Origin of the sequence: Streptomyces sp. SLBN-31 (assembly GCF_006715395.1) — a bacterium.
In the GTDB taxonomy this organism is placed as follows: domain Bacteria; phylum Actinomycetota; class Actinomycetes; order Streptomycetales; family Streptomycetaceae; genus Streptomyces.
On sequence record NZ_VFNC01000001.1, the window covers coordinates 1535447 to 1592582 of the forward strand.

Below are 57136 nucleotides of genomic sequence, written 5' to 3' on the forward strand. Positions count from 1 at the left end.
GGCGAGCCGTTCATCATCCCCGCGAAGGCGAAGAACCTCCCCGGCGCCAAGGAGTTCATGCGGCACATGCTCTCCAAGGAGTGGTCGACGCTCTTCGCCAAGGAGGCCAACTCGCTCACCATCCTCAAGGACGGCGTCGACGCGAGCGTGAAGCTGCGCCCCGGCACCCAGTCCACGGTCGAGGCGTCCAAGGCGGCCGGTGACAACACCTTCCGCTACCTGTACCCGGACTGGTACAGCGAGATGGACACCGCCATCCAGAACGCCTCCAATGAGCTCATGGCCAAGCGCATCCAGCCGAAGGAATGGCTGAAGCGGTGTCAGGCCGCCGTCGACAAGCAGGCGAAGGACCCTGCGTCCAAGAAGAACCGGCACGAGTAGTTCACGGGGGCGCCGTGGGGGCTGTGTGACTTCAGGGCGGCCGCGGGTCGTCCGTGGCTTGTCGCACAGTTCCCCGCGCCCCTTTCGGGGCGCTGCACAGACCGGAATGTCAGGGGCAGGTATGCGCAAAGGGCAGTACAGGTTCGTCACGGGGTTTCTCTTCATTCCCGTGTTGCTCTACGTGGTCTTCGTGATCTGGCCGTACATCCAGACGTTCGGCTATTCGCTGACCGACTGGAAGGGGCAGTCCCAGACCTTCGACTTCGTCGGCCTTGACAACTACAGGGCGCTGTTCCAGGACGACGTGTTCATGCAGGCCATCTGGCACAACCTGCAGTTCCTGGTCTTCATCCCGGTGATCACGATCCTGCTCGCCCTGTTCTTCGCCTTCATGCTGAACGCGGGCGGTCGCAGCAGGGCCGGCGGGGTCCAGGGCGTCGCCGGATCGAAGTTCTACAAAGTGGTCTACTTCTTCCCGCAGGTGCTGTCGCTGGCGATTCTCGCCGTGCTGTTCAACGCGGTGTACCGCAGTGACGGCGGAGGCCTGCTCAACGGCGCACTGATCAAAATCCATCTCGTCGACCCGGGCAATCCCATCGAATGGCTCAATGAGCCGAACATGGTGTTGTGGGCGCTGATGGTCGCCGTGATCTGGCAGGGCGTCGGCTTCTACCTGGTGCTGTTCTCGGCGGCCATGCAGTCCATTCCCAAGGACATCTACGAGGCCGCGCTCATCGACGGCGCGAACCGGAACCAGTCGTTCTTCCGCATCACCCTGCCGCTGCTGTGGGACACCGTGCAGACGGCCTGGGTGTACCTCGGAATCATCGCGATGGACATGTTCGTCCTGGTCTCCTCGATGACCCAGAACATGGGTGCCTACGGCGGCGGACCGGACCACCACAGCGACGTCATGGCGACCGTGATGATGCGCAACTTCCTCTACTACGGCAAGAGCGGATACGCCTGCGCCATGGGCGTGATCATGCTGCTGCTCACCCTGATCCTGTCCGTCTTCACGCTGCGCGTCACCCGCCGCGAGCGCATCGAGTTCTGAGCGGGAGACATGACGATGAGCGCCCCCATCAAGGAGACCCCCGCCGCCCCCGTCGAGCGGCCCGTCGCCCCGCGGCCCGACCGCCCCGGCGAGCAGCGCGGCGAGGGTGTCGTCCTGAACGTCTTCTCCCACGGCTTCCTCGCCCTGTGGGCCCTGCTGATCGTGCTGCCGCTGCTGTGGCTGGTGATCAGCTCCTTCAAGACCGACGCCCAGATCGGCGGCTCCGCCTTCGGCTGGCCGCACAACTGGTCCCTGGACGTCTTCCACCGGGCCTGGAGCAAGGGCATCGGCGACTACTTCCTCAACACGGTCATCGTGCTGGTCTTCTCGGTGCCGCTGACCATGCTGTTCGGCTCCATGGCCGCGTACGTCCTGGCGAGGTACCAGTTCTGGGGCAACCGGCTGCTGTACTACTTCTTCGTCGCCGGCGCGATGTTCCCTGTCTTCCTCGCCCTGGTCCCGCTGTTCTTCATGGTCAAACGGCTGGACATGCTGAACACCTACCAGGGGCTGATCCTGGTCTACATCGCCTACTCGATGCCGTTCACGGTGTTCTTCATGCACGCCTTCTTCCGCACCCTGCCCACGGCCGTCTTCGAGGCGGCGGTCCTGGACGGCGCCTCGCACACCCGGACCTTCTTCCAGGTGATGCTGCCGATGGCCAAGCCGGGCCTGATCAGCGTCGGCATCTTCAACACGCTGGGCCAGTGGAACCAGTTCATCCTGCCCACGGTCCTGATGCAGCCGCAGAGCGGCGGCGACCCCGAGCGCTATGTGCTCACCCAGGGGCTCATCCAGCTGCAACAGCAGCAGGGGTACGCCTCCGACCTTCCCGTCCTCTTCGCGGGCGTCACGATCGCCATGATCCCCATGCTGGTGGTGTACCTGTCCTTCCAGCGCCAGGTTCAGGCGGGCCTCACCTCGGCCACCCTGAAGTAGCGCTCCGAAACCGCCCGACCGCGCGCCGTTCCCGCATTTCGGGCACGGCGCGCGAACGTGTGTGTGCCTGCGGCCACGTACCCGGAAACGGTTCAACCTCTTGACGGGAGGCGACCCGAACGGCTCAGCTTAGAGTTCACTAGTTGGACATAGACGGGGCCTCATCGAAGCGGTCCCGCGCGCAGGAGGTCGTCGTGGAGACTCCGGGGTCGCAGTCGTCACTGCACCGAGCCAACCTGGAGCGGGTCGTCCGGGCCGTCCGGCTGGCCGGGTCGCTCACGCAGGCGGAGATCGCGAGGACCACGGGGCTGTCCGCCGCCACGGTCTCCAACATCGTCCGTGAGCTCAAGGACGGCGGAACGGTCGAGGTCACACCCACCTCGGCGGGTGGCCGCAGGGCCCGCAGCGTCTCCCTGAGCGGGGACGCCGGCATCGTCATCGGCGTCGACTTCGGGCACACGCATCTGCGCGTCGCGGTCGGCAACCTCGCCCACCAGGTGCTCGCGGAGGAGTCCGAGCCGCTGGACGTGGACGCGTCCTCGACGCAGGGTTTCGACCGGGCCGAGGAACTGGTCAATCGCCTGATCAGCGCAACGGGGGTGGACCGGTCGAAGATCGCCGGAGTGGGCCTGGGCGTGCCCGGTCCCATCGACGTGGAGTCGGGCACCCTCGGCTCCACCGCCATCCTGCCCGGCTGGGCCGGCACCAAGCCCGCCGAGGAGCTGCGGGGGCGGCTCGGCGTGCCCGTGCACGTGGACAACGACGCCAACCTCGGCGCCCTCGGTGAGCTGGTCTGGGGCAGCGGCAGGGGCGTGCGCGACCTCGCCTACATCAAGGTCGCCAGCGGCGTTGGCGCCGGTCTGGTGATCAACGGCAAGATCTACCGCGGCCCGGGTGGCACAGCGGGAGAAATCGGTCATATTACTCTTGATGAATCCGGCCCCGTCTGCCGCTGTGGAAACCGCGGCTGCCTGGAGACCTTCGCGGCCGCGCGCTACGTGCTGCCGCTGCTCCAGTCCAGTCACGGCACCGATCTGACGATGGAAGGCGTCGTGCGGCTGGCCAGGGACGGAGACCCGGGCTGCCGTCGGGTGATCGCCGACGTCGGCCGCCACATCGGCTCTGGAGTCGCCAATCTCTGCAATCTGTTGAACCCGAGCAGGGTCGTCCTCGGTGGTGATCTCGCCGAGGCCGGTGAGCTGGTGCTCGGGCCGATCAGGGAGTCCGTCGGCCGCTATGCGATCCCCAGTGCGGCACGCCAACTGTCCGTGCTTCCAGGGGCACTTGGAGGTCGGGCGGAGGTACTCGGAGCACTCGCCCTCGCCCTCAGCGAGATGGGTGATTCGACCCTTTTGGACAGCACGCTGCACGCAACCACGCCTGCCTTCACTTAGAAAACGCAGGACGTCGTTGCCATCTCGTTAAGTATTTACTTCTTGACGTCGCACGTGCGGCCGAGTTGACTTCCAGCCACCTCGGCCGCAACGACGCGGCCTCGTCAGGGAGGTTTCTCAAGTGAACACGCTCATGCGTCGTGCAGCCGTGACCGTAGCGATCTCGGCCCTCGCCGTCTCGGTCGCCGCCTGTGGCAAGGCCGGTGACAAGAAGAGCAGCGACAGCAGCAGCCAGGGCTCCGGCTCCGGCAGCAAGTCGATCGGCCTGCTCCTGCCCGACAACGTCACCGCGCGGTACGAGAAGTTCGACAAGCCGTACTTCGTGGCCAAGGTCAAGGAGTTGTGCGGCGACTGCACCGTCTCCTACGCCAACGCCGCCGCCGACCCGGCCAAGCAGGCTCAGCAGATGAGCAGCATGGTCACCAAGGGCGTCAAGGTCATCGTGGTCTCCGCCCAGGACTCCGCCGCGATCAAGTCCTCCATCCAGTCCGCGGTGGACAAGGGCGTCAAGGTCATCGCGTACGACCGTCTGGCCCAGGGTCCGGTCTCCGCGTACGTCTCCTTCGACAACGTCAAGGTCGGCCAGCTCCAGGGCCAGGCCCTGCTGGACGCCCTCGGCTCCAAGGCGAAGAAGTCCTCGAAGATCGTCATGATCAACGGTGACGACGCCGACCCGAACGCCGGTCAGTTCAAGAAGGGTGCGCACGAGGCCCTCGACGGCAAGGTGAACATCGCCTACGAGCAGTCGGGTCTGTGGAAGGACACCGTCGCCGCGCAGAAGATGTCGGCCGCCATCACCCAGCTCGGCGCCAAGAACATCGCCGGCGTCTACGCCGCCAACGACGGCATGGCCGGTGGTATCGCCAACACCCTCAAGGGCGCCGGTATCAGCGGCATCCCGCTGACGGGCCAGGACGCCGAGCTCGCGGGCATCCAGCGGATCGTCGCCGGTACGCAGTCCTCCACGGTCTACAAGGCCTACAAGCCGGAGGCCGACACCGCCGCCGAGCTCGCGGTCAACCTGCTCCAGAACAAGGACATCAAGTCCCTGGCCGACACCACCGTCACCAGCGGCTCGGGCGACAAGGTCCAGGCCAAGCTGCTGACCCCGGTCTCGGTGACCGTCAAGAACATCAAGGACACGGTCGTCAAGGACGGTCTGTACACCGTCTCCCAGATCTGCACCGCGGACTTCGCCGCCGCGTGCAAGAAGGCCGGCCTGCAGTAAAGCCGCTAGGGCCCGTCCGACGGACGGGCCCGGGCCCGGGGCGCGATCCTCACCGAACGCGCCCCACACCGCAGGCACCGAACCTGTCCGGCACCCGCGCCGCCTTCATACCCCGCTGCGGGGCGGGTGCCGGACGGAAGCATGGTGGACGCAGCCGTTGCCAAGAGGCACGGTCCGCGCGCATGTTCGACTTGTAAATCAGTGCCGACGGCACACCCCCTTGTAAACAAGTGCTTACGGCACACCCCTCCGCGCCCTACCCCAAGCGCGGCATCCCCGCCGGTCAGGCGGCGAAGGAGATGGTTCACGTGTCCGCTACGCCCGTGCTGGCGTTGCGCGGAGTCTCCAAGCGATTCGGTGCGGTGCAGGCCCTCACCGATGTCGAGCTGGAGGTCCACGCCGGCGAAGTGGTCGCCCTGGTCGGCGACAACGGCGCCGGAAAGTCCACGCTGGTCAAGACGATCGCCGGAGTCCACCCCATCGATGAGGGCGTCATCGAGTGGGAGGGCAGGGCGGTCAGCATCAACAAGCCGCACGACGCCCAGGGACTCGGCGTCGCGACGGTCTACCAGGACCTCGCGCTGTGCGACAACCTCGACGTGGTCGGCAACCTCTACCTCGGACGCGAGCTGCTGCACCGCGGCGTCATCGACGAGGTCACGATGGAGAAGAAGGCCCGCGAGCTGCTGAGCACGCTCTCCATCCGCATCCCGAGCGTTCGCATCCCGATCGCGAGCCTCTCCGGTGGTCAGCGACAGGTCGTCGCCATCGCGCGCGCCCTGATCGGTGAGCCCAAGGTCGTCATCCTCGACGAGCCCACCGCCGCCCTCGGCGTCGAGCAGACCGCCCAGGTCCTCGACCTCGTCGAGCGGCTGCGCGAGCAGAACCTCGCCGTCATCCTCATCAGCCACAACATGGCGGACGTGAAGGCGGTCGCCGACACCGTCGCCGTACTGCGGCTGGGCAGGAACAACGGGTCCTTCTCGGTGAAGGACACCAGTCAGGAAGAAATCATCTCCGCGATCACCGGTGCCACGGACAACGCCGTGACCCGTCGCGCGGGGCGGCGCGGCGCGGAGGCGACCCAGTGAGCGACACATCCAAGGTTTCCAAGGTGGACCCCGAGGCGCAGGACACCGTCGCGCCCGCGGACGACCCCACCGCCGCCCCGGTCTCCGTCGTGGACCCGCGCCTGCTGATCCGCGAAGAGGGCCTCAAGGGCTACTGGACCGAGTTCACGCGCAAGGTCAAGGGCGGTGAGCTCGGCTCGCTGCCGGTGGTCATCGGCCTGATCATCATCTGGACGATCTTCCAGTTCCAGAACGACCGGTTCCTCAGCGCCGACAACGTCTCGAACATCAGCTACTACATGTCGGCCACCGGCATGCTCGCCATCGGCCTGGTGTTCGTCCTGCTGCTCGGCGAGATCGACCTGTCGGTCGGTTCGGTCAGCGGTCTGGCCTCGACGCTGTTCGCCGTGTTCGTGGTCCAGCACGGCATGAACGCCTGGCTGTCGCTGGTGCTGGCCGTCCTCACGGGTATCGGCATCGGCGCGCTGCACGGCTGGTTCTTCGCCAAGATCGGCGTACCCGCGTTCGTCGTCACCCTGGCCGGCTTCCTCGGCTGGAACGGCCTGATGCTGTGGCTGCTGGGCTCCAGCGGCACCATCAACATCCCGTCCGACACCGGTCCGGTCCACCTGCTCGGCCAGAGCTCGTTCTTCATGGACCAGGCCATCATCGGCGCCTACCTGCTGGCCGGCCTCGGGGTAGCGCTGTCCCTGGTCGGCAACTTCGGTGAGCAGCGGCGTCGCAAGGCGGCCGGCGTTCCGTTCCGGCCGACCGCCGAGATCCTGCTGCGCGTCGGCGTGCTCGCGGTGGCGTCCTTCCTGGCCGCGTTCGTGCTGAACGATTCGGCCGGTGTCTCCAACGCGCTGGTGATCTTCCTCGCCGCGCTGGTGATCGTGGACTTCGTGCTGCGCCGTACGACCTACGGCCGCAAGGTCTTCGCGGTCGGTGGCGGTATCGAGGCGGCCCGCCGTGCCGGTATCAACGTGCCGGTGATCCGGATCACCGTGTTCGCCATCTCCGGCGGCTTCGCGGCAATCGGCGGTATGTTCTTCGCCGGCCAGACCGCGAGCGCCACGCTGAGCGCCGGCGGCGGCAACACCCTGATGCTCGCCATCGCGGCGGCCGTCATCGGCGGTACCTCGCTGTTCGGTGGCCGCGGCTCCGTCTGGTCCGCCCTCCTGGGCATGCTGGTCATCCAGTCCATCCAGACCGGCCTGGACCTGCTCAACATGAACACGTCCATCCAGTACATGATCACCGGTGCGGTGCTGCTGGGCGCCGTCGTCATCGACTCCGTCTCCCGCAGGAGCCAGAAGGCGGCGGGCCGGGCGTAACACCCCTCCCGAGACCTGTGCCCGGCACCAACGGCGGTGCCGGGCACAGTCATGTCGTAGAAAAGTGCGATCGTGGGTAGAGCCGATCGCGTGACCTACGACCCGCCGCCCGGGCACCGTCCGCAAAGGCGGAACATTAGACTCGACAAGCCCGGCAACAGCTCGATCAGCTTTTACTGCAAGGAGGCACGGGTGCCGCTGCTGACCCGCATCAGGGGACCGCGCGATCTGGACCGGCTCAGCCTGGAGGAGCTGGACCAGCTGGCAGAGGAGATCCGGACCTTCCTCGTCGACGCCGTCTCCAAGACCGGCGGCCACCTCGGCCCCAACCTGGGTGTCGTCGAGCTCACCATCGCCCTGCACCGCGTCTTCGAATCGCCCAGGGACAAGGTGCTGTGGGACACGGGCCACCAGTCCTACGTGCACAAGCTGCTCACCGGCCGCCAGGACTTCAGCCGGCTGAAGATGAAGGGCGGCCTGTCCGGCTACCCCTCGCAGGCCGAGTCCGAGCACGACGTCATCGAGAACAGCCACGCCTCCACGGTGCTGGGCTGGGCCGACGGCCTGGCGAAGGCCAACCAGGTCCTCGAGCGCGACGACCACGTGGTCGCGGTCATCGGTGACGGCGCGCTCACCGGCGGCATGGCCTGGGAGGCGCTGAACAACATCGCCGAGGCCAAGGACCGCCCGCTCGTCATCGTCGTCAACGACAACGAGCGCTCCTACGCCCCGACCATCGGCGGCCTCGCCAACCACCTGGCGACCCTGCGCACGACCGACGGCTACGAGCGCTTCCTCGCCCGGACGAAGGACATCCTCGACCGCACCCCGGTCGTCGGCAGGCCGCTGTACGAGACCCTGCACGGCGCCAAGAAGGGCCTGAAGGACTTCATCGCCCCCCAGGGCATGTTCGAGGACCTCGGCCTGAAGTACGTCGGCCCCATCGACGGCCACGACATCGAGGCCCTGGAGTCGGCCCTCGCCCGCGCCAAGCGCTTCGGCGGCCCCGTCATCGTGCACTGCCTCACCGAGAAGGGCCGCGGCTACCAGCCCGCCCTCCAGGACGAGGCCGACCGCTTCCACGGCATCGGCCCCATCCACCCCGACACCGGCCTGCCGATCAAGGCCTCCGGCGCCGACTGGACCTCCGTCTTCGGCGACGAGATGGTCGAGCTCGGCAAGGAGCGCGAGGACATCGTCGCGATCACCGCGGCGATGCTTCAGCCGGTCGGCCTGAAGAAGTTCGCGGACGCCTTCCCCGACCGGATCTACGACGTCGGCATCGCCGAGCAGCACGGAGCCGTCTCCGCCGCCGGCCTCGCCCACGGCGGCCTGCACCCCGTCTTCGCCGTCTACGCCACCTTCCTCAACCGCGCCTTCGACCAGGTCCTCATGGACGTCGCCCTGCACAAGTGCGGCGTCACCTTCGTGCTGGACCGGGCGGGCGTCACCGGCACCGACGGCGCCTCCCACAACGGCATGTGGGACATGTCGATCCTCCAGGTCGTCCCCGGCCTCAGGCTCGCCGCCCCGCGCGACGCCGACCAGGTCCGGGCCCAGCTCCGCGAGGCCGTGGCCGTCGAGGACGCGCCGACCGTGGTGCGCTTCTCCAAGGGCGCCGTCGGCCCCGCCGTACCGGCCGTGGGCCGCGTGGGCGGCATGGACGTGCTGCGCGAGCCCGGCACGGACCGACCGGACGTGCTGCTCGTCTCCGTGGGAGCCCTGGCCCCGATGTGCCTGGAGATCGCCGCCCTCCTCGACCGGCAGGGCATCTCCACCACCGTCGTCGACCCGCGCTGGGTCAAGCCCGTCGACGAGGCCATGGCCCCGCTCGCGGAGCGGCACCGCGTGGTCGTCACCGTCGAGGACAACTCCCGCGTCGGCGGCGTCGGCTCGGCGATCGCGCAGGCCCTGCGCGACGCGGACGTCGACGTGCCGCTGCGCGACTTCGGCATCCCGCCGCGCTTCCTCGACCACGCCTCCCGTGCCGAGGTGATGGCGGAGATCGGCCTCACCGCCCCGGACATCGCCCGCCAGGTCACCGGGCTCGTCTCCAAGCTGGACGGCCGTTTCGACCGCAGCAGCGCGGCCGAGGTGGAGCCCGCGCGCGACTGACACCGCCGTACGACCGGATGGGCCGCTTTCCCCCCGCCAGGGGTGGTGGAAGCGGCCCATCCGCGTGAATCCGCGCGCGCCGGGGCATACGTCTTGAGCCCCCTCTCGATCATGGCGAGGACGAGACAGCGTGGGAGGTACGCCGTGAGCAGCACCCTCTTCAGGACGAAGAACGTCGAGCGGTCCATCCAGGACACCGAGGAACCGGAGCACGCGCTCAGGAAATCCCTGTCCGCGCTCGATCTGACGGTCTTCGGCGTCGGTGTCATCATCGGCACCGGCATCTTCGTCCTGACCGGCACGGCCGCCAAGAACACCGCGGGCCCCGCCGTCTCCCTGTCCTTCGTCGTCGCCGGGGTCGTGTGCGCGCTGGCCGCGCTGTGCTACGCCGAGTTCGCCTCAACGGTCCCCGTGGCCGGCTCCGCGTACACCTTCTCCTACGCCTCCCTCGGTGAACTGCCCGCCTGGATCATCGGCTGGGACCTGGTGCTGGAACTCGCGCTCGGCACGGCGGTGGTCGCCGTCGGCTGGTCCGGCTACATCCACTCCCTGCTGGACAACGCCGGCTGGCACCTGCCCGAGGCGCTCAGCGGCCGTGACGGCGCCTCCGGGTTCGGCTTCGACATCCTCGCCGCCGCCCTGGTGCTGCTGCTCACCGCGATCCTCGTCGTCGGCATGAAGCTCTCCGCGCGCGTCACCTCGGTCGTCGTCGCCATCAAGGTCGCCGTCGTCCTGGTCGTGATCATCGCGGGCGCGTTCTTCATCAAGAGCGGCAACTACGACCCGTTCATCCCCAAGGCGGAGTCGGTGGAGGCCGGCGGGAACCTCAAGGCCCCGCTGATCCAGCTGATGTTCGGCTGGGCGCCCTCCAACTTCGGCGTGATGGGCATCTTCACCGCCGCGTCCGTGGTGTTCTTCGCCTTCATCGGCTTCGACGTCGTCGCCACCGCCGCCGAGGAGACCCGCAACCCGCAGCGCGACGTGCCGCGCGGCATCATCGGCTCCCTGATCATCTGCACCGCGCTGTACGTCGCCGTGTCGATCGTGGTGACCGGCATGCAGAAGTACAGCAAGCTGTCCGTGGACGCCCCGCTCGCCGACGCCTTCAAGGCCACCGGGCACCCCTGGTTCGCGGGTCTGATCAGCTTCGGCGCGGCGGTCGGCCTGACCACGGTCTGCATGATCCTGCTGCTCGGCCAGTCCCGGGTCTTCTTCGCGATGAGCCGCGACGGCCTGCTGCCCCGCTTCTTCTCCCACACCCACCCGAAGTTCCGCACGCCCTACCGGCCCACGATCCTGCTCGGCGTGGTCATCGCGATCGTCGCCGGTTTCACCAGCCTCAGCGAACTCGCCGAACTGGTGAACATCGGCACGCTCTTCGCCTTCATCGTCGTCGCGATCAGCGTGATCATCCTGCGCAACACCCGACCCGACCTGGAGCGTTCCTTCCGCACTCCGTGGGTGCCGGTGCTGCCGATCGTGTCGGTGCTGGCCTCGCTGTGGCTGATGCTGAACCTGCCTGCCGAGACCTGGCTCCGCTTCGCCATCTGGATGGTCATCGGCTTCGCGGTGTACTTCTTCTACGGCCGCACGCACAGCCGCCTCGCCCGCCAGGAGCAGCCGGCCGGCAACCCCGACGTCAGGGCCTGACCGTCCGGGGACCGGCGACCTCGGCGCCCAACTCCCGCACCCGTCGCCGCAGTTCCCGGTCCGCCGTCACCACCAGGACGGTGCGGTCGCTTTCCCCTGCCACCAGTTCCACCATCCGGTCGTCCCCGCTCCCCGGAGCCGCCTCCACGCGGACTCCGGGGACGGACTCCACCCCGCGGGCCGCCCCTTCCACCACCAGCACGATCTCCACCGGTCCGGCGTGCCCGGGGACGCCGTCCGCCGCCAACCGGTCGCGCAGTCGTTCGGCGGCCCCCCGCCGGTCCCGCCACCACCCGTCGGGCACCGACCCGACGACGTTCGCGGCGTCGACGATCACGAGCAGGGGGTCGCTGTCACTCATGCGGCCAGGTTGGCACAGTCCGGGAAACGGGTCCGCTCAGTCGGCCGGCTTGTCGTCGAAGCTGGCGAAGTACGCGGCGGCCATGTCCTCGTCGCCGTGTCCCTGCGCGGCGGCCCGTTCAAGGCGCTCGGCGCTCGCGGCGGCCACGTCGAGGCGGACCCCGTTGTCCCGGCCGGCCGCCACGATGAGGCGGGCGTCCTTGGCGGCCGTGGTCACCGCGAACTGGGCGGGGGAGAGGCGGTTCTCCAGGACCATTCCCGCCTTCGCCCTCAGATAGCCCATGTCGAGCGGGCCGCCCGCGATGAGGTCGAAGAACTGCGCCGGGTCGACGTCGAGTGCCCGTGACAGGGCGAGGACTTCACCGGTCGCCGCGGTGGCGGCGAGCACCCAGCTGTTGGCGACCAGCTTCAGCCGCGTGGCGCTGCCGGCCGCGCCGTCCTCGCCGGTCCACAGGGTGCGGGCGCCGACCGCGTCGAACACCGGCTCCACGGCCGCCCGTCCGGCGGCCGGCCCGGCGGCCAGCACCGTCAGCTGTCCGGCCTCGGCGGGCTGGCGGGTGCCGAGCACGGGGGCGTCGTAGAAGACCAGCCCGTGCTCGGCGGCGAAGGCGGCCAGTTCGCCGATGGCTTCGATGCCGGCGGTGGTCGACTGCACCCAGGCGGCGCCGGAGCGCAGCGCGGGGGCCGCCTCGCGCATCACGTCCAGGGCGGCCGGGCCGTCGTACAGCATGGTGAGGACGACATCGGCGCCCTCCACGGCCTCGGCGGGCGTGTCGGCGATGTGCGCGCCGTCGGCGGCGAGCGGCTCGGCCTTCGCGCGCGTGCGGTTCCAGGCGCGGACGGTGTGTCCGGCGCGGGCGAGGTTGCGGGCCATGGCGGCGCCCATGATGCCCGTGCCGAGGACGCTCACGGTGAGCTGGTCGGTCATGAGGTCGGCTTCCTTCTCACGTCTGTCGTTGCGGTTGCCGGGATACAGCCTGCCCCCTCCACGCCCTTGCGTGCCCGTCGGCGCCACCTGCCACGCGGGGCCCGACCGAGGGTCGGCGTACCGGCCCGCTTAAGGTGAACTGGTGAACGGCGACTGGCTCCTGCGCGGCCGTGACGGCCGGCTCAGTGTCTACCTTCCGACCGACGACGCCGTCCTGTGCCGGGCGGAACGGGCGCCCGGCGGCACCTGGACGCCCGTGCGCAAGGTCGGCGGCGAACAGAAGCTGCGGCCGTCCCTGGCGATCGGTCAGGGCGGCGACTCCTACGCGCACCTCGTCTCCTGGCGGCCCACGACGGCCGGCGAGTGCCGGCTCGTGCACTCCACCCACTTCCGGCCCCGGCTCGCCGCCCTGGACTGGAACCCGATCGGGCACCCCGACAAGAAGGGGCCGCTGACCGGCATGCCCGCCGTGGCGGTCGACGGCCAGGGCCGCGCCCATGTCTTCGTCCGCAACCGGGGCGGCGGGGTGAGCATGGTCGCGCAGAAGGAGAAGGGCGGCTGGGACCCCTGGCGGGACCTCAAGGGGCGTGACGTGCAGGACGAGTTGGCGGCCGTGACGGGGGAGTCGGGGCGCGTGGAACTCTTCGCCGCCGTGTCCGGCGGGATCCTGCACTGGCGTCAGGAGGAGCCCGGCGCGCAGCCCGTCCTGGAGGAGGCGATCGAGGCACCGGTCCGCGCGGGCACCCTCCACGCGCTCGCGACCTCCGAGAGCGTCACCCTCTTCTACACCGACGAGTCGGGCGACCTGTGCGCGTGGCGGCCCGGCGCCAAACCGGTCGCCCTCCTGCCCTCCGCCGGACCCGGCCCGGCCTCCGCCGTGCGCTGCGAACTCGACGGCTACGACTGCACGTTGCTCGCCCAGCGCTCGGCGAGCGGCCGGGTCGCCTTCGCCGCCTACCCGACCGAGCAGGAGTCGGCCGGTGCCTGGTGGGCCGAGTCCGGGCCCTCCCTCCCGGCGGACGCCGGGGTCTCCCTGGCGGTGGACGAGGAGAACCGGGTGGTGGCGGCCACGTCGTCCCCGTCGACCGGCCAACTCCTCCTCACCCGCCGCAAGGACGAGCCGGGGCTGGCGCTGGAGGCGTGGCGGGAGGTGTGACGGGGGAGGAGCGGTGGCGTCGCCGTCGTCTCCGGCCCAGGTGGGCACGTCGTCGTCACACTGTGTTCGTCAAATGTTCGACTTATGATGGGCGCGCTCGGCCTCCCCCGCGCAGCAGGTGCCCGGGGTTCGGCACCTCGGCCGCGCCGGGCGTCAGGGAAGGGGCGGGCCACGTCATGCGGACCGGATCCGGGCGCGGCGCCGCCCGACGCAGAGGCGCCGACCGCGTCGTCGTGCAGGAGCACGGGCGGAGCGAGCGGCACGCGGCCGAGGCGACCGTGGACGGGCGCTGGCTGCTGCTCGGCAAGGACGGCAGGCTCACCGCGTACGCCCGTGCCCGCGGCGGGCTGCTGCGCTGGACCGAGACCCGCCCGGGCGGCCCGCGGTGGACCGGGCCCGAGTTCTTCCCGGTGCCGGATCTGACGCATCTGTCGGTGGTCCAGGGGCCCGACGCCTACGTCCACTTCCTCGGCCGGCGCGAGCGGAGCGACGGCGACGGGCCCGCCGCCGTCGACATCGTGCACGCCATCCAGTACCAGACCGGACGTCCGGTCACCGAGTGGCGGTCGCTGGGCAACCCGCACCAGGACCGGGAGAAGGCCGCCCGCTTCGGCGTCCCGGTCGGCGCCGTGAGCGCGTCGGGCCGCGTGCACGTCCTCGTGCGCAACGCGGGCCGCGGGCTGATGCTCCGGCGGGAGGCGCCGACCGGCAAGTGGGAGCCCTGGGCCGACCTCAAGGGCAGCGGGGTGCAGGACGGGCTCGCCGTGGTCGCCCACGGCTCCGGGCGGATCGAGGTGCTGGCCGGCGGCGAGCGGGACGCCATGTGGTGGCGGCAGGCGGAGCCCGACGGCGACTTCCGGCAGGAGCCGAACATCGCGCTGCGGGTGGCCCCCGGCACGGCGGCGGCGCTGGAGACCGCCCCGGACCGGGCGACCTTCTACTGGGCCGACCGGGACACCGGCGGACTCGTCGCCCACCGGCCGGGCGGCTGGCTGATCCCGCTGGGCGGCGCCCCGGCCGGCAGCCCTGTCGCGACGCTGCGCGCGGCCCTCGACGGCTACGACTGCACGGTGCTCGCCCACCGCGACATGGACGGCCAGGTCATGCTCGCCGTGTGCGGCACCGAGAACGAACAGGGCGGCCTGTGGTGGTCGCCGACGGGCGAACACTGCGTCGGCGCCCCGGCACTCGCCCAGGACGCCCACGGCCGCGTCGTCCTCGCCGTGGTCGCCCCGGGCGGAGCCCTGCACGTCGCCCGGCAGACGGAGGGCCCGGGCCTGCAACTGTCACCGTCGATCCGCTTCTGACGCCCCCGCCCGCGACACCGGGCAGTCCCTGGCCCGCCGGCCTCCTGCGGGCATGCGCCGGGGCACCGTCCCGCCGCCGACCCGCCCGCCTCGACACCGGGCGCCCCCAGCCGGTCTGCCTTCCGCCGGACGCCCCGGAACGCCGAGCGGACCGTCGTCCGTCCGCCTCCGGCGAGCACCCCCGGACCCCGGTCCGGGGCGCGTGCGGGCTCGCTGAAGAGCGCTCCGCCCGGGACGCCGAGCACCCCGTCGGCCGCGCGCTTCCGGGGAGTGCCCCCGGATCCCGGTCCGGGGCGCGTGCGGGCTCGCTGAAGACTGCCCTGCCCGGGACGCCGAGCACCCCGTCGGCCGCGCGCTTCCGGGGAGTGCCCCCGGATCCCGGTCCGGGGCGCGTGCGGGCTCGCTGAAGACTGCCCTGCCCGGGACGCCGAGCACCCCGTCGGCCGCGCGCTTCCGGGGAGTGCCCCGGCCCGCGGGCCGGCGCGAGTGCGGCCCCGCTGAAGAGCGCTCCGCCGGGACACCGAGGACCCCCGCGGCCGTCCGCCTCCGGCGGGCCCCACGGGACACCTGGCCGGCGCCCTCCCGTCCGCCTCCGACGGACCCCAGGGGCACCGCGCCGGCACCGTGCGGCCCCCGCTGAAGAGCCCAGGAACCCCGGGCGGTCCCTGGTTCGTCAGCCTCCGGCGAACCCCTGCCCGCGCCCGCCTTTCTGCCTGGGTCCGGCCGGGCACCGGGCGTCCCCTCAGGAGGTGGAGGCCCCCGTCTTCGTCGAGCCCCCCGTCGCCGGGGACTTCTTCGCGGAGGCCGGGATGTCCTCGTCCTTGCGCAGGGCCTGCCACAGTTGGCCGGCCTGGGGCTGGGCGGCGATCACGCGGTTGGGGTCCTGGGTGTCGTACCGCACCGGAAGCATGATCGTCTCCATCGTGGAGGGGTCGATGCCGTTCATGCTGCGGCCGAACTCGGCGAGCTTGGTGAGCGACGCAAGGCCCGAGTCGGTGGTGAGGGACTCGGTGAGTTTGTCGGCGATCCGGTAGGACTTCGTCGGGCTGCCGAGGAGGTCCTGCTTCTTTATCTCGCTGAGCAGGTCGATCAGGAACTGCTGCTGCAGGCCGATGCGGCCCAGGTCGCTGCCGTCGCCGACGCCGTGCCGGGTGCGGACGAACTGCAGCGACTGGGTGCCGTCGAGCTTGTGGGTGCCCGCGGTGATGTCCAGACCGCTGTTGTGGTCGTGGATGTCCCGGTCGACCGTCACGGTCACCCCGCCGATCGCGTCGACCAGCCCCTTGAAGCCGGCGAAGTCGATCTCGACGAAGTGGTCCATGCGGACGCCCGACATCCGCTCCACGGTCTTGACCACGCACGCCGGGCCGGCGAGCGAGTACACCGAGTTGAACATCACGCGCTTCGCCGACGGCAGCGCCGAACCGTCCTTGGCCGTGCACGCGGGCCGCGTCACCAGGGTGTCGCGCGGGATGCTCACGGCGACGGCCTGGCGGCGGCCCTCGGGTATGTGGATCACCAGCGCGGTGTCGGAGCGGGCCCCGGCCGCGGTGTCCCCGCTCAGCTTCCCGTTGGCGCCCGCACGCGAGTCGGAGCCCAGCACCAGCAGGTTCTGCCCGGACGTGGGCAGCTTCTCGGGCCGGTCGTCGCCGATCGCCTTGTCCAGGTCGACGCCCTTGATGTTGCCGTTCAGATCGCTGTACAGCCAGTAGCCGACGCCGCCCGCGGCCAGCAGGAGCAGCACCAGGCTCAGCGCGATCCAGCGCCACACGCGGCGGCGCTTCCTCGGCGTCCTGCCCCGGCGGCCCGACGGCGCGCGCCGTGATCCCTCCGGACCCGTCTCCGTCAGGGCGTGCGTCATGTGCGTCGGTCCTCTCTCCTCGACCAGTGGCTCAGGGCATGCGTGGGGGAGAGACCGAGCCAGTCTGCGGCGATGGGCAGTCGCCCACCGGTCATCAGACGTTCATTGAGACGCAAGGGTTGTATGTGTTTTCTGTCATTTCTGTCAGTTCTTGACAGCAGTGTGAGCGCTTGCTGATGATGTGCCGGCCCTGTGAAGGTTAAGTATTCGGTATGAACCGGCGGCGGCTTTTTGCCATCGCCTTACGTGGTCGCCGCCACCGGCGGCATCACCGCCGTCGACTCCGGCGCCGGCCGCACCTGTCTGTACTTCCGCGAGGCCGGCACCCAGCAGGTGATGGCCTACCGCCGGCATGCCGACGGCCGCTGGCCCGGTTCCGGCGCGGGCCTCGGGGTGGCGGTACCGGCGCCGTGGCCGCCCTGTGGGCACCGGAGCGCGGCGCCCGCGAGGCGTTCCTCGCCCACCGGGGCAGCCGGGGCCGTCTCGTCACCTCGATGCCCGACCGGGACAAGGACGTCTCCGGCACCCACTGGCACGAGTCGGGCGGGATGTTCGCGAATGCCCCGGCGATGGCCTACGACGCGACGGGCGCCGTGGTCGTCACGGTCCTCGGCACCGACGGCCGGCTCCACGTCCGCCGCCAGCTGTTCCCGGCGGCGGGCAGCCCGCTGGGGCCGTGGCTGTCGTAGGAGAACCCACAACTCGAGGAGGGCCTCCGCCAGGTGGCGGAGGCCCTCCTCGGTTGCCCTCGGGTGTTACGCCGGAACCGACGCCACGCCCGGAGCCAGGAACTTCTTGCCGTTCACGCGCTCCGAGACACCCTCGCGGTCCAGGTACGGCGTGATGCCGCCCAGGTGGAAGGGCCAGCCGGCGCCCGTGATCAGGCAGAGGTCGATGTCCTGGGCCTCGGCGACGACGCCCTCGTCGAGCATGAGCCCGATCTCCTGGGCGACGGCGTCCAGGACGCGCTCGCGGACCTGCTCCTCGGTCAGGACGACATCGCCCTGCTTGAGCAGCGCGGCGACCTCGGGGTCCAGCTCCGGCTTGCCGGAGTCGTAGACGTAGAAGCCGCGCTTGCCCGCCTTGACGACGGCGGCGAGGTTCGGGGAGACCGTGAAGCGGTCCGGGAAGGCCCGGTTGAGGGTCTCCGAGACGTGCAGGCCGATCGCGGGACCGACCAGCTCCAGCAGCACCAGCGGGGACATCGGCAGACCGAGCGGCTCGACGGCCTTCTCGGCGACCTCGACCGGGGTGCCCTCGTCGATGACGTTCTGGATCTCGCCCATGAAGCGGGTGAGGATGCGGTTGACGACGAACGCCGGGGCGTCCTTGACCAGCACCGCGGTCTTCTTCAGCTTCTTGGCCACGGCGAACGCCGTCGCGAGCGAGGCGTCGTCGGTCTGCTCGCCGCGGACGATCTCCAGCAGCGGGAGGATCGCGACGGGGTTGAAGAAGTGGAAGCCGACGACCCGCTCGGGGTTCTTCAGCTTCGACGCCATCTCCGTCACCGACAGCGAGGAGGTGTTGGTGGCGAGGATCGCGTGCGCCGGGGCGACCGCCTCGACCTCCGCGAACACCTGCTGCTTGACGCCGATCTCCTCGAAGACGGCCTCGATGATGAAGTCGGCGTCCGCGAAGCCCTCGGCCTTGTCCAGCACACCGGTCACCAACGCCTTGAGGCGGTTGGCCTTGTCCTGGTTGATGCGGCCCTTGCCGAGCAGCTTGTCGATCTCGGCGTGGACGTAGCCCACACCCTTGTCGACGCGCTCCTGGTCGATGTCGGTCAGCACGACCGGCACCTCCAGGCGGCGCAGGAAGAGCAGCGCCAGCTGCGAGGCCATCAGGCCCGCGCCGACGACGCCGACCTTGGTGACCGGGCGGGCCAGGTTCTTGTCCGGGGCGCCCGCGGGACGCTTGCCGCGCTTCTGCACCAGGTTGAACGCATAGATGCCGGAGCGCAGTTCGCCGCCCATGATCAGGTCGGCAAGCGCCTGGTCCTCGGCGTCGTAGCCCTGCTGCAGGTCGCCGTTCTTGGCGGCGGCGATGATGTCCAGGGCGCGGTAGGCGGCCGGGGCGGCGCCGTGCACCTTGGAGTCCGCGACGAAGCGGCCCTTGGCGACGGCCTGGTCCCAGGCCTCACCGCGGTCGACGACCGGGCGCTCGACGACGATCTCGCCCTTGAGGACGGACGCCGTCCACAGCAGGGACTGCTCCAGGAAGTCCGCGCCCTCGAACAGCGCGTCGGCGATGCCCAGTTCGTAGACCTGGACGCCCTTGAGCTGCTTGTTCTGGTTCAGGCTGTTCTCGATGATCACCGAGACGGCCTTCTCCGCGCCGATCAGGTTCGGCAGCAGGGTGCAGCCGCCCCAGCCGGGGACCAGGCCGAGGAAGACCTCGGGGAGCGAGAAGGCGGGCAGGGCCGCGGACACCGTGCGGTAGGTGCAGTGCAGACCGACCTCGACGCCACCGCCCATCGCGGCGCCGTTGTAGTAGGCGAAGGTCGGCACGGCGAGGCCGCCGAGACGCTTGAAGACCTCGTGGCCGCCCTTGCCGATGGCCAGCGCGTCCTGGTGCTCCTTCAGCAGCTCGACGCCCTTGAGGTCGGCGCCGACGGCGAAGATGAACGGCTTGCCGGTGATGCCGACGCCGACGATCTCGCCGGCCGCGGCCTCCTTCTCGACCTGGTCGACGGCGGTGTTGAGGTTCGCCAGCGAGGCCGGGCCGAAGGTGGTCGGCTTGGTGTGGTCGAAGCCGTTGTCGAGCGTGATCAGGGCGAAGCGGCCCGCGTTGAACGGCAGGTCCAGGTGGCGTACGTGCGCCTGGGTGACTACCTCGTCCGGGAACAGCTCGGCCGCACCCTTCAAGAGCTCAGTGGTGCTCACTTGCTGCCTCCGGCGTCCTTGTGGTTCGGGTTCTCCCAGATGACCGTCGCGCCCATGCCGAAGCCGACGCACATGGTGGTCAGGCCGTAGCGGACCTCGGGCTGCTCCTCGAACTGGCGGGCCAGCTGCGTCATCAGACGCACACCCGAGGAGGCCAGCGGGTGACCGAAGGCGATCGCGCCGCCGTACTGGTTGACGCGCTCGTCGTCGTCCGCGATGCCGTAGTGCTCCAGGAAGGCCAGGACCTGGACCGCGAAGGCCTCGTTGATCTCGAAGAGACCGATGTCGGAGATCGACAGACCCGCCTGCGCGAGCGCCTTCTCCGTGGCCGGGATCGGGCCATAGCCCATGACCTCCGGCTCGACACCCGCGAAGGAGTACGCGACCAGGCGCATCTTCACCGGCAGGTCGTTCTCGCGGGCGAAGTCCTCGGAGGCGATCAGGGAGGCGGTGGCACCGTCGTTCAGACCGGCCGCGTTGCCCGCGGTGACCCGCCCGTGCACGCGGAACGGCGTCTTGAGGCCCGACAGGTTCTCCAGAGTGGTCCCCGGGCGCATCGGCTCGTCGGCCGTCACGAGCCCCCAGCCGGTCTCACCGGCCTCCGGGTTGGTGCGGCGCACCGAGATCGGGACCAGGTCGGCCTGGATCTTGCCGTTGGCGTACGCCTTGGCGGCCTTCTCCTGGGAGCGCACGGCGTACTCGTCGGCGCGCTGCTTGGTGATCGTCGGGTACCGGTCGTGCAGGTTCTCCGCGGTCATGCCCATGAACAGGGCCGACTCGTCGACGAGCTTCTCGCTCACGAAACGCGGGTTCGGGTCCACGCCCTCGCCCATGGGGTGGCGGCCCATGTGCTCGACACCACCGGCGATGGCGATGTCGTAGGCACCGAAGGCGACCGAACCGGCCACCGTGGTGACGGCGGTCAGGGCACCGGCGCACATGCGGTCGATGGAGTAACCGGGCACCGACTGCGGCAGACCGGCCAGGATCCCCGCGGTACGGCCGATCGTGAGCCCCTGGTCACCGATCTGCGTGGTCGCGGCGATCGCCACCTCGTCGATCTTCTTCGGGTCGAGACCGGGGTTGCGGCGCAGCAGCTCCCGGATCGCCTTCACGACGAGGTCGTCGGCACGGGTCTCGTGGTAGATGCCCTTCGGGCCCGCCTTGCCGAACGGGGTACGGACGCCGTCTACGAAGACGACGTCCCTGACGGTACGAGGCACGATGGCTCTCCTCCAGTGTGCGGGATCTGCACTGCTGCGGCCGCGCTGAGCGCGCGCTCAGGTCCATGCTACTTGCGAGTAACGTAACTGCACACCCCTGACGGCCACAGCGGCGAAGGTCACACCCGCGGAGGTGCGGTCGACCCCCGGGGAGTGAGGACCGGAGTGGGCACCGGATGCGATCCGGGTCCCTCCCCGGTGATCACGCCGAACAGCGTACGCGCGACGTCCGCCCCGAATCCGTGCACGTCATGGCTCATGGCGGAGAGCGTCGGATGGGTGAGCCGGCACAGCTGGGAGTCGTCCCACGCCAACAGCGAGACGTCCGCCGGCACGCTCAGCCCCATCTCCGCCGCCACCGAGAGCCCGGCCACCGCCATGATGTCGTTGTCGTACACGATGGCCGTGGGCCGGTCCGGAGCGGCCGCCGTCAGCAGTGACCGGGTGGCCCGCGCCCCCGACTCCCCCGAGTAGTCCGTGGTGACCTGCCAGGCCCCCGCGAGTTCCAGGGCCCGCGCCGCCTCGTCGAACGCGGCCGTCCGCGTCGCCGTGTGCCCGAGCGCCGCCGCACCCCCCACCCGCGCGATCCGCCGGTGCCCGAGCGCCGCGAGATAGCGCACCGCCTCCGTCACGGCGGTCGCGTCGTCGGTCCACACCGACGTCAGCGAACCCGTGAGCGAGGGATGCCCGACCGCCACCACCGGCATCCCCAGCCGCTCCGCCGAGGCCACGCGGGGGTCGTCGAGCCGGAAGTCGACCAGGATCGAGCCGCCGACCTGCCGCCCCCGCCACCACGAGTCCAGCAGCCCGACCTCCTCCTCCACGTTCCGCACGAGTCGCAGCAGCAGCGAGCAGGACCGCTCGGTCAGCACGCTCTCCACCCCGGAGACGAACTCCATGTAGAAGGGCTCAAGCCCCAGCAGCCGCGCGGGCCGGCAGATCGCCAGCCCCACCACGTCCACCCGGGACCCCGCCAGCGTCCGCGCGGTCGGGTTCGGCGCCCACCCGAGCTCCCGGGCCGCCTCGAAGATCCGGTCCCGGGTCGACTCCGACAGGCCCGGCTTGTGGTTGAAGGCGAGCGACACCGCCCCCTTGGACACACCGGCACGCGCGGCGACGTCCTTGATGGTGACGCGGGAGGTCGTCATGCGGTCGGCTCCAGGCAGTACAGGGCGGCGCGGGTGGTGTCCGGGTCGGGATTCTCCCAGCCGCTGACCCCGATGGTCACCCGCTCCCCGGGCAGCAGCGTGACCAGCCCCCGGTCGGCGCGTGCCTCCGGCCGCAGCCGGTCGGCCTGCAGCAGCAGATCCCGTACGAGGGTGCGGGCCGACACCGTCACCGCGCCCGGCGCCACCGTCACGTCGAACTCCGGTCGGGGGTAGGCCACTTCGCGGTCAGGCACGGGGAACCACAGCGCCCGCAGCCCGTCGGCGTCGGCCACCAGGAACTCGTTCGGGCCGGCCGGCTCCAGCTCCCGCGGCACCGCCACGCAGGCGACCGCGCGCCGCTCCGCCCGGAACTTGACGCCCCTCTCGGCGACCACCGTGCCCTGGACGGACATCCGGCGCAGCGTCACCGTGCCCGTCCACGCCAGCCCGGCCTGGTTGACGGCGGCCAGCACCAGTCCCGGCTCCCGCGCCTGCACCGTCAGCAACCGGTCCGCGTACAGCCGCCGCAACTCGTGGTAGAGCGGTTTCTCCCGGCCGTCCCCGTCGATGGCGGCCCAACTCGTCACCGGCCAGCAGTCGTTGAGCTGCCACACGATCGTGCCCGCGCACTCGGGCCAGTGCGAGCGCCAGTGCTCGATCCCGGCGGCCACCGCGCGCGCCTGGTTGACCTGCGTCAGATAGTGCCAGCGGTCGAAGTCCCCCTTCGGCACGGCGAAATGCCGGGCCAGCCCCCGCTCCAGCTTGCCGTTGCCGTCGTCAGCCTTCTGGTGGTGCAGCATGCCGGGGGAGTCCGGGGCGAGCTCCTCGTCCGGCAGCGCCCGCCGCAGCGTGGCGTACGCCGGCGGCGCCTGCCAGCCGAACTCCGCCACGAAACGCGGCACTTCACGCCGGTACTCACCGTAGTCCGCCCGGTTCCACACCTCCCAGGAGTGGTGCGTGCCGTGCGCCGGGTCGTTCGGGTGCCGCTCCCACGACCCCGACCAGGGACTGCCCGCCGTGTAGGGCCGCGTCGGATCCAACTCGGCCACCACACGCGGCAGTACGCCCAGGTAGTAGCCCTCGCCCCAGGAGTCACCGGCGAGCCGCGCCTGCCATCCCCAGTCCCGGAACCCCCACAGGTTCTCGTTGTTGCCGTTCCACAGCACCAGCGACGGATGCGGCATCAGCCGTACGACGTTCTCCCGCGCCTCGGCCTCCACCTCGCCCCGCAGCGGCTGCTCCTCCGGGTAGGCGGCGCAGGCGAACGGGAAGTCCTGCCAGACCAGCAGCCCCAACTCGTCGCAGGCGTCGTAGAAGTCCCCGCTCTCGTAGATCCCGCCGCCCCAGACCCGCACCAGGTCCACCCCGGCGCGCGCGGCCTGCCCGAGCCGCTCCCGGTAGCGCTCCCGGGTCACGCGCGAGGGGAAGACGTCGTCCGGGATCCAGTTCACGCCGCGCGCGAAGAGCGGCTCGCCGTTGACGACGAGGGTGAAGCCGGTGCCGTGCGCATCCACGGACGTGTCCAGCCGCACGGTCCGGAAGCCGACCCGATGTCGCCACACGTCCAGCGCCTCCCCGTCGTGCAGGAGCGTCAACTCCACGTCGTACAGCGGCTGCTCACCGTATCCGCGCGGCCACCACAGTCGCGCGTCGGGCACCCGGAGCCGCACGGCCCCCGCCGTCCCCTCGATCTCCCCGCGCACCCGGGCACCGCCGACCGACGCCTCCACGGCGAGCGGCGCCTCCACCCGGCTGCGCTCGACCTCCACACGCAGTTCCACCACGCCCACGCCGTCCTCGACCGTCACCAGGGGCCGCACCCGGGCGATCCGGGCGGTGGACCAGGACTCCAGCCGCACCGGCCGCCAGATTCCGGCCGTCACCAGCGTGGGCCCCCAGTCCCAGCCGAACGAGCAGGCCATCTTGCGCACGTACTGGTACGGCTGCGAGTAGGCGGCCGGCCGCTCGCCCACCCGCCCGCGCAATGCCTCCGCCTCGGCGTAGGCGGAGACGAACCGCACCGACAGCCGCCCCCGGAGCCCGGTGACGTCGAAGCGGTGGGAGCGGTGCATGTTCCGGGTCCGGCCCAGTACATGCCCGCCGACCGACACCTCGGCGACCGTGTCGAGCCCGTCGAAGACCAGGTCGGTCTGCTCGTGGCCCCCCGCCCCACCCCGCAGCTCGGTCTCGTACGTCCACTCCCGCCGCGCGACCCACGCCACCTCGGTCTCGTTCGCCCCGAGAAAGGGGTCCGGGATCACCCCGGCCGCCAGCAGATCTGTGTGCACACAGCCCGGCACCGCTGCCGGAAGTTCCTCCCCTTCGTGCCGCAGGACCCATCCCTCGGTGAGCGGTGTCGCCTCCAGCATGCACACTCCCTAAACCGTTTCAGTCCAGTCAGCGAAAAGCTTTCGACAGCCTTGGCGGAATACAGACTTTACCGGTTAAGAAAACGTTGTCAGAGTTCCGAACCAGCCAACCCGCTCGTGCTCGTCCGTCCCATGAACGTGAACCATGAACGGAGCTGATGCACATGTCCCGCCGTACAGTCCTGGCCATCGCGGCCGGAGCCGCTCTCGTCCTCACGGCCTGCACCGGCACCGGTGCCTCCTCCAAGGGCGCGGACGCCAAGGCGCCCGACGACCCGTCGAAGGTCAGCGGAACCATCAAGGTCCTCACCCAGCGCACCGACCTCGTGCAGGACGGCACGATGAAGTGGTACGCCGCCGCGTTCAACAGGACGTACCCCAAGGTCAAGGTCGAGTTCGAGGCCCTCACCAACTACGAGGCCGACGTCAAGATCCGCATGAACACGGAGAACTACGGCGACGTCCTGATGATCCCGGGCGTGGTGAAGAAGAGCGACTACCCCAGGTTCTTCGCCTCGCTCGGCACGCGGGCGGAGCGCGGCAGGAAGTACCGCTTCACGGACTTCACCACGGTGGACGGCAAGGTCTACGGCCAGAGTCCGATCGGCGTGAGCCCCGGCTTCGTCTACAGCAAGAAGGTCTGGCGCGAGGCCGGTGTCACCGAGTGGCCCACCACACCGGCCGAGTTCCTGAGCGACCTCAAGGCGATCAAGTCCAGGACGGACGCGGTCCCGTACTACACCAACTTCGCCGCGCAGTGGCCGCTGACGTCGTGGACCTTCGTCAACGGCTCGGTCGGCTGCGACACCGGTGCCACCACGAAGCTGGCCGACGGCGACCCCTGGGCGAAGGGCAGCGACCTGCGCGTCGGCGACACCCTGCTGTACGACATCGTGCACCAGGGCCTGGCCGAGAAAGACCCGACGACCACCAACTGGGAGCTGTCCAAGCCGCAGTTGGCCAAGGGGAAGATCGCCACGCAGTGGCTCGGGACCTGGGCGATCGTCCAGTTCCGGGACGCCGCGAAGAAGGCCGGGGCGAACCCCGACGACATCGGCTTCATGCCGTTCCCCGCCCAGGTGGACGGCACGTTCTGCGCGGTCGTCGGCCCCGACTACCACCAGGCCGTCAACGTCCACTCCCGGCACAAGGAGGCGGCCCGCGCCTGGATCGACTGGTTTACCGACAAGTCCGGCTACGACAGGGACAACCTGGCGATCTCACCGCTGAAGAGCGCCCCGCTTCCCGATGTGCTGAAGCCCTACGAGGACCGGGGCGTGAAGCTCATCGAGCTCGACGACACCGAGGGCGCCCGGGTGAAGGCCATCGACGACCAGTCCGAGGTCGGCATCAACAAGCCCGACTACCGCCAGGACCTGGTCGACCTCGCGCGCGGCGCCAGGAAGGGCAGCCTGGACTCGTTCCTCGCCGGCCTGAGCAGGAAGTGGACCGAGGCCCAGAAGACCTTGGGGTCCTGAGATGACGCGCGTGTGGCGGGGCCTGACCCCCTGGCTGTTCCTCCTCGTCCCCCTCGCCTTCCTGATCACCTTCACCTACGCGCCGATCGTCAACATGCTGGCGTACAGCTTCACCGACTGGGACGGCCTCAGCCCCGAACTGCGCTACACGGGCATCGGCAACTACACCGAACTGTTCACCCGCCCCGACCTGTTCGAGGTCTTCTGGGTCAGCGGCTACTACCTGGCCGCCTCCGTGGTCCAGATCGCCGTCGCCCTCTACTTCGCCACGATCCTCAGCTTCGACGTCCGCTTCCGGAACCTCTTCAAGGGCGTGCTGTTCTTCCCCTACCTGATCAACGGGGTGGCGATCGGTTTCGTCTTCCTCTACTTCTTCCAGGACGGCGGCACTCTCGACTCGGTCCTCGCGCTCCTCGGCGTCCACTCCGACCACGCGTGGCTGGGCACCCCGGTCTCCGCGAACGTCTCCCTGGCCGGGGTCTCCGTCTGGCGCTACACGGGCCTGAACTTCGTGCTCTTCCTGGGCGCGATCCAGTCCATCCCGGGGGAGCTGTATGAGGCCGCCGAACTGGACGGCGCGGGCCGCTGGCACCAGTTCCGGCACATCATCGCGCCCGGCATCAGACCCGTGCTGAGCCTCAGCGTGATCCTGTCCGTCTCCGGGTCGCTGTCGGTCTTCGAGATCCCGTACATCATGACCGGCGGCGCGACCGGCACCGAGACCTTCGTGATCCAGACGGTGAAGCTGGCCTTCCAGTTCAACAAGACGGGCCTGGCCTCCGCGGCCGCCGTCGTCCTGCTGCTGATCATCCTCCTGGTGACCTGGATCCAGCGGCGCCTGGTCCCCGACGACAAGGTGGATCTCGTATGACACGCCGAGCGGTGGCCCGCACCCTCGTCTACCTGTCCCTGATCGCGGCGAGCGTGGTCGTCCTGCTGCCGCTGGTCGTCGTCCTGCTGACCTCCCTGAAGACCGAACAGGAGACGTCGAACGACACGGGGGCGCTCAGCCTGCCCCACGACCTGCTCAACTTCCGAAACTACGTCACCGCGTTCCACGACGGCCGCATGCTCTCCGCGTTCGGCAACACGGCCTTCATCCTGGTCGTCTCCGTCGGCGGCACGGTCCTCATCGGCTCGATGACGGCCTACGCGATCGACCGGTTCACCTTCCGCCTCAAGAAGCCGGTGGTGGCCCTGTTCCTGATCGCCGCCCTGGTCCCCGGGGTCACCACCCAGGTGGCGACCTTCCGGATCGTCACCAGCTTCGGCCTGTTCGACACCCGCTGGGCGCCGATCGCCCTCTACATGGGCACGGACATCGTCTCGATCTACATCTTCCTGCAGTTCGTCCGCTCGATCCCGGTGAGCCTCGACGAGTCGGCCCGCCTGGACGGCGCGAACGCGTTCACGATCTACTGGCGGATCATCTTCCCGCTGCTGAAGCCGGCGATCGCGACCGTGGTGATCGTGAAGGGGATCGCCGTCTACAACGACTTCTACATCCCCTTCCTGTACATGCCGAACCAGGATCTTGGCGTGATCTCGACGTCCCTGTTCCGCTTCAAGGGCCCGTTCGGCGCCCACTGGGAGACGATCTCGGCGGGCGCGATCCTGGTCATCCTCCCCACGCTGGTCGTCTTCCTGTGCCTGCAGCGTTACATCTACAACGGCTTCACACGGGGAGCGACCAGGTGAGGAGCGCTCAGGAGGGCGGGGCTCCGGCGGACAGCGCGGCCACCAGCACCGGTGTGACCTGCTCGACCTGCCAGGCCCGCGCCCCGTGCCCGGCCAGCGCGGCCGCGACCGTCTCGGCGTCCACGGCCTTCGGCGGCTCCCAGCAGACCCGCCGCACGGTGTCCGGCGAGATCAGGTTCTCCTGCGGCATGTTCAGCCGTTCGGCCAGCGCCGACACCCCGGCCCGGGCCGCCGACAGCCGTGCGGCGGCCACCGGGTCCTTGTCGGCCCAGGCCCGCGGCGGCGGAGGCCCGGTCACCGGCTGCCCGGGCGCCGGCAACTGGGACTCGCCGAGCGACTTCGCCCGGTCCACCGCCGCCTGCCACTGCTCCAGCTGCCGCCGCCCCATGCGGTTGCCGAAGCCGTTCAACGCCATGAGCGCCTGCACATCGGCCGGCAGGGCGAGCGCCGCCTCGACGATGGCCGCGTCGCTGAGCACCTTGCCCGGCGAGACGTCCCGCCGCTGGGCGATCCGGTCGCGCGTCTGCCACATCTCCCGCACGACGGCGAGCTGCCGGCGCCGACGCACCTTGTGCATCCCGGACGTCCGGCGCCAGGGGTCCTTGCGCGGCTCGGCGGGCGGCGCGGCCGCGATCGCCGCGAACTCCTGCCGGGCCCACTCCAGCTTCCCCTGCCGGTCCAGCTCCTTCTCCAGGGCGTCCCGCAGATCGACCAGCAGCTCCACGTCCAGTGCCGCGTACCTGAGCCATGGCTCGGGCAGCGGCCGCGTCGACCAGTCGACGGCGGAGTGCCCCTTCTCCAGTACGAAGCCCAGGACGCCCTCGACCATCGCGCCGAGGCCGACCCTGGGGAAGCCGGCCAGCCGTCCCGCGAGCTCGGTGTCGAACAGCCGCGTCGGCATCATGCCTATTTCGCGCAGGCAGGGCAGATCCTGGGTGGCGGCGTGCAGCACCCACTCGACGCCCGACAGCGCCTCTCCGAGACCGGACAGGTCGGGACAGGCCACGGGGTCGATCAGTGCGGTCCCCGCACCCTCCCGGCGCAGCTGCACCAGATAGGCGCGCTGACCGTAGCGGTAGCCGGAGGCGCGCTCGGCGTCGACGGCGACGGGTCCGGTGCCGGCCGCGAACGCGGCGATCACCTCGGCGAGCGCGTCGGCGTCGGCGACGACGGGCGGAATGCCCTCGCGCGGCTCCAGCAGAGGGATCGGCGCCTCCGCTGCAGAAGATCCGCCGTCGTCCGGAGGGGCGCCTCCGGTGGTTCGCAGTGAAACGTCTGCTGCGGTGTCTTGGGCGTCGGTCACATGTCAAGGGTATCCGTGTATGGACGGCGCCTGCCGACGGAACGTTCCGTCGGCAGGCGCCGTGGGGTCGCAAACCAGTCAGCCAGGTGACAGCTCTGGTTCACGTGCGTGAACTTCGCGGGGCGTCGGGCTCAGTGGATGATGCCGGTCCGCAGGGCCACGGCGACCATTCCGGCCCGGTCTCCGGTGCCGAGCTTGCGGGCGATGCGGGCGAGGTGGCTCTTGACGGTCAGCGCGGACAGGCCCATGGAGACGCCGATCGCCTTGTTCGACTGGCCCTCCGCCACCAGTCTCAGCACCTCGACCTCGCGGCCGGACAGCTCGCGGTAGCCGCCCGGGTGGCTCGGGGCACCCGGGGGGCGGCGGTGCATACGGGCCGCGGCGGAACCGATGGGGGCGGCACCTGGCCGGGTGGGGAGCCCGACGTTGGTGCGGGTGCCGGTGACGACGTAGCCCTTCACGCCACCGGCGAGGGCGTTGCGCACGGCGCCGATGTCGTCGGCGGCGGACAGGGCCAGGCCGTTGGGCCAGCCCGCCGCCCGGGTCTCGGAGAGGATGGTGAGGCCCGAGCCGTCGGGCAGGTGGACGTCGGCGACGCAGATGTCGCGGGGGTTGCCGATGCGGGGACGAGCCTCCGCGATGGACGAGGCCTCGATGACGTCGCGCACACCGAGCGCCCACAGGTGGCGGGTGACGGTGGAGCGGACGCGCGGGTCGGCCACGACCACCATGGCGGTCGGCTTGTTCGGGCGGTAGGCGACCAGGCTTGCGGGCTGCTCGAGGAGAACGGACACCAGGCCTCCTGGGGGGCGGGACGGCTTTCCAAGGTCACAACCGTCTTCGGCACCAAACCTGGAGTCCTTTAGAGAAAGATCACGATTTAGTGAGAAACAATGAGTTCAATTCGGACAGGTGGTCGATCGTTCGGTGAACGAATCGGTTCGTTCGAGGATTCATTCCTGACTGAATGTGGCCGTATCGACAAAGTGACGGTCAAACGGCCACCGTGACTCGAACGTCTGGATTAGCGGGACTGCTGCGGTCCGCGCCGCTGCGGCAGCGTCACCACCGACGCGTCGCCCGGCCCGGCCGGCGGCAGTCCCGCCACCTGCGCCAGCAGATCGCACCAGGACGCCAGGTGCGCCGCGGTGTCGGGAACGCCGCCCAGACCCTCGCGGGGCGTCCAGGAGGCGCGGATCTCGATCTGCGAGGCGGCCGGGCGTTCCGCGAGCCCGCCGAAGTAGTGCGAGCTCGCGCGCGTGACGGTCCCGCTCGGTTCGCCGTACGACAGCCCGCGCGCGGCCAGCGCGCCGGTCAGCCAGGACCAGCACACCTCCGGCAGCAGCGGGTCCGCGGCCATCTCCGGCTCCAGCTCCGCCCGCACCAGCGTCACCAGCCGGAACGTGCCCTGCCAGGCGTCGTGCCCGGCCGGGTCGTGCAGCAGCACCAGCCGACCGTCGGCCAGGTCCTGCTCACCGTCGACGACGGTCGCCTCCAGCGCGTGCGCGAAGGGCGCGAGCCGCTTCGGTGCGCGGGTCGGCTCGACCTCGATCTGCGGCCTCAGCCGACTGCCGCGCAGAGCCTGCACCGCGGCCTGAAAAGCCGGCGGAGCCGCACCGATGCCATCCCCGTCCCCCCCCTGGGTGTCGTCCATTCCGTCAGCGCCGTCCGACAGTCGTCCTTGAGCCGCAGCCATGCGGGAAGATTAGGGGAACCGCGGCTCGGCGCAGGGCAAGACACCCGGGCGGGAGTTACCCGGACGTCATGTCAGACTTGCCCCGTGAGCGCCAACAAGACCCCGCAGACCTCCGCGACGTACGACTCCGCCTTCCTCCGGGCCTGCCGGCGCGAACCCGTGCCGCACACGCCCGTGTGGTTCATGCGGCAGGCCGGGCGCTCGCTGCCCGAGTACCGCAAGGTCCGCGAGGGCATCCCGATGCTCGAGTCCTGCATGCGCCCCGAGCTGGTCACCGAGATCACCCTCCAGCCGGTGCGCCGCCACAACGTGGACGCGGCCATCTACTACAGCGACATCGTGGTCCCGCTCAAGGCCATCGGCGTCGACCTCGAGATCAAGCCCGGCGTCGGCCCGGTCGTCGACCGCCCGATCCGCACCCGCGCCGACCTCGCCCAGCTGCGAGACCTCACCCCCGAGGACGTGTCCTACGTCACCGAGGCCATCGGCCTGCTCACCCGCGAGCTCGGCACCACCCCGCTGATCGGTTTCGCGGGCGCCCCCTTCACCCTCGCGAGCTACCTCATCGAGGGCGGCCCGTCGCGCACGTACGAGAACGCCAAGGCGATGATGTACGGCGACCCCGAGCTGTGGGCCGACCTGCTCGACCGTCTCGCCGACATCACGGCCGCGTTCCTCAAGGTGCAGATCGAGGCCGGCGCCTCCGCCGTCCAGCTGTTCGACTCCTGGGTCGGCGCCCTCGCCCCCGCCGACTACCGGCGCTCGGTGATGCCGGCCTCCGCGAAGGTCTTCGACGCCGTCGCCGGCTACGGCGTCCCCCGCATCCACTTCGGCGTCGGCACCGGCGAACTGCTGAACCTCATGGGCGAGGCCGGCGCGGACGTCGTCGGCGTCGACTGGCGCGTCCCGCTGGACGAGGCCGCCCGCCGGGTCGGCCCCGGCAAGGCGCTGCAGGGCAACCTGGATCCGACGATCCTGTTCACCACCCCGGAGGCCGTCGAGGCCAAGACGCGCGAGGTGCTGGACGCGGCCGCCGGACTGGAGGGCCACGTGTTCAACCTCGGCCACGGCGTGATGCCGTCCACCGACCCGGACGCGCTGACCCGGCTCGTGGAGTACGTCCACACGCGCACCGCGCGCTGACTCACCACGTGTGCCGGGGCTGGGCGCGCCTGCCGAACAGCAGGCCGCGAGGCTCCGGTGGCGGGGGAGTGCCCGCCTTGAGGGGCAGGGCCAGCACCATGCCGACGAGGAAGCCCACGACGTGCGCCGCGTACGCCACCGTGCCCGCGGCGGAGACGCCCTCGCCCGCCGAGTAGAACGCCTGCAGCACGAACCAGAAGCCGAGCACCAGCCAGGCCGGCAGTCTCAGCGGCAGGAAGATCAGGAACGGCACCAGGACCCACACTCGTGCCTTCGGATACAGCACCAGATAGGCACCCAGCACGCCCGCGATGGCTCCCGAGGCGCCGATCAGGGGGTCGGCCGAGTCGGCGTTGAGGACGGCGAAGCCGTAGCCCGCCGCGTAGCCGCAGACGAGGTAGAACAGCGTGAAGCGGATGTGCCCCATGCGGTCCTCGACGTTGTTGCCGAAGATCAGCAGGAACAGCATGTTGCCCAGCAGGTGCAGCCAGCTGCCGTGCAGGAACATCGCCGTGAACACCGACAGCGCCGGCGACTTGTCGTATCCCGGTGGGGCCACCACGCAGCCGGCATGACCGCTCGCGCTTGTGCCGACGTCACCCGTGGGGACCAGCCGCGGCATCTGATGGTGGATCAACTCCCGCGGCACCGCCGCGTAGTGGTCCAGGAATGCCTGCAGATGGCACGTCTGCGACAGGTCGCTGCCGCCCGCCACGGAGCCGGCGATGCCGGGCGTGGACAGGAACACGAAGACGTTCGCGGCAATCAGCGCGTACGTCACCCAGGGCGTGCGGCGCACCGGGTTCACGTCATGAACGGGGATGACCACAAGGAATTAGTGCCCCCGATGGGCTCGGCGAATCGGTGAACACCGGCACGCGCGCGTGCGTATGTCTCGTCAACCGTCCGCGGCACGGGGAAGGCGGGCCGCGGGGACGACGTGAGGAACAGGCGATGAACGACCGAGTTACTCCTGCGATGCAGGCGCTCCCCGACGGCGAGGCCGAACTCTCCCTGGTGGTGAGGCTGCCGTGGGAGGACGTGGCCCGGCTGGGTCAGGAGGCCGGGCGGCTGGCCTCCCAGATGCAGCGGCCCGTGACCCTGGACGAGGCGGTGAGCCACCGGCTGCGCACCGTGCGCAGTGCCGCGCACGCGAAGCCCGCGGGGGAGCAGCCGCCCGCGGTCACCTCCACGGCGTCCGTGTCGTCCTTGCCGCCGCGGCCTCCGGCGGAGCAGGCGCGGCAGGCGATCGAGCGGATCAACGGCAGCGCGTAGGGCTCCGCCGATCAGGGTGCGGGTTCGTCGTGGCTTGCCGCGCTCCCGCGGCGGAGCCGCAGATCGACACGGCCCCGCGCCCCTTCAAGGGCGCTCCCGTACCGCCTTCGACGCCTTGCGGGCCGCCACCAGCACCGGGTCCCACACCGGGGAGAACGGCGGCGCGTAGCCCAGGTCAAGGGCCGTCATCTGTTCCACCGTCATCCCGGCCGTGAGGGCGACGGCGGCGATGTCGACCCTCTTGGCCGCGCCCTCCCGGCCGACGATCTGCACTCCCAGAAGACGGCCCGTGCGGCGCTCGGCGAGCATCTTCACCGTCATGGGGGAGGCGCCGGGGTAGTAGCCCGCCCGGCTCGTCGACTCGATGGTCACCGTCTCGAACCGCAGGCCCACTCTGCGCGCGTCCTTCTCGCGCAGGCCCGTACGGGCGATCTCCAGGTCGCACACCTTGCTGACCGCGGTGCCCACCACCCCCGGGAAGGTCGCGTAGCCGCCGCCGACGTTGGTGCCGATGACCTGGCCGTGCTTGTTGGCGTGGGTGCCCAGCGCGATGTGGCGCTCCTGGCCGGAGACCAGGTCCAAAACCTCCACGCAGTCGCCGCCCGCCCAGATGTTCTCGTGGCCGCGGACCCGCATGGCCAGGTCGGTGAGCAGGCCGCGGTGGGCGCCCAGCGGCAGACCGGCGGCCGCCGCGAGGGACGTCTCGGGGCGGACGCCGATGCCCAGGACCACCACGTCCGCCGGGTACTCGGCGTCCTCGGTGGCCACCGCGCGGACGCGGCCGTCGTCGCCGGTGAGGACCTTGGTGACCTCGGTGTCGTTGACCATGGTGATGCCGAGGCCCTCCATGGCCTCGTGCACCAGACGGCCCATGTCCGGGTCGAGGGTGGACATCGGTTCGCTGCCGCGGTTGACGACCGTGACCTCGTAGCCGCGGTTGATGAGCGCCTCGGCCATCTCCACGCCGATGTAGCCCGCGCCCACCACGACCGCACGCCGGCCACGCGTGCGCGTGAGCGAGTCGAGGAGCGCCTGGCCGTCGTCCAGGGTCTGCACCCCGTGCACACCGGGGGCGTCGGCGCCCGGCATGTCCGGGCGGATCGGGCGCGCCCCGGTGGCGATCACGAGCTTGTCGTACGACGTCCAGGACTCGGCTCCGGAATCGACGTCACGCGCGCGTACCCGGCCGCGCGCCACGTCGATCTCCGTGACCTCGGTGCGCATCCGCAGGTCGATGTCCCGCTCGCGGTGCTCCTGCGGGGTGCGTGCGATCAGCTGCTCCCGGTCGGAGACGTCGCCGCCGACCCAGTACGGAATGCCGCACGCCGAGTACGAGGTGAAGTGGCCTCGTTCGAACGCCACGATCTCCAGCTCGTCGGGGCCCTTCGATCGGCGTGCCTGCGACGCCGCGGACATCCCCGCGGCGTCGCCGCCGATCACCACCAGTCGTTCCCTCGCACCGTTCATGTTCATGCGAACACGCTACGGGGGCGGGGCATTTCAGTCCCGCTCGCCGCTCTCCCGCCGGCCCGGCCGGAGCAGGCGCAGCCACACCAGCGCGAGCAGCGCCGCCACCGCGGCGAACGGCAGCACCGCGCCGATTGCCACCGCCAGCCAGCGCAGCATCGTCACGAACGCGCCCCAGCCGCCGGCCAGCGCGTCCACGAAGCCGGGGTCGTCGTCCTTCGCGGCCTTCTTCGCCGGTGTCCCGGACAGGGAGAGCGTGATGGTGGCCAGGCTCGTGCGGTCCTTCAGGGACTTCTGCTGCGCGAGCAGCGCCTCCAGGTCGGACTGCCGGCTGCCCAGTTCTCCCTCCAGCTCCACCACGTCGCTCAACTTGGTCGCCCGGTCCATCAGTTCGCGGATCCGGGCGACGCTGGCCCGCTGCGACCTGACCCGGCTGTCGACGTCGACGACCTGCTCGGTGACGTCCTCGGCCTTGGAGGTGCGCGACATGAGTTTGCCGGTGCCCTGCAGGCCGGCCAGGACCTCGTCGTACTTCTCGACCGGCACGCGCAGCACCACGCGTGTGCGCTCGTGGCCCTGCGGGTCCCGGGTGGTGGTCTCGTCGCCGACATAGCCGCCCGCGTTCTCGGTGGTGGTGCGGGCCTCGTCGAGGGCCTTCGGCACGTCCCGGACCTGCACGGTGAGGGAGGCGGTCCGGATGATGTCGGTCCCGGTGAGCTTCGGCGTCCGGTTCGCCGCGGCACCGGACGCGTCCTTCTGACCGCCGGGGGCGGAGCCCTTGGCCTCGCTCCGGGCGGGCCCGTCGGCGGCGGAGGAGCCCGCGGAGTCGCTCCCGGCACCGCTGCATCCGGTCAGCGCGAGCGACGCGGCCAGCAGGATGCCGGCCACGGCCCGGACAGGTCGTACGGAACGTCGTGCGCGCATGCGGGTCCACCCCCGAGGGTCGGTGACTAGTGACGCTCCTTCGACGCCCGGGAGGTCCGGGACGTTGGCGGGCGAGGGTCCCGATGTGGTCACGGTCGGGACTCCTCAGGGCCACATGGCCCTCGCGTCGGTGTCGGTGGTGTCTGAGAGGGTGGAGCCATGAGTGGATCACCTCCGGCCGAGGGCCGGGTCGTCGTCATCGGAGCCGGGATCGCGGGCCTGGCCGCCGCCCACCGGCTGCTGCAGCGGGGCGCGCGGGTGACCGTGCTGGAGGCGTCGGACCGGGTCGGCGGCAAGCTGCTGCCCGGCGAGATCGCGGGTGCCCGCGTGGACCTCGGCGCCGAGTCGATGCTGGCCCGCAGGCCGGAGGCGGTCGGCCTGGCCCGCGAGGTGGGGCTGTCGGAGCGGCTCCGGCCGCCGGCCACCGCGACGGCCTTCCTATGGACCCGCGGCGCCCTGCGCCCCATGCCCAAGGGGCATGTGATGGGCGTCCCCGGCACGGCGTCCGCCCTCACCGGCGTCCTGTCCGACGAGGGCCTGGCCCGTATCGAGCGCGACGCCGAACTGCCGCGCACGGTTGTCGGCGACGACGTGGCGGTCGGTGAGTACGTGGCCGAACGACTGGGCCGCGAGGTCGTCGACCGCCTCGTCGAACCCCTGCTCGGCGGCGTGTACGCGGGCGACGCGTACCGCATCTCGATGCGCTCGGCCGTCCCGCAGCTGTTCCAGATCGCCAAGACGCACACCTCGCTGACCGAGGGCGTGCGCGAGATCCAGGCGAAGATGTCCGCCGGCGGGCAGACCGGGCCGGTGTTCATGGGCATCACCGGCGGCATCGGCACCCTGCCGCTCGCCGTCGCCGACTCGGTGCGCGCGCGGGGCGGCGAGATCCTCACCGACGCGCCGGTCACCGAGCTGCGCCGCGAGTCGTCCGGCGGCTGGCGGGTCGTCGCGGGGGACCGCGTACTGCGGGCCGACGCGGTGATCGTCGCCGTACCCGCCCCGGCCGCCGCCGGCCTGCTGCGCCCCGAGGCGCCCGAGGCCGCCGCCGAGCTCGCCGGCTTCGAGTACGCGTCGATGGCGCTGGTCACCCTCGCCTACCGCCGCTCCGACACCGCCCTCCCGGACGGCAGCAGCGGCTTCCTGGTGCCGCCGGTCGACGGCCACACCGTCAAGGCGTCCACCTTCGCCTCCCAGAAGTGGGACTGGATCGCCGAGGAGAACCCGGACCTCGTCGTCCTGCGCACCTCCGTCGGCCGCTACGGCGAGACGGAGATCCTTCAGCGCGACGACGCCGGCCTGGTGGAGGTCTCCCGCCACGACCTGAAGGCGGCCATCGGCCTGGACGCCACCCCCCTCGAGACACGGGTCACCCGCTGGATCGACGGCCTGCCCCAGTACCCGGTCGGCCACCACACGCGCGTGGCCCGCGTCCGTGAGCACCTGGCCAAGCTGCCCGGCCTCGCCGTCTGCGGCGCGCAGTACGACGGCGTCGGCATCCCGGCCTGCATCGCGAGCGCGTACGCGGCCGTGGACCAGCTGGACGGAGACCTTGGCGGTGTGCAGGAGCTCACCGCCAACCCGGTGCAGAGTCTGCACGGAGGAGCAGGAGAATAAGGGACATGAGTGACGACGCCCCCACCACCGAGGCCGGCCGCATCCCGAACAAGGGCAAGCTGGCCAAGGACCTCAACGAGGTCATCCGCTACACGCTGTGGTCCGTCTTCAAGCTGAAGGACGTCCTGCCCGAGGACCGCGCGGGCTACGCCGACGAGGTCCAGGAGCTGTTCGACCAGCTCGCCGCGAAGGACGTGACGATCCGCGGCACGTACGACGTCTCCGGCCTGCGCGCCGACGCCGACGTCATGATCTGGTGGCACGCGGAGACCAGCGACCAGCTGCAGGAGGCGTACAACCTCTTCCGCCGCACGAAGCTGGGCCGCGCGCTGGAGCCGGTCTGGTCGAACATGGCGCTGCACCGCCCCGCCGAGTTCAACCGCTCGCACATCCCGGCGTTCCTCGCCGACGAGACGCCGCGCAACTACATCAGCGTCTACCCCTTCGTGCGCAGCTACGACTGGTACCTGCTGCCCGACGAGGACCGCCGCCGCATGCTCGCCGACCACGGCAAGATGGCCCGCGGCTACCCCGACGTCCGCGCCAACACGGTCGCCTCGTTCTCCCTCGGCGACTACGAGTGGATCCTCGCCTTCGAGGCCGACGAGCTGTACCGCATCGTCGACCTCATGCGCCACCTGCGCGGCTCCGAGGCCCGCAGGCACGTCCGCGAGGAGGTCCCGTTCTACACGGGCCGCCGCAAGGACGTCGCGGAACTGATCGCGGGCCTCGCCTGATCAGCGGGCGGGCCGCAGGGCCGCCTTCCGGGCCGGGTCGACCGGCTCGGGTTCCAGGTGCGGTGCGCAGGCCGCGCGCCGCACCGGCAGCCGGCCCTCCAGCAGATACGCGTCCAGGTAGGCGTTGACGCACTGGTTGGGCCCGCCCGCGACCCCGTGCGTCCCCGCGTCCCGCTCGGTCACCAGCACCGACCCCGACAGCCGCCGGTTCAGCTCCCGAGCCCCCTCGTACGGCGCGGCCGCGTCCCGCTCGGCCGCCAGGATCAGCGTCGGCGGCAGCTCGCCGGGGCCGGTGCGCACATCGACCGGCCGCTGCCGCGGGGCCGGCCAGTACGCGCAGGGCAGGTTCGTCCACACGTTGTCCCAGGTCTGGAACGGCGCCACGCGCGCCAGCCGCGTGTTGTCGCGGTCCCAGACCCGGAAGTCCGTCGGCCAGGGCGCGTCGTTGCACTCCACCGCCGTGTACACCGCGCCGGAGTTCTCCGCCTCCGCGGCCGCCTCCCGCACGGGCGCCGCCTGCTGGACGAGCGGCTTGGGGTCGCCCTTCAGATACGCCGAGAGCGCCGCGGCCCGCTGGGGCCAGTAGTCGTCGAAGTACCCGGCCGTGAGGAAGGCGCCCTGCAACTGCGCCGGCCCCACCTCGCCCCCGGCCGGCTCGGCGGAGAGGCGCGCGCTCGCCTTCACGTAGCTGCGCTGCACCGCGGCGGCGGTGGTGCCCAGCCCGTACACGTCGTCGTGCCGGGCGATCCACTCCCGGAAGTCCGCCCAGCGCTCCTCGAACGCGGCCGACTGGGCGAGGTTGTCGTGGTACCAGACCCGCTCGGGATCGGGGTCGACCGCCGAGTCGAAGACCATGCGCCGCACGTGCGAGGGGAACAGGGTGGCGTACACCGCGCCGAAGTACGTGCCGTACGAGGCCCCCATGAACGTCAGCCGCTCCTCGCCCAGGGCCGCCCGCAGGACGTCCAGGTCGCGGGCGTTGTTGAGCGAGTTGTAGTACCGCAGTGCGCTTCCGGTCCGCTTCGCGCACCCGCGCGCGTACGCCTTCGCCTGCGCGATGCGCTCCTTCTTGTACGAGGCGTCGGGGTGCGTCGGCGACAGCGACGGCCCCTTGTAGAAGCGCTTGGGGTCCTGGCAGGAGACCGGGGCGGAGCGGCCCACGCCGCGCGGGGAGTAGCCGACGAGGTCGTAGGCGGCGGCCAGACGCTTCCACTGCGGCATGAAGCCGACCAGCGGGAAGTACAGCCCGTCGCCGCCGGGCCCGCCCGGGTTGTAGACCAGCGCGCCCTGGCGGGGCACCCGGCGCTTGCTGTTGTACGGGTCCTTGTGCGTCGCCCGTACCCGGCTGACGGTGAGCTTGATCTGTCTGCCGTACGGGTTCGCGTAGTCGAGCGGCACCGACACCGTGCCGCACTCCAGAGAGCCCGGCGTGTCCTGGGCGTCGGAGCACTTGCCGAAGTCGACTCCGGCGGCCATGGCCCGGGCGGCGGCCACCGCCGTGCCGCTGCGCTCGGCGGGCTCCGGGACGACGGGCGCACCGCCTGCCGGGGCGGCGGTGAGGGTGGTCAGGAGCAAGGATCCGGCGGCCGAGTACAGGGCGGCTGATCGCATCGCGTATCCCTTCGGTGCACTACGGCGACAAAAGGGATGTTTCGTTCGGCACCCGGCGAACGCAAGCACCGCCCCGCCGGTGTCGCCCCCAATGCTCCCACGCGCCCCCGGCGCACGATGCACGCCGGGGGATGCCGCTAGGGCTGGTCGCGGTGGGTGAAGGCGGCTCGTAGGTCCGGTTCGCCGATCGCGCGGACACCGCGCACGGCGACGGAGGTGAGGTAGGTGCGGTCGTCGCCGCCGCCGGCCCGCCGGGCGAGGGTGCCCAGCAGCCGCTGCCCGGCCGGGGAGGCCCACCGCGAGTACGGGTGGACCTCGACCCGGGCTATGGCCAGGCAGCTCAGCGTCAGGGCGAGCGGCAGCGCGAACCACAGGGCGACCAGCCCGCGGGGCATGTCCGGCTGGGCGGGCACCAGCAGCGCGGTCGCGCCCAGCGCGAGGACGGCCAGCGCGGCGAGCCGCACCTGGCGCACCCCGGACGCGACCGTGGTGCGGGCGTCGGCGGGCACGGCCAGACCCGCGTGGACCAGCCGCTCGCCGAGGTCGCCGACGGCGTCCGCGGAGGCCGCGCGGGCCCGCACCGGGGCGATGCGGCTCTGCCCCTCGGGCCCGATGGCACCGATGACGGACCGCTCGATGTCGTCGCGTCCGCGCGGATCGACCACCGTCGCCCAGCCGGTGTGGGCCAGCAGCAGCCGGCGCTGCCGGGCCATGGAGACCATCGTCAGATCGGCGACCCGGCGGGGGCCGCCGGACAGAAAGGCGGCTTCGTAGAGCGTCAGATCGTGCTGGGACGCATCCGTGTCGTCGGCCGCGGAGCGGACGGCGGCCAGGCACAGCCGCGTGCACGCGGTGCCCGCGACGGTCCAGGCCAGCAGCAGGAGAAGGACCCAGAACATGCCGCGTTTCTATGCCAAAGGCCTCACCGAACGCCATGCCCTGTTCACAATACGGACGGAGTGTTGTCAGTACGTGACGTTCCGCTTGTCCGGAAGCCGACTACTGCTGCGGCGGCGGGCTGGACTCGGCAGGCGGCAGCGTGTACGTCGGCGAGGGCACCGGTGTGAGGGGGGCGGCCGGAGCGGGGTCCGCGGTCGGACCGGGCGGGGCCGGGGAGGGGATCAGCGGGGGAGGGCTCGCGGAGGCCATGTCCCGTGCCAGCGCGTCCCAGTCGACGTACCCGGTGGCCTCCAGGGCCCTGATGTGGTCCAGGACGGTCGTGTTGGCGTCGTCGGCCAGGGAGCGCACCAGAGAGTTGCGGGTGGTGGCGCGCACCTGGGCGACGAGCGAGAACACCTTGCCGTGCGCCAGCCGCGCGATGTTGACGAAGTCGCGGTCGTAGTCCGTGCCCTGCGCCGCGCTCAGGGTCCGGAGCCACTGCTCCTGCTGGTCGCCGGGCCGGTCGGGCAGCTGCAGCCCGAGCTTGCCGGCGACGTCCCGGACCTGCTCGTCGAGGGCGGTGTGGCCCTCGACCAGGTGTTCCCCCGCCGTCCGTACGGCCTGGGTGGTGCCCTTCCGCTCCGCCTGCCGGCCGGCGGGCAGCTCCCACAGGCCGGCCAGCCGGACCTTGGTGACGAAGTCCCGGTCCAGCCCGGACAGCGGCCCGTAGCTCGTGGCGACCGTCTGGTCGCTGAGTACGTCCACGCCGGTGCCCGAACGGTCGGCGTAGGAGAAGATCGGGAAGATCAGGGCCAGCAGCGTCGCCGTCAGGCCGACGATGATGACGCCGGTGCCACTGATCATGCCTCGGCCCCTGAGGGGCGGTCGCGGTCGCATGGTGCCTCCTGGTACGGCACCGCACGCTGGTCGGTTTCGGGTGCGGGACTGGCATGTTACTTCGCGGTGCGGGACGACCGCTCGGGGGTCACCGGTGCTGCAGCACCCTGCGCGCCGCCCGCACCGCCCGCACCACGGGCCTGCGGGACGGCGGCACCGGTCCCGAGCGCTCCAGCCACCACTCGCGCAGTTCCCTCCGTGTTGGGCCCTCCGCCGGCGTCTCCGACACGAGCAGGTGCTCGGCGAAGTCCAGTGCGTCGCGCCGGTACCCGCCGGACATGGGGTGCCCGTGGGCGTACGCCAGGAACAGGCCCCGGTACTTCTCGCCGAGGATCACCGGCAACTCGGGCGCGATCTTCCCCACCACGTCGGCCCGCTTCCCGGCGAGCGCCCGCGCCTGCACCCCCAGGCGCACCCCGTCGAACCCCTCCGGCACCGGTGTCCCGGCGACCAGCGCGGACAGCAGCGCGGTCTGGGCGAGCGCGAGCCGCTGCCGGGCGGGCTCGGTGGACTCCGCGGGCAGCGTCACCCGCTCCCCCTCCGCGGCCCCCGCCGACGATGCCGTCGCCCGCGCAACCCCCCGTTCCGCGGCCCCCTTCTCCAGCGCCCCCCGGACGGCCTCCAGCTCCCGCGCCAGCTCGGCCGGTTCGGGAAAGTTCTCGTCCCGCTCCAGCAGCACTCCCGGCGGCGAGACCCGGGACGCCAGGTCGGCCAGCACGTCGAGGACCGGTTCCGGGACCGGGTGGGCGTGGCTGTCGTGCCAGACGCCGTCCCGTTCGAAGCCGCCCGCGACATGGACGTACGCGATGGCCTCCAGGGGCAGCTCGGCGAGCGCCTTGGCGGGGTCCTCGCCGCGGTTGACGTGGTTGGTGTGCAGGTTGGCCACGTCGACGAGGAGCCGCACGCCGGTGCGGTCGGCCAGTTCGTACAGGAACTGTCCCTCGGTCATCTCCTCGCCCGGCCACGAGATGAGCGCCGCGATGTTCTCCACGGCGAGCGGCACCGGCAGCGCGTCCTGGGTGATGCGGACGTTCTCGCACAGCACGTCGAGGGCGTCGCGGGTGCGGGGCACGGGCAGCAGGTGCCCGGCCTCCAGCAGGGGCGAGGCGGTGCGGGCGCCGCCGGCCCGTACGAAGGCGATGTGCTCGGTGACCAGCGGGGCTCCGAGGGCCTCCACCCGTTCGGCGAGCGCCGCGAGACGCCCGGCGTCGGGTCGCTCCGCGCCGCCCAGGCCGAGGGAGACACCGTGGGGGATCACGGTCACCCCGCGCATGCGCAGCCGCCCGAGCGACTCGGGCAGATGCCCGGGGCAGACGTTCTCGGCCACGACCTCGACCCACTCGATTCCGGGCATCCGCTCCACCGCGTCGGCGATCTCCGGCCGCCATCCGATGCCCGTCCCCAGTCGCTCCATGGTCTTCCCCTCCCTGCCGTCTCCCCGCGAGAACGTGACGGGGGTATGGCCCCGGCGCCCGCACCCGAACCGCCCGCCGGTCACCTTCAGAGCAACATTTGAGGTTCGGGCGGACCGGGCGCGGGGCCTTCCGGCCTCACCCCAGCACGCCCGCCGAGTCCTGCGGGTCCGGCCGGTCGGTGTTGACCGTGCCCGGCGCGCCCGGTGACGGGCGTGACGTCGCGCCCACGTCGCCGCCGGCCTCGGCGGCCGGTGCCGAGGGCACCACCTGGCCGGGCACCGGCGCGGAAGGACCGGTGGGGCTCGCGGTGGTGCCGGCCACCGAGTCGTTGGCGATGGCGTCGAAGTCGACCCTGCCGGTCTTCTCCAGGACCGTGATGTGGTCCAGCACGGTCTGGTTGGCGTCCGAGGCCAGCTGCCGTACGAGCGTGTTGCGGGTGGAGTTCCGGACGGCGCCGATGGCCGGGAAGATCTTGCCGTGGGCCGCCCGCAGCAGGTTCACGAACTTGTACTCGTACTCCGCGCCGCTCGCCGCGGACATCTCCCGCAGCCAGCCCTGCTGCTGCTCGTTCGGCTGGTTCGGCAGCTCCACGCCCAGTTGCGCGGCGACGATCCGCACCCGCTTGTCCAGGTCGGTGTGGCCGACGATGAGGTGGTCGCCGGCCTCCTTGATCGCCTGGCTCGGCGCCCGCACCAGGGCCTGCTGCCCGGCGGGCAGTTCCCACAGTCCGGCCAGCCGCACCCGCACGATCAGATCCCGGTCGGAGGCCGTCAGCGGGCCCCACTGGGTGTTCACGGTGCCCGCCGCCAGGTTCGCCTGCCCCGTGCCGGAGCGGTCGGCGTACGACCAGACGGGGAAGACCAGCGCGCCGACGGTGGCGACGAGGGCCGCGATGAGAAAGGCCGTACCGTTGATCCGCACTCGCAAGGGTGCCTCCCGGGTGAAACCGACTGCGCGTCGCTGCTTGGTGGTTGGCCGGCGCCAGGAGGTACGCGCGACCGGACCGCGATGTTCAAGCGCAGTAAAAGAAATCAAACGGAAGGCAAAGTCGAGGCGGTTACCCTGCGCGCAGCGCCGGATGATCGGCGACCACCGTGCACGACCCCGGCGCGATCTCCGTGAACCCCGCGTCCCGCACCAACGGCAGGCCGCTGCCGGTCAGTTCGCGCCAGCGCCCCGGTTCCGCGGTCCGCACGGCCAGCGGGAAACCGGCGTCGCGCCAGACGGCCCGCTCCTCGTCCGACAGCTCCCACCAGGCCAGTTGGGCGCCGTGCCCCGCCTGGGCCATCGCCTTCCCGGCCGACATGCCGAGCTCGGGGTTCATCCACAGCACCGGCACCTCCGGCCCGGCCCGCTCCACCGGCTCCGGATCGTCGAGTTCGGTACCGGAGACCTGCAGCCTGGCCAGGTCCTTCGGCCACCCGTCGAGCGGAACGGGCGGGAACACCCGCACCTCGGCCGACTTCCCGGCGACGGTGATCCCGTCGAGCGCCTCGGCCCGCCGCCACTCGGCCCCGCGGGCCCGGCGCACCACCTTCCGGATCCGGGCGTCCTGCCAGTCCCGCACGACCTGGGCCCACTCGCCCTCGCCCACGGACCGCTCGTCGGCGAGCATCACGAGAACGGCCCGCGCGGCGGTCTCCAGGGCGTCGGTACGGGCCGGCGGCGCGGCCTTCTCGACCCGCACGACGAGGGGCAGCACGAACTGGGGCGCCTCGTCACGAGGGTTGCGCTCGGACTGGAAGGGACTGTCACTGGTCGACGTATGACTCACATCCGCCCACCCTACGGGGACGGGCGCGCGTCCCTCCGTTCACCCTTCACCCCGAACAGGCGGTCCGCTGGGCCTCCTGCCACTCACACACGGGACACAGCGTGATGCCCTTGTACGACTCCGGGTACTCCGTCGGCTCCCGGCACAGCACGCACTCCGCGTACGGCGGCCCGTCCGCCCTCGGCGGTCTCGTGGTGTCGCCGATCGCGCAGTAGCCGTCACCGTCGTCGCTCATGTCCCCGGCGTAAGCCGCTCACCGTTGCCCGTCCGCGGACCGGATCAGCTCGGAGACCTTCACGAACCGGTAGCCCTTCTCGCGCAGCTCCGGCACGATCGTCCGCACCGCCCGCTCGGTCGCCGGGGCCGCGCTGCGGGTGCAGTGCATGACGACGACCGAGCCCGGTCGCACCCCCTCCAGCACCTGCCGGGCCACGGCGTCGGAGTCCGTGGCGAACGCGTCCCCGCTCACCACGTCCCACTGGACGGCGGTGACACCGGTCGGGGTGAGCGCCTTGAGGGCCGCCCGGTCGTAACACCCGCCGGGGAAGCGGAAGTACGGCATCGCGTCCGTCACGCCGGCCCTGCGGAAGGCGGCGTACGCGCGCTCCACGTCCGCCCGCATGCGGTCCTCGGACACCGTCGGCAGTCCGTAGCAGTCCCCGGTGAAGGCGTAGTGGCTGTAGGAGTGGTTGGCGATCTCGAAGAGCGGGTCCCGGTCGATGGACCGCGCCTGCAGCGGATACTCGTCGGCCCAGCGCCCCGTCATGAACACGGTCGCCGGTACCCTCAGCGCCCGCAGCGTCGCGATGAGCTGCGGATTGTCGAAGCGTTCGCCGCGTGCCGCCCGCGCGCCCTCGTCGGCGGTCATGTCGGCGTCGAAGGTGAGCGCGACCGTCCGGCCGTCGGTGCGGGGGCCGTTGCGGAAGACGGGGGTGACGCCGGTGGGGCCGGGGGCGAGCGTCGGGGGCCTGGACGGGGCGGCGGTCGCCGAGGGTGCCGGGCGGGCGGCACGGGGTGCGGTGGGTGCGCCGCAGGCTGTGAGCGCGGCGCCGAGCGCACAGGCGGCCGCCACTTGTCGTACTCGAATGATCACCCCACGAACATAAAGGGGTGAATCGTCCTATTTACGGACCGGCACACCCGTAGCGGTCAGCAAGCCCCCTTTCAGCAGCCGCTCCCGGCACTCCTCCAGGTCGTAGTCGGGCTTCGGGTAGCGCGGGTCCAGGGCATGCAGGTGCTCCAGGAGCAGCCGGGCGATCGCCCAGTCGCGGTACCACTTGCGGTCGGCCGGGATCACGTACCACGGGGCGTACGGCGTCGAGCAGCGGTGCAGCGCGATCTCGTACGCCTCCTGGTAGGCGGGCCACAGCGCGCGGTCGTCGATGTCGCCGGGGCTGAACTTCCAGCGCTTGTCGGGGCGGTCGAGGCGCCTGAGGAGGCGGCGGCGCTGCTCCTCGTAGGAGATGTGCAGGAAGCACTTGACGACGGTGACCCGGTCGTCGACCAGGCGCTGCTCGAAGCGATTGATCTCGTCGTAGCGGCGCTCGATCTCGTCGCGGGGGACCAGCGCGCGGACGCGGGGGACGAGGACGTCCTCGTAGTGGGAGCGGTCGAAGGCGCCGAGTTCGCCGGGCCGGGGGAGTTCCCGTTCGATCCGCCAGAGGAAGTGGTGCTCACGCTCCTCCGGGGTGGGGGCGCGGAAGCCCATGACCCGGCAGCCGGCCGGGTTGAGCAGCCCCACCACGTGTTTGATCGTGCCGCCCTTGCCGCTGGTGTCCATGCCCTGCAGCACCAGCAGCACCCGGCGTCGGTCGCCCGTGAGGCCCGCGGCCCACAGGCGTTCCTGCAGGCCGGCCAGGCGCTTGCCCAGCCGGGCGGTGGCCGCGCGGCCCGCGGACTTGCCGCCGGGCCCGGCGGGGACGGCCCGGGTGTCGTACGCCGTCAGGTCGATCGGCTCACCACGGGGCACGCGCAGCAGCGTCCGGAGATCCGTCGCGGCCTTCTGCTTCCTGCCGTCCTGGGACACGGGACACCCCTTCCGGTCCGGTCTTCCTCGATCCTGCGGCCTCTGGGCGCGAGTTGCCAGCGATCAGCGGCCGTAACGGCCCGTCAGGGTGCCCGCTGCCAGGGTGTGGCCGGTCAGCGCGCGCTTCAGCTCGTCGGCCGAGGCGCCGGCGGGCAGACGCAGGGTGCGGTCGGTGGCGTAGACCGAGAAGACGTAGCGGTGGGGGCTGTCCCTGGTGCCCTTGGGCGGGCAGGGGCCGCCGTACCCCTGCTTGCCGAAGCCGTTGCGGCCCTGTACCGCCCCGGCGGGCACCTGCCCGGCCGGCCAGCCGGTCCGCCTCGCGTCCGCGTTCCACAGCAGCCAGTGGGTGAAGGCGCCGTGCGGGGCGTCGGGGTCCTGGACCAGGACGGCCAGGGTGGTGGCGCCGGCGGGAACGCCGGAGAAGGCCAGGGGAGGGGAGACGTCCTCGCCGTCGCACGTGTGGCGGCGCGGGATCGTGCCGCCGTCGCCGAAGGCGGGACTGGACACGGCGATGCGGTGCGCTGCGCTGGGCGCGGGGACGGACGCACCCCCTCCGCCGTCCCCGCAGGCCGACACGAGCCCCGTCAGCGCCGCGAGGGCCACGATCGCGAGCCCGCGGTCCGTACCGCGCGGCACCCGTCACTTCTCCAACTGGGGCTTCGGCGGGTGCTGTTCCTGGGCCTTCTCCAGGAAGCGCAGCAGCTCCACCGGGAAGGGCAGCACCAGCGTCGAGTTCTTCTCGGCCGCGACGGCGACGACCGTCTGCAGCAGCCGCAGCTGCAGCGCGGCGGGCTGCTCGGACATCTCCTTGGCCGCCTCGGCGAGCTTCTTGGAGGCCTGCAGTTCGGCGTCGGCGTTGATGATGCGAGCCCGGCGCTCGCGGTCGGCCTCGGCCTGGCGGGCCATGGAGCGCTTCATCGACTCCGGCAGCGAGACGTCCTTGATCTCCACGCGGTCGATCTGCACGCCCCAGCCGATGGCCGGGCTGTCGATCATCAGCTCCAGGCCCTGGTTGAGCTTCTCCCGGTTGGACAGCAGGTCGTCGAGGTCGCTCTTGCCGATGATCGAGCGCAGCGATGTCTGTGCCATCTGCGAGACGGCGAACTTGTAGTCCTCGACGTTGACGAGCGCCGCCGCCGCGTCGATGACCTTGAAGTAGACGACGGCGTCCACGCGCACGGTGACGTTGTCCCGGGTGATGCCCTCCTGGGCCGGGATCGGCAGCGTGACGATCTGCATGTTGATTTTGGCCAGCCGGTCCACGAACGGCACGATCATCGTGAACCCGGGGCCGCGCACGTCACCGCCGAGCCGCCCGAGCCGGAAGAGCACCCCGCGCTCGTACTGTTTGACCACGCGGGCCGCGGACGCCACGTAGACGAGGCCGGCGGTTCCCACCGCGACGGCGGCCGTCACCAGCTCAGGGACCATGGTGACCCCCTGTGGGAGAGGTCTTTCTGTCTGCCTCTGCAACGATATGCCCGATGGCCGGTCCCGGGCCACGAAGGGCCCGGGACCGGCCATCGGGTGGTCATACCGCCGACGTCATACGACCGTGGTCACGCGGGCGTGATCATGCGGCCGTCGTCACGCGGCTGTCGTCACGCGCACCGGCTCGGTGCCGGCCGAGCTGTGCCGTTCCGCCCAGTTGTGCAGCGCCGTACGGCAGGCGTGGTCCAGGTGGTGCAGGCCGGAGAGGTCCAGCTCCACCGGGCGGTCCTGGGGCAGCGCCTCCAGGCTGTCGAGGATCTTCGGCAGCCGCAGGAAGGTGGCGTTGCCCGTCAGATGGACCTGGACGGGACCGGCGCCCTTGTCGACGATCTCGGTCTTGAGGTGCGAGGCCTCCCAGGCGGTCTTGACCACGGACAGGGCCAGACCGATGAGCACGCCCTCGAACATGTTCACCGCCACGATCGACACGGCCGTGACCACGAGGATCAGCGCCTCGCCCTTGTGGCCGCGCCACAGAGCCGTGATCTGGCGGAACGGGATCAGCTTCCAGCCCGCGTGGACGAGGATGCCGGCCAGGGCCGGGATGGGGACCAGGGCCAGGGCGGACGGCAGGGCGGCGGCGAACAGCAGCAGCCACGCGCCGTGCAGCACCCGCGAGGCCTTGGTCCTCGCGCCCGCGTTGACGTTGGCGGAGCTGCGCACGATCACCGCGGTCATCGGCAGGGCGCCGAGCAGACCGCAGACGGTGTTGCCCACGCCCTGGGCGACCATCTCCTTGTCGTACTCGGTGCGCGGACCGTCGTGCAACCGGTCCACGGCCGCCGCGCTGAACAGGCTCTCCGCCGAGGCGATCAGCGTGAACGCCACGACGGTGCCCCAGATGGCCGGGGTGGCCAGCTCGCCGAAGGCGTCGGCGCCCGGCGGTTGGACGACCCCGAACAGGCCCTCCACCTCGACGGTGGCGACCGGCAGCCCGAGGGCGAGCGTGGCGAGCGTGGCCAGGACCACCGCGGCCAGGGCGCCCGGTACGGACCGCACCGCCTTCGGCAGCCGCTTCCACAGCACGATGACGGCGATGGTGCCCGCGCCGATGGCGAGCGAGGCCAGGGCCGCACTGCTGCCGAGCGCGTCGGCGAACGCCCCGGGCAGGCCCGCGATCTTGCCGATGCCGGTCTGCGGGGCCTTCAGCCCCGCCGCCGCGTAGACCTGCCCGGCGATGATGACGAGGCCGATGCCGCAGAGCATGCCCTCGACGACGGAGACGGATATCGCCCGGAACCAGCGGCCTATCTTGAAGAAGCCCATGGCGAGCTGGAACAGGCCGGCCATCAGCACGATGACGCCGAGGGTGCCGACCCCGAACTCGCTGACGGCCTCGAAGACCAGCACGGTCAGACCGGCGGCCGGCCCCGAGACCTGGAGGCTGCTGCCGGGCAGGAACCCGGTGACGAGGCCGCCCACGATGCCGGTGACCAGGCCCAGCTCCGCCGGGACACCGGAGGCGACCGCCACGCCGACGCACAGCGGCACGGCGACCAGGAAGACGACTATGGAGGCGAGGAAGTCCTGCCGCAGGTGAGGGTATTTGGTCGTCATCGCCGCGCTCACAGGGCCTTGAAGGTGTCGGCGGCCGGGTCGTGCGCCAGTACGGCGCCGGTGTGGACCTCGTAGAACCAGGCGTGCAGGGTCAGTTGCCCGTCCGCCAGCTTCTTGTCGATGTATGGGTACGAGCGCAGCCGCAGCAGCTGTGTCAGGACGTGGCTCTGGACGCCCTCGGCGACGGTCGGGTCCTCGACCGTGCCCGAGGGGCGCGGGGTGGCGTGGGCGAGCCAGTCGCGCACGGCGGGCACGGCGTCCAGGTCGTCGCCGCGCACCAGGGCGCCGACGGCGCCGCAGTGCGAGTGCCCGCACACCACGACGTCGGAGACGCCGAGGACCTCCACGGCGTACTCGATGGTGCAGGCCTCGCTGGTGGGGTGCTCGGAGGCGTACGGCGGGACGATGTTGCCCGCGGTGCGCAGCTCGAAGAGCTCGCCCGGGCGGGCGCCGGTGATCAGGGCCGGCACGACCCTGGAGTCGGAGCAGGTGATGAACAGCACCTGCGGGGACTGGCCTTCGGCGAGTTTGGCGAACTCCTCAGGGCGCTGTCCGAACGTACGGGCGTTGTCGATGAGGGGCTGCATGATGTTGGCGTCTCCTCCTGGCGCGCCGTGGGGGGCGCGTCGGTGTGGGCAGGACAGGGTGGGGGAACTGCTCTGTTCTGCTCGGCTCTCTCAGCAGCGGAAGACCTGAAGTGCCGCCGGAGAGTGGGATGCCGAGGGTCTCGACAGAAGAAGGGCGCGCAGCGCGACCGGTTCGTGGCCGGACCCCGGGTCCCCGGCCAGGGGCCGGCGCTCGGCCTCATCAAGGGCGCATCCGGTGCTCGTGTGGCGGTCGCGGGTGCGCAGGGGACCGGCGGGAACTCCGGAGTGGTCGCAATGGCGGAACGTGGCCGACTCGTCACGCAGCGCCTTGCCGGAGGGGTTGGTTCCGGGCAGGTCCTTGGCCACTGCATGACGGGCCGTGTGCGCGGCTGCGAAGGAGGCGGTCGGTGCGAAGAACTGGAGGGTGAGCAGGACGGCGGCGAGCAGGGCCACCGCGGTCGACCTTGTCCCACCTCGTGACATGCCCCTCCCTCCCCACGCACCACGGCCTTTACGTCGACCAAGGGATGGTCAAACGCCGGTCAAGAAACACGTTAACCCTGCAAAGTTGTTTGCAGGGTTAACTCGACGTTTCCAGCGAAAGAGAGCCTGAAATGCGCTGCTGGGTTGGCGTGATCTAGTCGCTCGTGACGAGCCGCGCGCCGTCCCGGGCCAGGGCCGTGAGCCGGGAGATCGCCCGGAAGTACTTCTTGCGGTAGCCGCCGTTCAGCATGTCCTCGCTGAACAGCCGGTCGAAGGACGCCCCCGAGGCGAGGACCGGTACCTCACGGTCGTAGAGCCGGTCCGCGAGTACGACGAGCCGCAGCGCCGTCGACTGGTCGGGCACCGGCTCGACGCCGGTCAGGCAGACCGCCCTCAGGCCGTCGGTCAGGGCGCCGTAGCGGCTGGGGTGGACCCTCGCCAGGTGGCCGAGAAGCTGTGGGAAGTCGTCGAGCGAGGCGCCCTCGGTGGCGTGGGCAGCCTTGGTCACCTGCTCGTCCGAGTACGGCGCCGGCGCCTCGGGCAGACCGCGGTGGCGGTAGTCCTCGCCGTCGATGCGCAACGTGCGGAAGCGGGCCGACAGGCCCTGGATCTCACGCAGGAAGTCGGCCGCCGCGAAGCGGCCCTCGCCGAGCTTGCCGGGCAGGGTGTTGGAGGTGGCGGCCAGGGCGACGCCCGCCTCGACCAGCTTGCCCAGCAGGGTGGAGACCAGGACGGTGTCGCCCGGGTCGTCGAGCTCGAACTCGTCGATGCACAGCAGCCGGTGGCCGGAGAGGGTCTGCACCGTCTTCTGGAAGCCGAGGGCGCCGACCAGGTTGGTCAGCTCCACGAAGGTGCCGAACGCCTTGAGCGCGGGCTCCGCCGGGGTGGCGTGCCACAGGGAGGCGAGCAGATGGGTCTTGCCGACGCCGTAGCCGCCGTCGAGGTAGACCCCGCGGGGACCGGCCGGTGTCCTGGGCGCCTTGGGCCTGCCGAAGCCGAGGAAGCCGCGCTTGCCGCCGCCGACGGCGTGCGCTCCGCCGAGTCCGGCCGCGAAGCCCTCCAGGACCCGCACGGCCTCGGTCTGGCTGGGCTGGTTCGGGTCCGGGATGTACGTGCTGAAGCGCACCGAGTCGAAGCGCGGCGGCGGCACCATCTCGGCCACCAGGCGGTCCGCGGGGACGTGGGGCTCACGGGCGCACAGGGACAGCGGGGCCGCGTCGGCTATCGCATCGATACCGGGAGCGGAAGGCATGGACGACACGGTTACCCATGCTAAGCGTCGTGGAACACTGCACGACATGCGACGCCTGTTCCCTGTGACCGACCAGACAGTGCCGACGGCCCCCGGCGGAAGTGCCGAGGGCCCGGACGACCGCGAGTGGAGCCTCGCCGAGCTCGCCGCCGCCTACGCCTATCCCGAGCCGGCCGCCGGCGGCGGGCGGGTGCCCTGGCTGCGGGCCAACATGGTCTCCACGCTCGACGGGGCGGCGCAGCACGACGGCAAGTCGCAGCCGATCTCCAACGCGACCGACATGCGGATCTTCGGGACGCTGCGGGCGCTGGCCGACGTGGTGGTCGTCGGTGCGGAAACGGTACGTCAGGAGGGGTACCGGCCCGCACGCGCGCGTGCGGAGTTCGCGGCGGCCCGCACGGCGGCCGGGCAGGCGCCGGCGCCCGCGATCGCCGTGGTCAGCGCGAGCCTGGACCTGGACTTCTCGCTGCCGCTGTTCGCCTCGCCGCTGGTGCCGACCCTGGTCCTCACCGGCGCCGCGGCGGCTCCGGAGAGGGTGTCGGCGGCGGAGAAGGGCGGAGCGCGCGTGGTGATCGCCGGTGACGGCATGGGCGTCGAGCCCGACCGGGCCGTGCGGGCCCTCGCCGAGCTGGGCCACACCCGGCTGTTGACCGAGGGCGGGCCGCGGCTGCTGGGCCAGCTGGTGGCCGGGGGCGTGCTCGACGAGCTCTGCGTGACCGTGTCGCCGATGCTCACCGCCGGGGACGCCCAGCGCATCGCCGGCGGGCCGTCGGTTCCGGTTCCGCAACGTTTCGCGCTGGTCTCCCTCCTGGAGGAGGAGGGGTTCCTGTACGGCCGCTACCAGCGCACCTGATATTCGTTCAGCGGTGCCGATGGTCCCGGAAACGGCGGAATCTTCCGTTCCGCTTGGGTTCCGGCGGGCACACTGATTTTCGCAGTCCCCGTGACACGACGGGGCAGGATGGTTTCCGCAGAAGGGGCGCCCCCGTTGTTCACAAGCGTATTGATGATCGAGAAGGCCCTGACGTCCGCAGACGTGGAGTTCGTCACCGGCTTGCACGGGGACGAGCAGGTGCTCTTCCACGTGCTGCTGCAGCCCCGCGGCGATCAGGCGGACCGCCTGCTGCGGGCGATCGACGACGTGGCGCTCGGCGAGCTGGACGAGGCCGCGCGGGAACGCGAGGTGCCCGAGGGTGAGGCCGCGCGGCCCTTCGGGGAGCGCGCGCTGGAGGTCTCTCTGCAGGCGCTGCGGGTCTCGGGCAGCGAGGCCGAGGGACGACTGATCGAGGACCACCCGCTGGACGCCCTGAAGTCCCTGGTCGACGAGGTGAACGCGGACGAGGTGATCGTGCTGACCGACCCCCACTACGTGGAGGAGTTCTTCCACCGCGACTGGGCGTCGAGGGCACGCCACAAGGTGGGGGTGCCGGTGCTGAAGCTGTTCTCGCACAGCAAGGCGTGAGGCCTCACTCCCGCGCCGGGACGGGTGCCATAGGGTTGGGTGGCTCATAGTCCGCCGTACCCCAGGAGACACCGCATGGCACCCGGCCTTCCCCCCGCCATGGACCGACCGCACTTCATCGGCATCGGCGGCGCCGGGATGTCGGGGATCGCGAAGATCCTGGCGCAGCGCGGGGCGAAGGTGGCGGGCAGCGACGCCAAGGACTCCGAGACCGCGGCGGCGCTGCGGGCGCTGGGCGTGACCGTGCACATCGGGCACGCCGCCGGGCACCTCGCCGACGACGCGAGCTGTGTCGTCGTGTCGTCGGCGATCCGCAAGGACAACCCGGAGCTGGCCCGCGCGGCCGAGCTGGGCATCCCGGTCGTGCACCGGTCCGATGCGCTCGCCGCGCTGATGGACGGCCTGCGTCCCATCGCCGTCGCCGGTACGCACGGCAAGACGACCACCACCTCGATGCTGGCGGTCTCCCTGTCCGAGCTCGGCCTCGACCCCTCGTACGCGATCGGCGGCGACCTGGACGCCCCCGGCTCCAACGCGTTGCACGGCGAGGGCGAGATCTTCGTCGCCGAGGCGGACGAATCGGACCGCAGCTTCCACAAGTACGCGCCCGAGGTCGCCATCGTCCTCAACGTCGAACTCGACCACCACGCCAACTACGCCTCCATGGACGAGATCTACGAGTCCTTCGAGACGTTCGCCGGACGGATCGTGCCCGGCGGCACGCTGGTGATCAACGCCGATCACGAGGGCGCGCGGGAACTGACCCGGCGGCTGGCCGGTTCGGTGCGGACCGTGACGTACGGCGACGCGGAGGACGCCGACGTCCGTGTACTGGCGGTGCGGGCGCAGGGGCTCAAGAGCGAGGTCACCGTCCTGCTCGGCGGCGAGGAGCTCACCTTCGCGGTCTCCGTCCCCGGCCGGCACTATGCGCACAACGCCGTGGCCGCCCTCGCCGCCGGCGTCGCGCTGGGCGTCCCGGCCGCCGAGCTGGCGCCCGCGCTGGCCGCGTACACCGGCGTGAAGCGGCGGCTGCAGCTCAAGGGCGAGGCGGCCGGAGTCCAGGTGATCGACTCCTACGCCCACCACCCGACGGAGATGACGGCCGACCTCGAGGCCATGCGCGCGGCCGCCGGCGACTCCCGCATCCTGGTCGTCTTCCAGCCCCACCTGTTCTCGCGGACGCAGGAGCTCGGCAAGGAGATGGGGCAGGCGCTCGCGCTGGCGGACGCCTCCGTCGTCCTGGACATCTATCCGGCCCGCGAGGACCCGATCCCCGGCGTGACGAGCGAGCTGATCATCGAGGCGGCGCGGGCCGCGGGCGCCGACGTGACGGCCGTCCACGACAAAGCCGAGGTGCCCGCGACGGTGGCGGGAATGGCGAAGGTGGGTGATCTCGTTCTCACCATGGGCGCGGGCGATGTCACCGACCTCGGCCCGCGCATTCTGGACCGTCTCGCCAAGTAAGGGGCTGAGCTTCATGTCGTACGACGTCGAAAAGCCGGACGAGCAGTGGCGTGCGGAGCTGACCCCGGCCGAGTACGCGGTCCTGCGGCAGGCCGCCACGGAGCCGGCGTTCACCGGTGAGTACACCGACGCCAAGACCAAGGGCGTCTACTCCTGCCGTGCCTGCGGCGCCGAACTGTTCACCTCCACCACCAAGTTCGAGTCCCACTGCGGCTGGCCGTCCTTCTACGACCCCAAGGACTCCGACGCCGTGGAGCTCATCGAGGATCGCTCGCACGGGATGGTGCGGACCGAGGTGCGCTGCGCCCGGTGCGGGTCGCACCTCGGGCACGTGTTCGAGGGTGAGGGGTATGCGACGCCCACGGATCAGCGGTACTGCATCAACTCCATCTCGCTGCGGCTGACGCCGGACGAGAGCTGAGGTGACGGCCGGCGGCGGGGTGTCGTCCCCGCCGCCGGTTCACAGCACCTTGCGCTGCACCAGCACCGACAGCAGCAGCGCGCCCGGCAGCAGGGGCAGCCACACCGTCAGGACCCGGTAGCCGACCACGGCCGTCGCGGCCAGCTCCACGGGCGCGCCGTAGGCGCGGGCGAAGGTGAACACCAGGGCCGCGCCCAGGTCAGCGGCAGGCCCAGCGCGGCACCCACACAGAAGATCACCGTCGACCAGGACGAGGACCCGGCGGGGCAGGGGGCGGGGCGTGGCGAGGAGACCGGCGGCGGGAACAGCGGGCGGGCCGAGGGGCGCGGAGGGGACGGCGGCCGGGACGAGGGTGGGCGTGGGGAGCGGTCCGCGGGGTTCGTCGAGCGGCGGTGGGGACACGGCACACGCCGTCCTTTCACGTCGGGCCCGGACCGCGGTGCGGCACGGAGCGTGCCGGGGGCGAGGCGGAGGGGACGGCGGAACCGTTCCCGCACGGTGTGACGGCACGGTGTCGAGGAGCCGAAGCCACGCGGGCGAATCGGCGACGGCACAGACATGGCGGACATGGCGGACACGGAGGACACTGTCCGGAGGGCGGCCCACCCTGTGAATCAATCATCCAATTAAGGGTTGACTTCTGGATGATTGAGTCAGAAGAATCCTGGAGGTGAGCTCCGCGCACATCTTCGAGACCCGGCCCCCGTCTCCCGTCTCCTCCGAGCTGGACGAGGCGGTGCACCGCTGCCTCGTCGCGGGTTTCGAGGGCACCACGTCCTTCCCCGACACCCTCAAGCGGCTCATCGACCGCGGGCTCGGCGGAGTAGTCCTGTTCACCCGCAACATCCGCGACGCGGAACAGGTCCGCGAGCTGACCGACGCGCTGCGGGCGATCCGGCCCGACCTGCTGGTCGCGATCGACAACGAGGGCGGCGGCATCGGCCACCTGGTCACCGCGGGTGCCCCCGAGGTTCCCGGCAACTACGCCCTCGGCGTCGTCGACGACCCCAACCTCACCGCCCGCTGCGCCGACGCCCTCGCCGGGCACCTCGCGACCCTCGGCATCACCGCCTCCTACGCCCCCGTCGCCGACCTCCAGCACCATGCGCGCAACCCCGTCGTGCGCACCCGCTCCTTCGGCGCCGACCCCGAGCTCGCCGCCCGTCACCTGCGGGCCTGGATCGCCGCCACCGAGGCCCGGTCCATCGCCTCCTGCGCCAAGCACTTCCCCGGCCACGGCGGCACCGAGACCGACAGCCACCACGCCATCGCCGTCGACCCGCGGCCGTACGACGAGCTGCTCACCGACCTCGAACCGTTCCGCGCGGCCGTCGCCGCCGGAGCGCCGATGCTGATGAGCGCGCACGTCGTCTACCCGGCGCTCGACACCAACCGCCCCGCCACTCTCAGCCGCCGCATCCTGGGTGACATCCTCCGTCTCGACCTCGGTTTCGAAGGCGTCCTGGTCAGTGACGCCCTGGAGATGAAGGCGATCGCCGACCGCTACGGCGAGGCGGCCGGCGCCCGGATCGCGCTCGCCGCGGGTGCGGACCAGGTCGTCGTGGCCGTACCGGAGCTGGAGGTCTCCCTCGGCTGCCGTGACGAGGTGCTCGACGCGCTGCGCTCCGGGCGGCTGGCGGAGGAGCGGGTCATGGAGGCGGCCGGCCGCGTGCGGCGGCTCGCCGAGCGGTACGCGAAGCCGGTCGCGGGACCGGTGGCCGCATGGGACGCCGGGGCCGGGGCGGAGGCGGCCCGCCGGGCGGTACGCGCCCGGGGACTGCCGCCCCCGGTGCCCGGCGCCCATCTCGTCGACCTCTTCCCGCCGCCTCACCCCGCCCTCCACTGGGGCGGCGAGGACCTGCTGAGCGAGCTGCGGATGGTCGACCCGGCGGCGGGCGGCACCGCGGTGAGCGGGGAGCCGGCAGACCCGGCCGCCCTCGCCGACGGCATCCTGCGCATCTCGGCCAGGGCACCGCTGGTCGTGGCCACCTGCGACGCCGGGCTCCACCCCTGGCAGGCCCGGCTGCGTGACGCCCTGCTGGCCCGGCGCCCGGACGCGGTCCGCGTGGACACCGGG

Annotated in this window: 52 protein-coding genes and 1 pseudogene (2 of these 53 cut by a window edge); 24 read left to right on the top strand and 29 right to left on the bottom strand. The window is 71.3% G+C overall.

Annotation, left to right across the window (positions count from 1 at the left end; all coding sequences use genetic code 11):
* From ngcE to FBY22_RS07090, 9 genes are all read left to right on the top strand, one after another.
* A protein-coding gene (ngcE, locus tag FBY22_RS07050; protein ID WP_142143302.1) for an N-acetylglucosamine/diacetylchitobiose ABC transporter substrate-binding protein crosses the window boundary here: on the top strand, nucleotides 1-381 show its final stretch. The gene continues 1074 nt to the left of window position 1, outside the view; only the last 381 of its 1455 coding nucleotides appear in the window; its start codon lies off the left edge, out of view; the stop codon is at nucleotides 379-381.
* 121 nt (nucleotides 382-502) lie between these two features.
* Nucleotides 503-1438, top strand: coding sequence for a carbohydrate ABC transporter permease (locus FBY22_RS07055; RefSeq protein ID WP_142143304.1), 936 nt, complete (start codon nucleotides 503-505; stop codon nucleotides 1436-1438).
* Between the two features lie 15 nt (nucleotides 1439-1453).
* On the top strand, nucleotides 1454-2377 hold the full coding sequence (locus FBY22_RS07060) for a carbohydrate ABC transporter permease (RefSeq protein WP_142143306.1): 924 nt from the start codon (nucleotides 1454-1456) through the stop codon (nucleotides 2375-2377).
* Between the two features lie 194 nt (nucleotides 2378-2571).
* Nucleotides 2572-3771, top strand: a complete 1200-nt coding sequence (locus tag FBY22_RS07065) for an ROK family transcriptional regulator (RefSeq protein WP_142143308.1) — start codon at nucleotides 2572-2574, stop codon at nucleotides 3769-3771.
* A gap of 133 nt (nucleotides 3772-3904) precedes the next feature.
* Nucleotides 3905-4999, top strand: coding sequence for a sugar ABC transporter substrate-binding protein (locus tag FBY22_RS07070; RefSeq protein WP_142143310.1), 1095 nt, complete (start codon nucleotides 3905-3907; stop codon nucleotides 4997-4999).
* 299 nt (nucleotides 5000-5298) lie between these two features.
* Complete coding sequence (locus tag FBY22_RS07075) at nucleotides 5299-6090, top strand: ATP-binding cassette domain-containing protein (protein WP_142143312.1); 792 nt, start codon at nucleotides 5299-5301, stop codon at nucleotides 6088-6090.
* Nucleotides 6087-7403 carry a sugar ABC transporter permease gene (locus tag FBY22_RS07080; RefSeq protein ID WP_142143313.1) on the top strand — a complete coding sequence of 439 codons (1317 nt, stop codon included), beginning with the start codon at nucleotides 6087-6089 and terminating at the stop codon, nucleotides 7401-7403. Before FBY22_RS07075 ends, FBY22_RS07080 begins: the two co-directional genes overlap by 4 nt.
* Nucleotides 7404-7595: 192 nt before the next feature.
* Complete coding sequence (gene dxs, locus FBY22_RS07085; RefSeq protein ID WP_142147413.1) at nucleotides 7596-9518, top strand: 1-deoxy-D-xylulose-5-phosphate synthase; 1923 nt, start codon at nucleotides 7596-7598, stop codon at nucleotides 9516-9518.
* A 144-nt stretch (nucleotides 9519-9662) separates the two neighbouring features.
* Complete coding sequence (locus FBY22_RS07090) at nucleotides 9663-11168, top strand: amino acid permease (RefSeq protein ID WP_142143315.1); 1506 nt, start codon at nucleotides 9663-9665, stop codon at nucleotides 11166-11168.
* On the opposite strand, the gene FBY22_RS07095 is transcribed toward FBY22_RS07090, so the two are convergent.
* Nucleotides 11158-11529, bottom strand: a complete 372-nt coding sequence (locus tag FBY22_RS07095; protein WP_142143317.1) for an NTP pyrophosphohydrolase — start codon at nucleotides 11527-11529, stop codon at nucleotides 11158-11160. The genes FBY22_RS07090 and FBY22_RS07095 overlap by 11 nt on opposite strands.
* Before the next feature lie 36 nt (nucleotides 11530-11565).
* A complete protein-coding gene (locus FBY22_RS07100) occupies nucleotides 11566-12456 on the bottom strand; it encodes an NAD(P)-dependent oxidoreductase (protein ID WP_142143319.1) in 891 nt (296 codons plus the stop codon).
* A gap of 142 nt (nucleotides 12457-12598) precedes the next feature.
* On the opposite strand from FBY22_RS07100, the gene FBY22_RS07105 reads away from it, so the two are divergent.
* On the top strand, nucleotides 12599-13612 hold the full coding sequence (locus tag FBY22_RS07105; protein WP_142143321.1) for a hypothetical protein: 1014 nt from the start codon (nucleotides 12599-12601) through the stop codon (nucleotides 13610-13612).
* Between the two features lie 176 nt (nucleotides 13613-13788).
* Nucleotides 13789-14919, top strand: coding sequence for a hypothetical protein (locus FBY22_RS07110; RefSeq protein ID WP_142143323.1), 1131 nt, complete (start codon nucleotides 13789-13791; stop codon nucleotides 14917-14919).
* A gap of 742 nt (nucleotides 14920-15661) precedes the next feature.
* Here the strand turns inward: FBY22_RS07110 and FBY22_RS07115 are convergent.
* Nucleotides 15662-16780, bottom strand: coding sequence for an LCP family protein (locus FBY22_RS07115; RefSeq protein ID WP_142143324.1), 1119 nt, complete (start codon nucleotides 16778-16780; stop codon nucleotides 15662-15664).
* A 410-nt stretch (nucleotides 16781-17190) separates the two neighbouring features.
* Between FBY22_RS07115 and FBY22_RS44710 the strand changes: the two genes are divergently transcribed.
* Entirely contained in the window at nucleotides 17191-17469 is a 279-nt protein-coding gene (locus FBY22_RS44710) for a hypothetical protein (RefSeq protein ID WP_260844731.1), read from the top strand.
* A gap of 66 nt (nucleotides 17470-17535) precedes the next feature.
* On the opposite strand, the gene FBY22_RS07125 is transcribed toward FBY22_RS44710, so the two are convergent.
* From FBY22_RS07125 to FBY22_RS07140, 4 genes are all read right to left on the bottom strand, one after another.
* Entirely contained in the window at nucleotides 17536-19662 is a 2127-nt protein-coding gene (locus FBY22_RS07125) for a 3-hydroxyacyl-CoA dehydrogenase NAD-binding domain-containing protein (RefSeq protein ID WP_142143326.1), read from the bottom strand.
* The gene (locus FBY22_RS07130; RefSeq protein WP_142143328.1) at nucleotides 19659-20885 is read right to left on the bottom strand and encodes an acetyl-CoA C-acyltransferase; all 1227 of its coding nucleotides are present in this window, start codon (nucleotides 20883-20885) and stop codon (nucleotides 19659-19661) included. The genes FBY22_RS07125 and FBY22_RS07130 overlap by 4 nt, the downstream gene beginning before the upstream one ends.
* Nucleotides 20886-21004: 119 nt before the next feature.
* Nucleotides 21005-22033 (bottom strand): LacI family DNA-binding transcriptional regulator, encoded by a 1029-nt coding sequence (locus tag FBY22_RS07135; protein WP_142143330.1) that lies wholly within the window; start codon nucleotides 22031-22033, stop codon nucleotides 21005-21007.
* Nucleotides 22030-24402, bottom strand: a complete 2373-nt coding sequence (locus FBY22_RS07140; RefSeq protein ID WP_142143332.1) for a glycoside hydrolase family 2 protein — start codon at nucleotides 24400-24402, stop codon at nucleotides 22030-22032. The genes FBY22_RS07135 and FBY22_RS07140 overlap by 4 nt, the downstream gene beginning before the upstream one ends.
* Before the next feature lie 158 nt (nucleotides 24403-24560).
* Between FBY22_RS07140 and FBY22_RS07145 the strand changes: the two genes are divergently transcribed.
* Genes FBY22_RS07145 through FBY22_RS07155 form a run of 3 tightly spaced genes read left to right on the top strand, consistent with a single transcriptional unit; the run spans nucleotide 24561 to nucleotide 27578 of the window.
* Nucleotides 24561-25880, top strand: a complete 1320-nt coding sequence (locus FBY22_RS07145) for an ABC transporter substrate-binding protein (RefSeq protein WP_399210651.1) — start codon at nucleotides 24561-24563, stop codon at nucleotides 25878-25880.
* 1 nt (nucleotide 25881) lies between these two features.
* Complete coding sequence (locus FBY22_RS07150) at nucleotides 25882-26751, top strand: carbohydrate ABC transporter permease (protein ID WP_142143336.1); 870 nt, start codon at nucleotides 25882-25884, stop codon at nucleotides 26749-26751.
* Nucleotides 26748-27578, top strand: a complete 831-nt coding sequence (locus tag FBY22_RS07155) for a carbohydrate ABC transporter permease (RefSeq protein ID WP_142143338.1) — start codon at nucleotides 26748-26750, stop codon at nucleotides 27576-27578. The genes FBY22_RS07150 and FBY22_RS07155 overlap by 4 nt, the downstream gene beginning before the upstream one ends.
* A gap of 7 nt (nucleotides 27579-27585) precedes the next feature.
* Here FBY22_RS07155 and FBY22_RS07160 read toward each other — a convergent pair whose 3' ends face one another.
* From FBY22_RS07160 to FBY22_RS07170, 3 genes are all read right to left on the bottom strand, one after another.
* A complete protein-coding gene (locus tag FBY22_RS07160; protein WP_174267102.1) occupies nucleotides 27586-28881 on the bottom strand; it encodes a ribonuclease D in 1296 nt (431 codons plus the stop codon).
* A 131-nt stretch (nucleotides 28882-29012) separates the two neighbouring features.
* Complete coding sequence (locus tag FBY22_RS07165; protein WP_030939825.1) at nucleotides 29013-29675, bottom strand: response regulator transcription factor; 663 nt, start codon at nucleotides 29673-29675, stop codon at nucleotides 29013-29015.
* A 230-nt stretch (nucleotides 29676-29905) separates the two neighbouring features.
* On the bottom strand, nucleotides 29906-30535 hold the full coding sequence (locus FBY22_RS07170; RefSeq protein ID WP_174267103.1) for a DUF3000 domain-containing protein: 630 nt from the start codon (nucleotides 30533-30535) through the stop codon (nucleotides 29906-29908).
* Nucleotides 30536-30661: 126 nt separating this feature from the next.
* Between FBY22_RS07170 and hemE the strand changes: the two genes are divergently transcribed.
* Nucleotides 30662-31720 (top strand): uroporphyrinogen decarboxylase, encoded by a 1059-nt coding sequence (gene hemE, locus FBY22_RS07175; RefSeq protein WP_142143342.1) that lies wholly within the window; start codon nucleotides 30662-30664, stop codon nucleotides 31718-31720.
* Nucleotide 31721: 1 nt separating this feature from the next.
* On the opposite strand, the gene FBY22_RS07180 is transcribed toward hemE, so the two are convergent.
* The gene (locus FBY22_RS07180; protein ID WP_142143344.1) at nucleotides 31722-32549 is read right to left on the bottom strand and encodes a rhomboid family intramembrane serine protease; all 828 of its coding nucleotides are present in this window, start codon (nucleotides 32547-32549) and stop codon (nucleotides 31722-31724) included.
* 125 nt (nucleotides 32550-32674) lie between these two features.
* On the opposite strand from FBY22_RS07180, the gene FBY22_RS07185 reads away from it, so the two are divergent.
* A complete protein-coding gene (locus FBY22_RS07185) occupies nucleotides 32675-32995 on the top strand; it encodes a hypothetical protein (protein ID WP_142143345.1) in 321 nt (106 codons plus the stop codon).
* A gap of 84 nt (nucleotides 32996-33079) precedes the next feature.
* On the opposite strand, the gene FBY22_RS07190 is transcribed toward FBY22_RS07185, so the two are convergent.
* Both FBY22_RS07190 and FBY22_RS07195 read right to left on the bottom strand, forming a co-directional pair.
* A complete protein-coding gene (locus tag FBY22_RS07190; protein WP_142143347.1) occupies nucleotides 33080-34468 on the bottom strand; it encodes an FAD-dependent oxidoreductase in 1389 nt (462 codons plus the stop codon).
* Nucleotides 34469-34495: 27 nt separating this feature from the next.
* Nucleotides 34496-35386, bottom strand: a complete 891-nt coding sequence (locus FBY22_RS07195; protein ID WP_142143349.1) for a DUF4349 domain-containing protein — start codon at nucleotides 35384-35386, stop codon at nucleotides 34496-34498.
* Nucleotides 35387-35545: 159 nt separating this feature from the next.
* On the opposite strand from FBY22_RS07195, the gene hemG reads away from it, so the two are divergent.
* Together hemG and hemQ are read left to right on the top strand one after the other, a co-directional pair.
* Nucleotides 35546-37003 carry a protoporphyrinogen oxidase gene (gene hemG / locus FBY22_RS07200; RefSeq protein ID WP_142143351.1) on the top strand — a complete coding sequence of 486 codons (1458 nt, stop codon included), beginning with the start codon at nucleotides 35546-35548 and terminating at the stop codon, nucleotides 37001-37003.
* Nucleotides 37004-37008: 5 nt separating this feature from the next.
* Nucleotides 37009-37740 carry a hydrogen peroxide-dependent heme synthase gene (gene hemQ / locus FBY22_RS07205; protein WP_142143353.1) on the top strand — a complete coding sequence of 244 codons (732 nt, stop codon included), beginning with the start codon at nucleotides 37009-37011 and terminating at the stop codon, nucleotides 37738-37740.
* Here hemQ and FBY22_RS07210 read toward each other — a convergent pair whose 3' ends face one another.
* From FBY22_RS07210 to zapE, 15 genes are all read right to left on the bottom strand, one after another.
* Nucleotides 37741-39351 (bottom strand): alpha/beta hydrolase, encoded by a 1611-nt coding sequence (locus tag FBY22_RS07210; protein ID WP_142143354.1) that lies wholly within the window; start codon nucleotides 39349-39351, stop codon nucleotides 37741-37743.
* 137 nt (nucleotides 39352-39488) lie between these two features.
* Entirely contained in the window at nucleotides 39489-40250 is a 762-nt protein-coding gene (locus FBY22_RS07215) for a TIGR04222 domain-containing membrane protein (protein ID WP_142143356.1), read from the bottom strand.
* Nucleotides 40251-40350: 100 nt separating this feature from the next.
* Complete coding sequence (locus FBY22_RS07220) at nucleotides 40351-41127, bottom strand: DUF4142 domain-containing protein (protein ID WP_142143358.1); 777 nt, start codon at nucleotides 41125-41127, stop codon at nucleotides 40351-40353.
* Nucleotides 41128-41215: 88 nt separating this feature from the next.
* Nucleotides 41216-42541 (bottom strand): DUF692 domain-containing protein, encoded by a 1326-nt coding sequence (locus FBY22_RS07225; protein ID WP_142143360.1) that lies wholly within the window; start codon nucleotides 42539-42541, stop codon nucleotides 41216-41218.
* Nucleotides 42542-42677: 136 nt separating this feature from the next.
* Complete coding sequence (locus FBY22_RS07230) at nucleotides 42678-43469, bottom strand: DUF4142 domain-containing protein (RefSeq protein WP_142143362.1); 792 nt, start codon at nucleotides 43467-43469, stop codon at nucleotides 42678-42680.
* Nucleotides 43470-43599: 130 nt separating this feature from the next.
* Nucleotides 43600-44316, bottom strand: a complete 717-nt coding sequence (locus tag FBY22_RS07235) for an aminoacyl-tRNA hydrolase (RefSeq protein WP_142143364.1) — start codon at nucleotides 44314-44316, stop codon at nucleotides 43600-43602.
* Nucleotides 44317-44362: 46 nt separating this feature from the next.
* Entirely contained in the window at nucleotides 44363-44551 is a 189-nt protein-coding gene (locus FBY22_RS07240) for a hypothetical protein (RefSeq protein WP_142143365.1), read from the bottom strand.
* Between the two features lie 18 nt (nucleotides 44552-44569).
* Nucleotides 44570-45409, bottom strand: coding sequence for a polysaccharide deacetylase family protein (locus FBY22_RS07245; protein WP_142143368.1), 840 nt, complete (start codon nucleotides 45407-45409; stop codon nucleotides 44570-44572).
* 27 nt (nucleotides 45410-45436) lie between these two features.
* The gene (locus tag FBY22_RS07250) at nucleotides 45437-46342 is read right to left on the bottom strand and encodes a PPK2 family polyphosphate kinase (protein WP_142143370.1); all 906 of its coding nucleotides are present in this window, start codon (nucleotides 46340-46342) and stop codon (nucleotides 45437-45439) included.
* A 63-nt stretch (nucleotides 46343-46405) separates the two neighbouring features.
* Nucleotides 46406-46978 carry a YbhB/YbcL family Raf kinase inhibitor-like protein gene (locus FBY22_RS07255; RefSeq protein WP_260844732.1) on the bottom strand — a complete coding sequence of 191 codons (573 nt, stop codon included), beginning with the start codon at nucleotides 46976-46978 and terminating at the stop codon, nucleotides 46406-46408.
* Between the two features lie 3 nt (nucleotides 46979-46981).
* On the bottom strand, nucleotides 46982-47773 hold the full coding sequence (locus FBY22_RS07260) for a slipin family protein (protein WP_142143372.1): 792 nt from the start codon (nucleotides 47771-47773) through the stop codon (nucleotides 46982-46984).
* 156 nt (nucleotides 47774-47929) lie between these two features.
* Nucleotides 47930-49390: a SulP family inorganic anion transporter gene (locus tag FBY22_RS07265; RefSeq protein ID WP_142143374.1), complete on the bottom strand. Its 1461-nt coding sequence runs from the start codon at nucleotides 49388-49390 to the stop codon at nucleotides 47930-47932.
* Between the two features lie 8 nt (nucleotides 49391-49398).
* Nucleotides 49399-49977 carry a carbonic anhydrase gene (locus tag FBY22_RS07270; RefSeq protein ID WP_142143376.1) on the bottom strand — a complete coding sequence of 193 codons (579 nt, stop codon included), beginning with the start codon at nucleotides 49975-49977 and terminating at the stop codon, nucleotides 49399-49401.
* Between the two features lie 90 nt (nucleotides 49978-50067).
* Nucleotides 50068-50460, bottom strand: coding sequence for a hypothetical protein (locus tag FBY22_RS07275; RefSeq protein ID WP_142143378.1), 393 nt, complete (start codon nucleotides 50458-50460; stop codon nucleotides 50068-50070).
* 154 nt (nucleotides 50461-50614) lie between these two features.
* A complete protein-coding gene (zapE, locus tag FBY22_RS07280) occupies nucleotides 50615-51721 on the bottom strand; it encodes a cell division protein ZapE (RefSeq protein ID WP_399210662.1) in 1107 nt (368 codons plus the stop codon).
* A gap of 37 nt (nucleotides 51722-51758) precedes the next feature.
* Between zapE and FBY22_RS07285 the strand changes: the two genes are divergently transcribed.
* The 4 genes from FBY22_RS07285 (at nucleotide 51759) to msrB (ending at nucleotide 55059) form a co-directional block, all read left to right on the top strand.
* Nucleotides 51759-52565: a pyrimidine reductase family protein gene (locus tag FBY22_RS07285; protein WP_142143382.1), complete on the top strand. Its 807-nt coding sequence runs from the start codon at nucleotides 51759-51761 to the stop codon at nucleotides 52563-52565.
* A 153-nt stretch (nucleotides 52566-52718) separates the two neighbouring features.
* Nucleotides 52719-53174, top strand: a complete 456-nt coding sequence (locus tag FBY22_RS07290; RefSeq protein ID WP_142143384.1) for an indole-3-glycerol phosphate synthase — start codon at nucleotides 52719-52721, stop codon at nucleotides 53172-53174.
* A 75-nt stretch (nucleotides 53175-53249) separates the two neighbouring features.
* Nucleotides 53250-54638, top strand: coding sequence for a UDP-N-acetylmuramate--L-alanine ligase (murC, locus tag FBY22_RS07295; RefSeq protein WP_142143386.1), 1389 nt, complete (start codon nucleotides 53250-53252; stop codon nucleotides 54636-54638).
* A gap of 13 nt (nucleotides 54639-54651) precedes the next feature.
* Nucleotides 54652-55059, top strand: a complete 408-nt coding sequence (gene msrB, locus FBY22_RS07300) for a peptide-methionine (R)-S-oxide reductase MsrB (protein WP_142143388.1) — start codon at nucleotides 54652-54654, stop codon at nucleotides 55057-55059.
* A 39-nt stretch (nucleotides 55060-55098) separates the two neighbouring features.
* Here the strand turns inward: msrB and FBY22_RS07305 are convergent.
* A pseudogene (locus FBY22_RS07305) lies at nucleotides 55099-55254 on the bottom strand (UPF0104 family protein); the annotation flags it as partial.
* A 475-nt stretch (nucleotides 55255-55729) separates the two neighbouring features.
* On the opposite strand from FBY22_RS07305, the gene nagZ reads away from it, so the two are divergent.
* Nucleotides 55730-57136: the 5' portion of a beta-N-acetylhexosaminidase gene (gene nagZ, locus FBY22_RS07310; protein WP_260844733.1), read on the top strand. The gene runs 84 nt beyond the window's last position; 1407 of the gene's 1491 nt are visible here — the first part of the coding sequence; the start codon lies at nucleotides 55730-55732; its stop codon lies off the right edge, out of view.

Coding starts and splice junctions, on each gene's coding strand:
- FBY22_RS07055 (WP_142143304.1), top strand. CDS start 503: ATGCGCAAAGGGCAGTACAGGTTCGTCACGGGGTTTCTCTTCATTCCC.
- FBY22_RS07060 (WP_142143306.1), top strand. CDS start 1,454: ATGAGCGCCCCCATCAAGGAGACCCCCGCCGCCCCCGTCGAGCGGCCC.
- FBY22_RS07070 (WP_142143310.1), top strand. CDS start 3,905: ATGCGTCGTGCAGCCGTGACCGTAGCGATCTCGGCCCTCGCCGTCTCG.
- FBY22_RS07075 (WP_142143312.1), top strand. CDS start 5,299: ATGGTTCACGTGTCCGCTACGCCCGTGCTGGCGTTGCGCGGAGTCTCC.
- FBY22_RS07095 (WP_142143317.1), bottom strand. CDS start 11,529: ATGAGTGACAGCGACCCCCTGCTCGTGATCGTCGACGCCGCGAACGTC.
- FBY22_RS07100 (WP_142143319.1), bottom strand. CDS start 12,456: ATGACCGACCAGCTCACCGTGAGCGTCCTCGGCACGGGCATCATGGGC.
- FBY22_RS07110 (WP_142143323.1), top strand. CDS start 13,789: ATGCGGACCGGATCCGGGCGCGGCGCCGCCCGACGCAGAGGCGCCGAC.
- FBY22_RS07115 (WP_142143324.1), bottom strand. CDS start 16,780: ATGACGCACGCCCTGACGGAGACGGGTCCGGAGGGATCACGGCGCGCG.
- FBY22_RS07135 (WP_142143330.1), bottom strand. CDS start 22,033: ATGACGACCTCCCGCGTCACCATCAAGGACGTCGCCGCGCGTGCCGGT.
- FBY22_RS07140 (WP_142143332.1), bottom strand. CDS start 24,402: ATGCTGGAGGCGACACCGCTCACCGAGGGATGGGTCCTGCGGCACGAA.
- FBY22_RS07145 (WP_399210651.1), top strand. CDS start 24,561: ATGCACATGTCCCGCCGTACAGTCCTGGCCATCGCGGCCGGAGCCGCT.
- FBY22_RS07150 (WP_142143336.1), top strand. CDS start 25,882: ATGACGCGCGTGTGGCGGGGCCTGACCCCCTGGCTGTTCCTCCTCGTC.
- FBY22_RS07155 (WP_142143338.1), top strand. CDS start 26,748: ATGACACGCCGAGCGGTGGCCCGCACCCTCGTCTACCTGTCCCTGATC.
- FBY22_RS07170 (WP_174267103.1), bottom strand. CDS start 30,535: ATGGACGACACCCAGGGGGGGGACGGGGATGGCATCGGTGCGGCTCCG.
- FBY22_RS07185 (WP_142143345.1), top strand. CDS start 32,675: ATGAACGACCGAGTTACTCCTGCGATGCAGGCGCTCCCCGACGGCGAG.
- FBY22_RS07190 (WP_142143347.1), bottom strand. CDS start 34,468: ATGAACATGAACGGTGCGAGGGAACGACTGGTGGTGATCGGCGGCGAC.
- FBY22_RS07195 (WP_142143349.1), bottom strand. CDS start 35,386: ATGCGCGCACGACGTTCCGTACGACCTGTCCGGGCCGTGGCCGGCATC.
- hemG (WP_142143351.1), top strand. CDS start 35,546: ATGAGTGGATCACCTCCGGCCGAGGGCCGGGTCGTCGTCATCGGAGCC.
- hemQ (WP_142143353.1), top strand. CDS start 37,009: ATGAGTGACGACGCCCCCACCACCGAGGCCGGCCGCATCCCGAACAAG.
- FBY22_RS07210 (WP_142143354.1), bottom strand. CDS start 39,351: ATGCGATCAGCCGCCCTGTACTCGGCCGCCGGATCCTTGCTCCTGACC.
- FBY22_RS07215 (WP_142143356.1), bottom strand. CDS start 40,250: ATGTTCTGGGTCCTTCTCCTGCTGCTGGCCTGGACCGTCGCGGGCACC.
- FBY22_RS07220 (WP_142143358.1), bottom strand. CDS start 41,127: ATGCGACCGCGACCGCCCCTCAGGGGCCGAGGCATGATCAGTGGCACC.
- FBY22_RS07225 (WP_142143360.1), bottom strand. CDS start 42,541: ATGGAGCGACTGGGGACGGGCATCGGATGGCGGCCGGAGATCGCCGAC.
- FBY22_RS07240 (WP_142143365.1), bottom strand. CDS start 44,551: ATGAGCGACGACGGTGACGGCTACTGCGCGATCGGCGACACCACGAGA.
- FBY22_RS07260 (WP_142143372.1), bottom strand. CDS start 47,773: ATGGTCCCTGAGCTGGTGACGGCCGCCGTCGCGGTGGGAACCGCCGGC.
- FBY22_RS07265 (WP_142143374.1), bottom strand. CDS start 49,390: ATGACGACCAAATACCCTCACCTGCGGCAGGACTTCCTCGCCTCCATA.
- FBY22_RS07270 (WP_142143376.1), bottom strand. CDS start 49,977: ATGCAGCCCCTCATCGACAACGCCCGTACGTTCGGACAGCGCCCTGAG.
- FBY22_RS07275 (WP_142143378.1), bottom strand. CDS start 50,460: ATGTCACGAGGTGGGACAAGGTCGACCGCGGTGGCCCTGCTCGCCGCC.
- FBY22_RS07285 (WP_142143382.1), top strand. CDS start 51,759: ATGCGACGCCTGTTCCCTGTGACCGACCAGACAGTGCCGACGGCCCCC.
- FBY22_RS07290 (WP_142143384.1), top strand. CDS start 52,719: ATGATCGAGAAGGCCCTGACGTCCGCAGACGTGGAGTTCGTCACCGGC.
- murC (WP_142143386.1), top strand. CDS start 53,250: ATGGCACCCGGCCTTCCCCCCGCCATGGACCGACCGCACTTCATCGGC.
- msrB (WP_142143388.1), top strand. CDS start 54,652: ATGTCGTACGACGTCGAAAAGCCGGACGAGCAGTGGCGTGCGGAGCTG.